Below are 57,671 nucleotides of genomic sequence, written 5' to 3' on the forward strand. Positions count from 1 at the left end.
CTTTCCTAAATGCTTTAATCGCATCAGAAAGCTCGGCTATAAATGGAATCATAAACGGGTGTATTGTGAATTAAAGCTTAATCTCAGGGTAAAGCGTAAAAAACGCATTCCTCCACGATGCCCGGAAAGGTTATTAGTACCCAATAAACAAGGTGAATGTTGGTCAATGGATTTTATGAGTGATAGTAGTGGTAATCAACGTCGCTTTAGGACATTCAATGTCATCGATGACTTTAATCGTGAGGCGCTAGGCATTGATATTGCGGTAAGCTTACCGGCAGGGAGAGTTACCCGTTACTTAGATAAACTGGCCGAATATCATGGGTATCCATTAAAAATACGAGTCGATAATGGGCCAGAATTTACAGGAAAAACCTTTATAAACTGGGCAAAGTTACATGGTATAAACATTGATTATATAGAGCCCGGTAGCCCATATCAAAACGGGTATATTGAACGATTTAATCGTACCTATCGTACTGAAGTACTCGATTTATATCTTTTTAACAACTTAGTGCAAGCAAGGAGAATAACCGAAGAATGGTTAACGATTTATAATACCGAAAGACCGCATGAAGCACTAAATAACATGACACCGATTGAGTATAAAACACTAAAATAAGCAGCATGATTTTCTACTTGAATCTTGTACTAAGTTTGGGGTATTTACAAAAATATACTCAAGTTAGCCTAAGAATTAATTGACTTTGATAAGGTATATGTATAAATATTCCCTATTCCTTTACTTCTATCATTTAATTTTACAGGGTAGTCATAAATTGCGCCTATTTTCTGATTTTTTGTATTTTTATCAATATTATTGATTAAAAAAATCACAGCTCCTATTGTTGCAGGCTTAGTTCCTAAAGAGGCAATTACAAGATTTTTTTCACGATCTCTATTACATTTCCTATAAGAATTATACACTCTACCTAATTCTTTAATTATTTGGTAAGGATTGTTGCTAGGATAAATTCTCAGCTTTGTTTCGATTTGTTCAAAATAGTCTAGATGTTTATGAAGTGATATATTTTCCCAACCAACTTGATAGGCAGGAACCGCAACATATGCTAAAAGTTGACCATAAATACTACCATCATCTAATTCCAATATTTGTCCTAGACGAGAATTTTCAAATCCAAGAAAAGTTAATAAAACTGTTTTACTCTTATTATTAGTGGCACTATTAATTGAAAATAAAGGGAGAGCATAGAAGTTGCTTTTATCTTCACTAAAAGAAAACTCTTCATCTATAGCTAATTTTTCTCCTTTCTTATTCCTATAAAATTTTGGTTCTATATACAATACTGTGATATTAAAATCATCTAAATTCTGTTTAACAGAATACAATAAATATAAAAGCTCGGGAAATTCTAAAGATGTTGAATCAATTAATATTTTTTTATAATCACAGAAAAATTTTGATTTACTAAGATCTCGCAATGAAATAGTATTATTATTTATGCACAAGTTATAACCTTCTTTATCGAATTTGACTTTATACTTATTTTGTACTCTTATATTTTCTAATACATGATTTGTTCTTTCATCAATAACGTTACCATAATAAAAAACATCAAATTCTAAGTGTGAAAGAAAATTTAAATCATTATATTTTTTAATTTTTTGTATTTCTATCATAAAAGACCTAACTGCTGTATTTGAGGATTGTTATCTGAAGTGCTTTGATCTATATCACCTTCCCATTTCGCAGTTAAAGCATTAAGAAATCTAGAATAAGATTTATCATCTCCTTCAAAGATAATTTTTAACTCATTTAATGTTAATTTAATTTTCCTTTTTTTACGATAACTAATACCAAAATATGGAGATAAAACAGGATGTAGTATATAGTCTTTTGGCTCAATTGATGAGTTTGATTTGATTTTAGTACTTTTCTCTTCAAATAAAACAGACCACACCAATGCTTCTTGTAATAACTTTTGAGTATTGCTTGATAATTGGCTTTTATCTGATAGTTCAAAGGTAAAATGATTAACTTCAGGCTCACTTTGGGATTTTCGTTTTTGTATAAATTGAAATAATGTACCTAGCCTATTAGCAATTTTTTTTAAATGATAGCCATTTGGCCCTAAATCTGAAATCTTTTCTAATTCTAAACTACTTGTTTTATAAGTTGACAGGGCTTGGATTTCAATTGGGATTTGCTCTAAATTATAATCTTTACTGGAAAGACATTTTTGCTCAGCTCTTTTTATTGATTGGTAACATAATTCAATAAAATGTCTTAAATTTCCTTTAGCTATGAACTGAAATTGGTTAAATCCAGCATAGATAGGACAAACTCTAGTAGAAATTCTATTGTAAATATATAATATTGAACCGACTAAATTATTTGAAATCCATGCCTTATACGGACTATCTTCTTTCTTATTGTTTTTATATCCTAAAAATTCATTTAATAACTGTGTTGGATTTATTCTTTTTCTGTTTAGAAGGGCCCCATTTACAATTGATGCTTCAGGAAAATCAATATCTATAAAATCTATTGGTTTTATTTCATTTTTCTCATGAAGTTTTAAACCATCTTCAATCCAATTGGTTAGTTTCCTTTTTAAAACCTCATCAGATAAGATCTCATTAGAAATATCAGAATAAGACTTACCAGGTAAAAATGAATACGCTAATTCTTTAATTGACTTTTTATATTCATCTTTTCGTCGATCCTTTAAAGTTATTTCATCAGAATAACATTTTATAACACTATCTAATGTATCATTAGATCGATAATTTTCTAATCTTAAAGCCAAAATTTCTGCGGAAAATAGCTCAAAATCATCTATAAAATTTTCTTCTAAGTCAATTATTCGATAATCATTTCTTGGTACAATATTTTCGTCACTTAATGTTTTACAAGTTACACTTGCATTTTTTTTATAGGCAACGCTAAATAGTAACGGAGATATGCCATGCTTCATCAATGTATTAATAATTTCTTGTTGGCTGGTTGTAAGGTTTTCGAATTCGTCAATATATATATGATAAGAAGTTTTACATTGCTCATTTAAACTTGAATTTATGCAATTAATTATTACAAATAATGTTTGCTTTAAATCTAAAGTTATTGGAGAGGAATTTGTTCTAGGATTATTAACCCAGTTACATAGATAAAATAATGCATCATTAAAATACTCTTCAGAATCTTTTAAATAAATACAGGAATCTTCATTAAGTTTTAGGGATTTTTTTATAACTTGCGGCAAAGGTACTTTTTTTAACTTTTCTTTTAATTCACCATTTTCGATATTAGACTTAATAATATTATTAATTAGTCTAGAAAATTCAATTAAAATAGAAAGTGTCATAAATGTTAGAAAACTACTATTCCATTGTTTATTTAGCCAATCTTCATTTAAATGTTGAGTAAAAGAAGTATCTGGGCGCCAATATATTCCTATATTTTGCAACGATAATTCATCTAATTTTTTTCTTGAAGGACTAAATATTGTAGGATGACAGTGATATTTTAAAAACATTGTTTTCCCCGAACCTCGCCCTCCCACAATAACAGAAGCCTTTGACCATTGCCTCAAATCAATATCTTTATATCCAAATGGCAATACATATCTCCCCCAAACATCATCGGGCATCTCTTCTGCTCTATTTTTAGCAAAAAATTCAGAAAGAATTTTATTTTTTTCCATGTGATTACCTTTTTAGTAAACCAGGCCATGACTGATCTTTATAACTCAGTAAGATTAAATTATTGTTTGGCGTCGAATCAGAAAAACAATATGTTAACCCCATATCTCCATGTCCAAGTTTATCTTTTGATTTTATACCTTTCTTTTTACAGAAACTAAGATAAAATTCTAAAAATATTTCTTTTGTTAACGCCTTTTCATGATTTAAGAAATTATTATGTTCATTAAAAAATTCACATGAGGCATTAATCTCTTCAACAGGATGAATAATGACATTATGATACTCCAAATTCAATTTTTGGATGCTTTTTTTATGAGCGGCAAGAGGAATATATATAATTTTTTTGTTTAATTTATCTAAATGGTATTTATTATAAAATGTTTTAAATTGCTCTCCAGTTCCGACAATATCATCAAATAAAATTATAGCTTTAATTTCTTCGGGTAGATTTTTTATTTTTCCACAATTTATTCCTAAAGTTTTATCAAAATAAGTTTGATGTAATTTTCTATAAATTATAGATCCACTTTTAGCTGGATAACCATCAATATTTTCAATGGTTGAAAACCTAAAAGGGAAAAGATGTTTATTGTTGGGCGATGAAAGCATTTTCTCCCATTCGCGAATCGATTCTATTTCGTAAATAGAATTATCTGAAAGTAATTGGGGTAAAATAATATGAAAAATGTTAGCTCCAAAAGATTCTATACATTTTTGATTTCTAAATATCAAGGTATTTAAAATCGAAATAGCTAAATAACGCTCTTCTTCTGATTCAAAGTTACTCAACCAGAATGTTAAAGTTTCTTCCTCTATTGTTTCCCAATAATGTAACTTAATTAATTTGTAAAATTTATCAATACTTTTTCTATATAAGTCTTCGAAATGTAATGGTATTTTTATCATCATCCATTCTCCCCAAAAATTGGAAACTGCTTGATATCATCAATTGTTAAATGTTTTGCTGCTACTCCTCTTGCAATTGATTTCAACCAACTTTGCCCATCCTCAGATAACAAGCTATTTATTACTTTTCCCCGCAACTTTCTATTATTGCATCGAATAATAATTAAACAATCCGAAATATAAAAGTAACCTGAAATAATGAAGCCAACTTTGCCAATACATCTCGAACCAACTCTTGGAATAATAATATCACCTTGTTTTGCTATTCTGACATCATCAGTGCTTATTCTTATTGAATTGCTAAACTCATTATATAAGTTCGAAAAATCTGTTGTATGAAGAAATTTATTTTTTTCTCTTATTTTATTCTTATCATTAAAAATACTTCCTCGAATAACTTGAATAGCTAATTGTTCTATAACTTTGTGTGATAAAATTTTGGGCTTATGATAAAAATCATAATCCCCTCTATGTATAAAATCTTGTCTACTTATATGAATGACTTTGGACTCACTATCCATATGTGTCAATTTTATAGTATTAGATATTGGTGGCGTATTTCTAATTATAATAATATGCGTTTTTGCATCTGTACCTAAAAAATGCCCCCTAGAAACATCCATTATTTCAATAATACTATATGCATTTGAAATAAATTTTCTTAGCGGAGAAGCACTATTATTTGTAAAAAAACCATTAGGTAAAATGTAGGCAAGTGTTCCATTTTTTTTTAAAAGGCTGAGGCCATTTAATAAAAAAAGATTTTCAGTTTTAATTTTTTTATTTTTTGGGAAAAAATGGGGGAATGCACTCCATAAATGTTCGGGTGCTTCAATTAAATTAAATGGTGGATTCCCAACAACAAGGTCAAATTTATCTCTTACTTTTTTTAGTTTATCAAAAACAAACTTTGTTGTTGAATCACCCTGAAAAAAATAAGAATTATTAACATATTTTTTTTTAATTTTTTTTATATTTTCAATATCAATATCAATACCAAACACTTCGATATAAGGATTTCTTTTTATAACACTATCTATTAAGGCTCCTTCCCCAATACTTAAATCAACAACATCTGTAATTTTCTCTTTAAGAGAAATTAAGGATATCATTCTCACACCAAGATCATAACTAGTATAAAATTGAGAAAGACTCTTTTTATCATTTGTCTTAGCTGTGTTTGAAAGCATAATAAGCATCTATAAATATATAATCAGAAAGGTATGTTACATTGAAATTATATTATAGTAGTAGATTCTATCAAATCATTGAAAATGAATAAAGGTAAGAATAGGCAAATCAGCCTCAGCCCAATCAAGATCACTCAATTCATTACTCTCTAACCAACAAATTTCATTATGTTCTAAACATTGTGGTTGTTCATCTACAAGTTCACAAACAAAAACGTCAATCTTTACTGTGCCAAAATCATAGATATGATCAGTAGTTAATAAATGATTTTTAATTGATATTCTACAACCGAGTTCTTCTTTGATTTCACGCATTAGAGCATCTTCTAATTGTTCACCTGATTCCACTTTACCGCCAGGGAATTCCCATTTATAAGCAAGGTGTTTTGTATTACCACGTTGAGCGCAAAGAAATTTTCCATCCTTGATAATTACAGCAGCAACAACATGAATGAATTTATTCATTTTTTTGAGAAACCTCTTTTGCTCTTAAATTTGCAATTGTTTTTAATTTATCTATATCATTATCATCTTTTACTATATGCATTTTTCGATGGCAATTGGGGCATAATGCAACCGTATTTTCTATAGAATCTTCGCCTCCTTGAGACAGCCAAATGATATGGTGGCATTCTAAATAAGGAATTTTATCTTTTGTTGTGAAAGGTGCTGGATTTCCACAAAGATCACACTTTCCGTTAGCTCTACGTTTAATTAATTCTGCTAATTCAGGGCTTCTTATATATTGAAGCGTAACAACATCTCGTTTACCTGGTTTTGTATTTTGCTTTTTAATTTTATCTAATAGTTTATCAACTTTGTACTTATGTACTTGTTCTTCTCTAGCTTTTTTATAATCAGAAAAAACAGTAATAGGTAATTTATTTTCAATCAGTTTTAGCGGAAATACCCAAACCTTACGTAAGGTCTGATTAACATCAAGTTGGTTAGTTTGATAAGGATCACCTGCTCTAACTAGATGACCTGAATAGGTATATTCTTTATATTTAAATACTTCAAAATAATGTACTCTAATGTCATTAGACTCTATTTCATTTAGCGTTTTATTCTGCATAAAGTCTAGACTTTGATCTCCTTTTTGCCCCATTCCTGTGTAATGCAAGATATCATTGTCCCAAACGTCAGAGTAAACTGATTCAACATGGTTAGTAATAAGCACTAAAGTTTTTGTTGTATTAGATTTACGCATCCCACCTTGACGACTACATTTAAATATTTCACATAGTTGTTGATTGTTTAAGACAGTTCCTGGAATTAGCTGTTCAATTTGTTTGATATTTTTATTCATTATTCTTATTTCCTAAACACTTCCTTGAAATGCCATTCGATAAACTGATCATGTAAATAATCTTCTTTTGTTCTTGGTAAGAGAATTTTTTTACCATCAAAATCCCAAAATAGCTTTTCTACCATTTGATTACCATTAGCACCGTTGGATATTTTGATTTTTAGGTCACTATTTAGACCTATTACGCCCATATCAAAAGCGGAGTGATGTAATGAACAAAGAGCTAAACCATTATTTACAATACAAGGCCCTCCATGTTGTTTCCATTTAACATGGGCAGCTTCAAGACCAATTGAAACTGAGTCATGCCTTAAATCGTAACCACAGATAGCACATTGATAGTTGTAAGCCCGTAACACCAACTGTCTAAACTTTGGATCTCGTTGACGGTAAAAATCAGTAAAATCAAATTCAAGTTGATTGATTAAATTTTCCTGAACACTTTCGGGAAAGTGCTGATTTAAAATCTTTTTAGCCAATTGATTAATAACAAGAGGATGTTTTGTTAGATATTGGTAGGTTGGTTCATCAAATCCACCATAAACTTGGCATGATGTAAGTTGCTTGCTGGTTGGCTCTTTACTCGGTTTATTGTTATTAATGCAATTTTCAATATTAGTCAATTGCCAAAAGCCATCTCTTTGTAAACGCCAAAAAGGCATATTTGGATAATGATGATTTCCCTGTGGCCCAAAGCGATTTAATAAATCAAAAAGCGGGGTTTCAATTTCCGTCCCATAATTAAATAAACGCTTGTGACCTTGTCTATATTGTGATAGTACATATAGAAGCAATAATGGTTTATGGGGTGCTCGTTGATCCCCTTTTTTCCAAATGGTGATATCGGTGATTTTTTGTATTAACTCTTGAATATTCACACTATCTGAATGTAATAAATAAATTTATATTGCAAATATTACATTATTTTTGTGAAATAGTTCACAAAATTTATGCATTAAGGTAAAACAATGGAAAACTAAAAAAGTAATTGTTATAAGATTTAAGTAAGCCTTATAGTAGTATTATCATCTAAATCATATTTGTAGCTGATATTACGTAAGTATTGAAAGCAAAGTTAATTAAATCTGCTACAGATTGAATATATTCATTAAGAGCAATAGTTTCCTATAATTACTTTTATAAACAATCTTTAAAGCCATTTTATGGATACACGCCATTATCGAACCAAATGTATCCGATTTTTCACTTGATTTGGGGTAATTTCAGTTGAATTTGGTTGAGTGGTGAAACAAGGTGAAAGGCTTATTTTAAAAGGCTTTAGGTATAAAAAACCTGCTAGAAGCAGGTCTTAGAATTTGGTGATTGGTGCCCGGACGCGGAATCGAACCACGGACACGGGGATTTTCAATCCCCTGCTCTACCGACTGAGCTATCCGGGCAACAATGGATGCACATTAAACACGATTCGTGATTATCAGTCAATCCCTTTTGTAAGATATTTTGAAAAAAATATATCGTTTGGTTGAAAAATAGCTAATCATCTTCATATTAATAGCTAGTTTCTAATAATATGTCTCTATGCTTATAGGAATTGTTATATGCGATTTATTGGTTTTATTATTTTTTTTATTTATGTTTATTTTGAGGTTAGCTTTTTCATAACAGTTGCAAATACAATGGGGGTTTTCCTTGCTTTAATTTGTATTATTGCAACGTCTATTCTTGGTTTTTCATTAGTTAAATCTCAAGGCTTAAAGAATCTTAGTATTATGCAACAAAAGATAGCAAATAACCAAAGTCCTAAAAATGAAATCATTAAAAGTGTAGCCTTGCTTTTTGCTGGTTTTTTATTGCTTATCCCGGGTTTTTTGACGGATATCTTAGGTGCAATTTTATTAATACCCAATGTTCAAGAACATATTGTTAAATTTATTGTTAAAAAAATGCCGATTAAATCAACATTTGCATCATCACAAACACGTTACCAAAATGAGGATATTATTGAGGGAGAGTTTAAACGTAAGGATGATGAATAAATAATCAACTGGAATTTTTTTTAATTTTTTCCTCTTGAAGATTTTAAAATAGTCCCCATGTAAAGTGAACTATATTATAAAATCGTAATTTTATGATTTATTTTTAATAATTGTCTATTTAAAAATTAGTGCTAGGAGATAACTAATGAAAATTCGTCCATTGCATGATCGTGTGATCATTAAACGCAAAGAAGTAGAATCTAAATCAGCTGGTGGTATTGTTTTAACTGGTTCAGCAGCTGGTAAATCAACACGTGGTGAAGTTTTAGCTGTTGGTAATGGTCGCATTTTAGAAAATGGCCAAGTTCAGCCGTTAGATGTTAAAGTTGGTGATATCGTAATTTTTAATGAAGGATATGGCGTTAAAACAGAAAAAATCGATAATGAAGAAGTGCTTATCTTATCAGAAAGCGATATTCTAGCTATTGTTCAAGCATAACCAGCAAATAATTAAACTTATAGACAGAATTTAGGAGAAATACGAAGATGGCAGCTAAAGATGTAAAATTTGGTAATGATGCTCGCATCAAAATGCTTCAAGGCGTTAATGTATTAGCTGATGCAGTTAAAGTGACTTTAGGCCCAAAAGGACGTAATGTAGTATTAGATAAATCATTTGGTGCACCAACAATTACTAAAGACGGTGTTTCTGTTGCTCGCGAAATCGAATTAGAAGATAAATTCGAAAACATGGGCGCACAAATGGTGAAAGAAGTCGCTTCTAAAGCGAATGATGCAGCGGGTGATGGTACAACTACTGCAACCGTGCTTGCTCAAGCAATTGTTAATGAAGGTTTAAAAGCTGTTGCTGCGGGTATGAATCCAATGGATTTAAAACGTGGTATTGATAAAGCGGTTGTTGCTGCGGTTGAAGAACTTAAAAAATTATCTGCGCCATGTGCCGATTCTAGAGCTATTGCACAAGTTGGTACAATTTCTGCAAACTCGGATGAAACTGTTGGTACTTTAATTGCGCAAGCAATGGAAAAAGTAGGTAAAGAAGGTGTCATCACCGTTGAAGATGGTACAGGCTTACAAGATGAGCTTGATGTTGTTGAAGGTATGCAATTTGATCGTGGTTATTTATCTCCATACTTTATCAACAAACCAGAAACGGCAACTGTTGAATTAGAAAGCCCTTATATCTTATTAGTAGACAAAAAAATCTCTAACATTCGTGAATTATTACCTGTTTTAGAGGCTGTAGCTAAAGCAGGTAAATCTTTATTAATTATCGCAGAGGATGTTGAAGGTGAAGCATTAGCAACATTAGTTGTTAATACTATGCGTGGTATTGTTAAAGTTGCTGCGGTAAAAGCACCTGGTTTTGGTGATCGTCGTAAAGCAATGTTACAAGATATTGCTATCTTAACTGCTGGTACTGTTATTTCAGAAGAAATCGGTTTAGAACTTGAAAAAGCAACACTTGAAGATTTAGGTCAAGCCAAACGTGTTGTTATCAATAAAGACAATACTACAATTATTGATGGCGTTGGTGAAGAGTCTTTAATCTCTGCTCGTGTTGAGCAAATCCGTAAACAAATCGAAGAATCAACTTCTGATTATGATAAAGAAAAACTTCAAGAACGCGTTGCCAAACTTGCTGGTGGTGTTGCTGTCATTAAAGTGGGTGCTGCAACTGAAGTTGAAATGAAAGAGAAGAAAGCTCGCGTAGAAGATGCTTTACATGCAACTCGTGCAGCTGTTGAAGAAGGTGTTGTTGCTGGTGGTGGTGTTGCTCTTGTTCGTGCTGCGTCGGCAATTGTAGAACTTAAAGGTGCGAATGAAGATCAAAACGTCGGTATCAAAGTTGCACTTCGTGCAATGGAAGCACCATTACGCCAAATCGTGACTAACTGTGGTGAAGAAGCATCTGTTGTTATCAATGCAGTTAAAGGTGGTCAAGGTAACTACGGTTATAATGCTGCGACTGAAGAATATGGTGACATGATTGCAATGGGTATTTTAGATCCAACTAAAGTAACTCGTAGTGCATTACAATATGCTGCATCTGTTGCTGGTCTTATGATTACTACTGAATGTATGGTGACAGATTTACCTAAAGATGATAAAGCTGATTTAGGTGCTGCTGGTGGTATGGGCGGCATGGGTGGTATGGGCGGAATGATGTAATTTTCGGCGATAATCCAACCGATACAAATCAACTTAAGCCATCCGCTGATGCAGATGGCTTTTTCATAATTTCCCCCTTCCGAGAACTATTAGTTAAAGCTAAATAAAAATATAAAATTTAATTGATAGATATAAAATATAAATTGATATAGAAATTCTACAAAATAAAAAAATGGTCATGTTAGCCAGTAAAGATTTGCAACTTAATCGTTAACAAATGATTACTCAATTTATAAAACCATCATGATAAAGGCACATTCAAAGCAGTTTATAATCAAGATACACATAGTTTTGATATGACATTTTGTAAAATTTAAAAAGGACAAATAGAAGTGCTTTTCATAAACTGTTACCTTTAGGTGGTAACGGTTTATGGAAAATTACCAAAATTGGTTCCAATGTTACCCGTTGCGTATCTCAATGTTAGAGTATATTGTTATGATAATTCCCCCTTTAAAAAATCAAGGGGTATTATGCTAGATGAAAGTCAGAAAAGGTTAATTGGATAGGTGTTGATAAAGTGTAATTATACCAATCAGAATAAGTACCAAGCCACCTAAAAATTCTGCTCGCTTTCCAATTAAACATCCTAATTTATTGCCTACCAATAGCCCAATGGTAACCATTAAACAGGTTGCTATCCCAATCATTGTTGCAGCAAAAAAGATATTGACGCTTGCTAATGCCAGTCCAATCCCAACAGCAAATGCATCAATACTGGTTGATATTGCTGTAAAAATTAATATTAAAGAAGATTTTTTTGATGAGTCTCCATTATCATCTTGGCAATCTTCATCAGAATTTTTAAAACTACTGTAAATCATGTTAATACCCAAAAATAACATGACAGCAAAAACAACCCAATGGTCCCATTGTTCGATATATTGCAGTGCAATATAACCAATTAACCAACCCAGTAATGGCGTAATAGCTTCGACAAAACCAAATAAAATACCGACTTTGAGTGCCCCTAAAAATCGGGTTGATTTAAGCGTAACTCCACGACATACAGCGACAGCAAAGGCATCGGTTGACATAGCCAGTGCTAACAACAAAATAGCCCAAAAACTCATGACATATACTCTTGCTTTACATTATATTAATTTAATTATTATTAAATAATAATTTGTTATGATTTATTTTTTTGTTACTGAAAATAAATAATTTGCGACTTTAATATCGCCTTTACTTTGATATAGTTCAGCTGTTTGTTTGACGCTATCTCGACGGTTTGCATCATATTGAAAAAGTAGGTTAAACATTAAGTCAGCTGTTTTTTTATCTTTATTTTGGATAGCGCAATAGCCATATTGCTCATAAGCATCGGCTTTCCAACGGTGGCGATCTAAATCAAGGCTTTGCTGAAATTGCTGCTGTGCTTCTTGATAACGATCCCGACCACATAAAAAAGAACCATAATGCACATGATATAATCCATTACCTGGTTGCATTTGCGTAATACGTTTGTAAATTATTTCGGCTTCTTTGTATTCACCCACATGCTGATCAAACATTGCCATAGCTAACATAACTTTAGGATTATTTGGGGAATATTGTGCCGCTAATTTTAGATTATAATGTGCTGCTTTGATATTTTCTGCTGATTCATTTGCTTTAGCAAGATAACCTAATCCAAGTCGCATTCTAGCTAAAGCCGCCTTTTCTGGATCAAACTCATTGCTGTTTTTCATTTGACAGCCTGATAGTATCACCATCAAAAAACAGCTAGATATAATTAACGATTTTTGCATCTATTCTTCCTTTATAAAGAGTTATCTTTATATTGTTTGCTGAACTAGATTTTGTTTTTTATAAAGTGTCCTTTTGGTACGGTCAACAACCTCGCCAGCCAATTGTCCACATGCTGCATCAATATCATCACCACGTGTCTTACGAACAATTACTGTAAAACCGTATGCCATCAGTGTTTTCATAAAACGGTCAATGCGTGTATTAGAGCAGCGAGCATACGGTGCTCCAGGGAATGGATTCCAAGGAATTAAATTAATTTTACTAGGTACATCTTTAAGAAATTTTGCCAGCTCGTGCGCATGCTCAACGCCATCGTTAATTTGATTAAGTAATACATATTCAATTGTTACTTTACCATGATTGGCATTTGAAGTAGAAAGATAGCGTAAAATAGAATCTCGTAGCATTGCCATGTTATACTTTTCATTTATTGGCATAATTTCACTGCGAATAGTATCATTTGGCGCATGGAGTGAGATTGCTAATGCTACATCAATCATACCAGCTAGTTTATCTAAAGCGGGAACAACTCCTGACGTTGATAGTGTGACACGTCTTTTTGATAAACCATAACCAAAATCATCTAACATGATTTCCATAGCTGGTGCCACATTAGATAAATTAAGTAGTGGCTCTCCCATCCCCATCATAACGACATTGGTGATAGGTCTATCAGCCAGTTTACCGGTTACACCAATAGCATTTGATGCCCGCCATACTTGACCAATAATTTCAGAAACGGTTAAATTTCGATTAAATCCTTGTTGTGCTGTGGAACAAAATTTACACGCTAATGCACAGCCAACTTGTGATGAAACACATAATGTTGCACGATCACGCTCAGGAATATAAACAGACTCAATCATTTGATTGTTTCCAACATCAAGCGCCCATTTAATTGTGCCGTCTGATGAGCGTTGCTCCATTGCAATCATCGGTGCTTTAATTTCAGCTAAAGTTTTTAGTTGCTCACGTAACTTTTTATTGATATCGGTCATTTTATCGAAATCATCTATCCCAAAATGATAGATCCATTTCATCACTTGATCGGCTCGAAATGGCTTTTCGCCAAGTGATATAAAAAACTCTCTTAATTGTTGGCGTGTAAAATTGAGTAAATTTATTTTTTCGTTTGTGTGATTAGTTGTATTAAGATTCATTGTATTTGTAACGCCTGAACAATTAATAGACGTGTTGGATGTAGATGGTGTTAACATAAGGCCTCGTTTTTACACATTATGGCTATTTCAATTTTTAGGAAAAAGATTATACTGTTTTTAACTTAATCTGGCTAATAGAATATTGGTAATGCTAAAAGATGATAAAATCCATAATATTTAAAAAAACTGGTAGGTTGGCTTTAAACTTAGCGTTACTTCTATTTTCTACTTTTACTATGGCAAAACAAATCCCATTAAATAAACTGATTGGACAGTTTGATGAAAAAAAAGACGATAACTTTATCGCCTTGGACTCAACCATACTGCCTGTTAATAAAAAAGGAATGTACCTGCAGAAAGAGCCAACTAGACAACTTATAAAGGCTTATAATGACTTTAAAAAAGTTCACCCAGATATTCCTTTTGTTGTAGTAAGTGCAACGCGAAATTACACTTACCAAAATGGAATTTGGCAACGGAAATGGGATGCATTGTTTGCTAAGCTCAATGATCCGCAAAAAATTGCGAAACAGATTTTAAAATACTCATCCATGCCAGGTACTTCTCGCCATCATTGGGGTACTGATATCGATATTACGAGTGTTTCTTCTGAATATTTTAGAAATGATAAAAAAGGCGTAATTCTTTATAAGTGGCTTCAAGAAAATCTTCCCAAATATGGATTTTGCCAAGCATTTAATGATGGAAGAAAAAGAGGATATCAACCTGAAGAATGGCATTGGTCATACAAACCAATCGCTAGCCAATATATCGCACAATATAAAGCTATATTAGAAAGCGATCCAAATGCTATCATGAAAGCCTTAACTTTTACAGGTCACGATAAAATCAAGTTAGAAAACCTAGTTAAAGAGTATGTGTTAACTGTTAATACTGATTGTTATTAACATGTTTTTATTATTGAAGTTTTCTCCAATATGGCAAACTTATTGTTACAATAAGACCACCACCATCGCGATTAGTTGCTTGGATAGTACCGTTATGCATAATGACAGTCTTTCTGGCTATTGCTAACCCTAACCCATAACCTTTGCCTAATTGCGGAGACTGAATACGAACAAACGGTTCAAAAATACTGGATAGTTTATTAGCTTCAACACCAGGTCCACGATCTTTTACTTCAATTTGCAAATACTTGCCTGTTTCTTTTAATGAAACTTCTACTGCTTGTCCTGCCTGTGAAAAGCGAATAGCATTACGGATAATATTTTCAATAGCACGGCGTATTTGTTCTGAATTGCCTTTAACAATTGAATGAGTAATTGGTGATGAAATAAAATGTACATCAATTAACTGGTGATTCGCCTCATAGTTAGCATCATTGATAACTACACTTATTAAATCTTTTAAGTCAAAATATTCATCGGTGCGGTTATTCATTTCGGCTCGAGAATAATTTAGAATCTCACCAATTAGCTGATCTAATCGTTGTGATTCTAACTCTATCCTAGCCAAAGCTGTATCAATGTTTTGTTTATTTTGTTGAGCAAGCCCAATTGCTAGCTGTAAACGAGCAAGTGGCGTTCTGAGCTCATGTGAGACGTCATGAAGGAGAGATTGACGATCAGATATCAATATATTAAGTTGTTCAACCATCATATCAAAATCTTTACCGAGTTCACTCAACTCATCGCGGCGAGGTTTTAATTTATTGAATAATCGGACAGAAAGATCGCCTTGAGAGACCCTGAAAAAACCTTGTCTTAATAGTCTCATCGGCCTAGTTAAATTCCATGCTAAAAAAAGACTAAAGACAAGTCCAACGCATATTCCCATTAACACTATTGGCATTGGCATATTGAACAATGTTTTTTTAGTATGATCGTCCTTATCTTCTTTAAATGAAACAGAATAAAGCGTTCCGTCAGGCGCTGCTGCCATACGTTGATAAACATATGTTGGTGTTTCTAATTCATCGGTCAGTATATTGACTTGTTCATTTATTGGAGAAACTAATTTTATTGATAGTAAAGCCCTTTCTTGTTCAGGCAAATGTGCTATAAAATTAAGTGTTTCATCTTCACCTGCCACATGTAATAACTGAGCAATCATATCGACTTTTGTCGGCATATGATTGAGGAATCTTTGATTTTTATTTTCTACATAAATCGAAAATGCAATCCAAGTTAATTGGAAGGTGAGATAAAAAATAACCCAAAATATAATGAGTATTTTCCAAAATAATCGACGATTCATACTAAAAGCCTATTGGTCGTTAACGGATACGGTAACCAACCGCTCTAATTGTTTCAATCGTTACATCATTTTGTGCTATTTGATGTAATTTTTGACGAATATTACTAATATGAACATCGACACTGCGGTCGTAAAGTTCTCGTGCTCGACCAAGTCCGATTTCCGATAACTCTTCTTTAGTGACCACTCGTTCACTATGTTTTACCAATAAGACTAATAAATTAAACTCGGTTGATGTCAAATCAATGATTTGTCCATTCCAAGTACATAATCGTTGTGGTAGATCTAAAGTTAAACCATTAAAATGATATTTTTTATCATCAACCATTTCAACTGAACGTTCATCAAAACGACGTAAAACAGCACGTAATCTGGCTAATAATTCTCGAGGATAACATGGTTTAGGGATATAATCATCCGCCCCCAATTCTAACCCCAATACACGATCAATATTGTCGCCTTTGGCTGTTAACATAATAACTGGCATATTACATTGTTGTCGTATGCTTTTAAGAACATCAATGCCATTAATATCGGGTAACATGACATCTAAAATTGCGGCACGATATTTTCCTGATAATGCTTCATCAATACCATCTTTACCTAAATAAACACTTTTGATATTAAAACCTTCATTAGTCAAATATTCGCTAAGCATTTGTGATAGTTCAATATCATCATCAATTAATAAAATATTTATCATAATCGCAATCGCCATTGTTATTTAATTTAGATTTTTACATTATTGCAATAATAAAAAAAAAGTCAGGTTCTTTTACTAAAATATTACATATTTTGAACGATCCCTGATGTTTTAATTTACTGTTATTAATAATGTAAAAAAGTTTTAGGTTAGCTATATGTTGTAGCATATGTTCTAACCCAAGAATATAAGTAGAATTGATTGTTTATTCTGCAATTACATCATTCAATTCTCTGCTAAGGTATAATAAAGTAATATGTTAATGTTTTATCATCAAATATCTACTTTATGGATAGAATATGGAGATAAAAAATAAAACCACAAGTAATTAGGAAAGAATAAATTTGCTGAAGTTTGACGTCTTACAGGCTTTAGGATTGACAAAACCAATATTGTTGTCTTTTCTGCTTCTGTTACTGCCAAATAGCTAAAACTGACCATTAAAAAATGCTTATGTTTTCCTAATTTAATAAAAAAGCATGCCCATTATCTTTAGAATCTAAGGTATATGTGAACAGCCATAGCTTACAGGCGTAGTTACTGATGTGCTAATGTTGAACTTAAAGTACCAAAACATTATGCTAAAAAGGGATTGCTAGCAACTCATTGATTTGGGCGTGTTAAAATTGCTAACAATAATCGATCCAACAAAGAAATCAGTATTTCAGCCAAAAGTGCCTTTACTAAAGAGTGAATTGAAAGTTGTCAAATTTTATACTTTTAGCGCTTCTTATATAATCAATCAGTGAGTTTTTTTAAAATTCTGCTGGACAATGTTATTTTTTATGCGTAATATTTCGTCCTGCTTCTATGGTGGCTATAGCTCAGTTGGTAGAGCCCTGGATTGTGATTCCAGTTGTCGTGGGTTCGAATCCCATTAGCCACCCCATTTATAGAACGCAAAGAGCATCTAACGGCGAGTAGCGCAGCTTGGTAGCGCAACTGGTTTGGGACCAGTGGGTCGGAGGTTCGAATCCTCTCTCGCCGACCAAATTTCAATAAAAAAGTCTACTTATCCAAGTGGGCTTTTTTATTATCTTCTATCAAAAATTCAGATAGCCTCCTCTTTTCATCATTGGTGTTGCTTATTATTCATTTCCCTGACTGTTTCGGTTATCAGCTAGTTGCAATTCGCTTTGCCTTAGTTTTTTATGCTAACGTATGTTTTGTTCTCGACACGCATTTTTGACCGTTTTGCTTTTATTTTAGTCTTCTGCTTGTAAAAATTATTCTGGATTCTATACCGTTTCATCTTATTGGAATCAGATGGCAACTTATTTCTCCTTGCCAAAAAGAGGAGAAAGATGATCGCTATAGTATAAATAAAAATCATAGCAGCACATATTGTTGTCAAAAAATTTAGTTGTGACTTTAAACAACAATTGGGGAATTATGCCTTAACCAATGCCATCTCTATTGGCTCATAAAAGTACGTTTAGGAGTCCCAAGTTTAGACCATGATATTCTTGATGAGGAATATGTTGTTTTAGAAAGAATAGTAAGTCGGTTGTTGAAGCACTAGCATTACGCAGTCAAGCTGCGCGTAAATTTAAATACAAAACACAGATCTCATCCTATATTTGGTGTATTTGCTAATTTAAAGATGATAGTTAATTCTGTCACCAAATTTTATAATAAATGGTTCTATAAATAATTTAATCAGCAATAATGCTTATATCTTCATGTGTAGGAATTACCTAACCAAGAAATACGTTAGGTACATATAAGTTGTTACAAATAAATCAACTAGTAACCAAATCATTTCAATAAATATAAAATGAATCAAGTTGTTAAAGTAGTGAATGTATTATCTAGAAGCGGTATTTGGTTGCAGATGATGATTCATTTTTTCTGTTAGTTATTGTAATTGTTTTCTCTTTCAATATATAACACCATGTTATTATATCCCTGCCTACAAAAATAATTCTTATCTGACTTGTTTTATGGTGATATTTTGTTTTAATAGATAAAAATATCTCTTTATATAACCTCTAGGTATTGGGAATAAATTATGAAAAATGTTGGTTTTGTCGGTTGGCGTGGAATGGTGGGGTCTGTTCTTATGCAACGTATGGTTGAAGAACATGATTTTGATTATATCAATCCTGTTTTCTTTTCTACCTCTCAAGCAGGTCAAGCAGCTCCTACTTTTGGCAGTAAAACAGGCACATTGCAAAGTGCAGATAATATTGATGCATTAAAAGCGTTAGATATTATTGTTACTTGCCAAGGTGGCGATTACACCTCCGAAATTTATTCAAAATTACGTGCAACGGGTTGGCAAGGTTATTGGATTGATGCGGCATCAACATTACGTATGGAAGATGATGCAATCATTGTGCTCGATCCTGTGAACAAAGCTAACATTCATGCTGCTTTAGATAAAGGTATTAAAACTTTTGTTGGTGGTAACTGTACTGTGAGCTTAATGTTAATGTCTCTTGGTGGTTTATTTGCTGAAAACCTTATTGATTGGGTTTCGGTTTCAACTTATCAAGCAGCTTCAGGTGGTGGTGCGCGCCATATGCGTGAACTGCTTACTCAAATGGGGATGCTAAATGCTGAGGTTGCCAAAGAGTTACAAAATCCGCATTCTTCTATTTTAGATATTGAGAGAAAAGTGACCCAAAAAATGCGTGATGGTAGCTTACCAATCGATAATTTTGGTGTACCGTTAGCAGGAAGTTTAATTCCTTGGATCGATAAGGCGCTTGATAATGGTCAAAGTAAAGAAGAATGGAAAGGACAAGCTGAGACCAACAAAATCTTAGGAACGAGTCAGATTATTCCTGTTGATGGACTTTGTGTTCGTATTGGCGCACTACGTTGTCATAGCCAAGCTTTTACTATTAAGTTGAAAAAAGATATCAGTGTGTCTGAAATTGAAAAACTGCTTGCTGCTCATAATGATTGGGTAAAAGTCGTGCCGAATGATCGTGATATTTCCATGCGAGAGCTGACACCAGCCGCAGTAACAGGTACCTTAACCACACCAGTTGGCCGATTACGTAAACTTAATATGGGTAAAGATTATTTATCTGCCTTTACTGTTGGTGACCAATTATTATGGGGCGCGGCTGAACCATTACGAAGAATGTTACGCATTTTAGCCTAAATTAAACATAAAATGGCAAAGCCCGATTGGTCGGGCTTTATTATTTATTATGATCGATTACTGTTCTTTATCGTCCAACAATGTCATTAATAATGAGCCATTAAATAAAGCTTGCTGTACTAATGCAAATGCGCCAATCGCTGATCTATCGTTAAGTGATGAGCAAGTAATAGTCAGATTTTTTCGTAAACCTTCTAAGCTTTGAGCATTTAATGCGCTATTGACTGCATTTAATAGTATTTCTGGTGACCTGGTGAGTTCACCGGCTAATACGATTCGTTGTGGATTGAAGATGTTAACCATAATTGCAACTGCCCTGCCAAGGTTTTCACCCGCATCTTTGACTAGTTTTATCGCTAGCTCATCTCCTTGATTAGCATATTGACAGATATGGTTAATATCACAGTGATCTATTGTTAATCTTGATCTATAGCCTTGCTCAATCATCTGTTTCGCTCGGTTTTCAATAGCTTTATTGACTACACGGTTTTCTAAACAACCAAAGTTACCACAATGGCATCGTTCGCCTAACGCATCAACTTGAATGTGACCAACTTCGCAAGCGCTTTGATTGTGATTTGTCAGCAATTGTTGATTAACAATAACGCCAGAGCCTACACCACGGTGTACACGGATTAAAATGGAGTCATCAACATGCTGTGTTGTTCCAAAATAACTTTCAGCTAATGCTAAGCTTTGAATATCATTCCCAACAAAAATAGATACATTGAATTGTTTTTGTAGTACTTCAGCTAGAGCCCACTCTTTCACTTGAATATGCGGTGTATAGCGGACAATGCCATTGACCGAATCAATTAAGCCCGGAAGTACAATGGATATTGCAATTAACTGCTTTATTTTTTTTCTATTTTTCTCAATGAATTCTTCAATTAATGTGATTAAATATGCTTGTACTTGCTGTTCGGTAAAATGAGTCAAAGGATATCTTTTGGAGATTAGGCATTTAGATCCTAAGTCAAAAAGTTCAATAGTGACATGAAAGCGGCTTAATTGCACCGCAATGGCTTGGTAATGTCCAAATTTAGCTTCAATGGAAACCGCAGGTCGACCACCTGTTGATTGCTGGGCATCAATTTCTTTAATTAGCTTATTTTTTAATAATTGCCGAGTAATTTTTGTGATACTGGCTGGTGCTAATTGACTAATTTCAGCCAGTTGTATACGAGAAATAGGAGCTTGCTGAACAATTAAACGGTAGATCATTGCATAGTTAAGTTGTTTAATTAGTTCAGCATTCCCAACTAAATTCAGATAATTAAATAACATATTATATCTCAATATTTTTATTAACTATCTGCATTCTAATGATGTATTTCTCCATTTACAATGGTTTTAGTGACCGTAAAATCACGATTAAAAATAACTAAGTTGGCAATTTTACCTTCAGTAATACTGCCAAGATCTTTATCTACACCGATTGCTTTGGCGGGATAAAGTGTTGCCATTCTTAATGCTTCATCTAAAGCAATACCTACATATTCGACGGCATTTTTTACCGCGTCGATCATGGTTAAGGACGAACCACCTAATGTGCCGTTTTCATCAACACATCGTCCATCTTTGTAATAAATGGTTTTACCCGCAAATACAGCTGATGATAAATTAGAGCCAGCAAGTAACATTGCATCGGTAACTAAAATTAAGTGATCTTGTTTGATTTTATGGCTGTTGCGGATATTTGCCCAGCTCACATGTTGACCATCGGCAATAATACCAACATAAACTTCTGGCTCATCATAAATTGCACCAACTACACCCGGTTCGCGTCCAGAAATATAAGGCATGGCATTAAATAGGTGTGTTCCTAAACGAATACCATCGTTAAATCCACGGCGACAATCATCATAATGACCATTGGAATGCCCAACAGAAACATGAATACCTGCGTTAACCAGTTGCTTGATAAAATGACTTTCAACTTTTTCTGGTGCTAAGGTAATAATTTTAATGACATCAGCATTTTCACATAGAAAATCAATCATTTCTTGCGAAGGCTGACGAATAATATTTTCATCATGGATCCCTTTCTTTTCTAGACTAATATAGGGACCTTCAAGGTGTAAACCAAGTGCTTGATTGGCATGCGTAGCTAAATATTCACGCATCACTTTAACCGCCTTTATCATAAATTCATCAGTTGATGTAATTAAAGTCGGTAAATAACTCGTACATCCATAAGTTAGATTTGTTGCTTGCATTGCTTCTAATGTTTCAATACTTAGGGCATCAAGCGTTTCATTAAATTGCACCCCACCACAGCCATTGACTTGGATATCAATAAATCCAGGTGCAACTATTGCACCTTGTAAATTTTCAATTTTGATATCTGGGGTTAGTTCGTCTTGTTTACAGATTTTAGCGATTTTGCCGCCGTTGATAATAACGGCGTGATTTTCAAGAATTTCATAACCTGTATAAATACGACAATTTGTTAATGCGTACATTGATTTATCCTTTATAAAACGGTCACTTTAAGATTATCAGCTTCCATTTGTTTAAAATATTTTAATGTTTTCACTTTAAGATCATCAGTACTTGGTTCATCACAAACAATGATTGAAGCTCGATGCATTTGTAGTGCAGTCACTGTCCAAAGATGATTAACACTACCTTCAACACCAGCTTGTAACGCTAAACTTTTGTTATGACCACAAACTAATAAAATCACTTCCTGAGCATCCATTAAAGTGGCAACACCGATAGTTAGCGCATGTTTTGGTACTTGATTAACATCATTATCAAAAAAGCGAGAATTAGCAATGCGTGTATCTTCAGTTAATGTTTTGATGCGAGTGCGAGAGCAAAGCGAAGATCCTGGTTCATTAAATGCGATATGTCCATCTTGACCAACACCACCTACAAAAATATTGATTTTGCCATAAGCTTTGATCTTCGCTTCATATTGACGACATTCTTCATCAATATCTGGCGCATTACCATTTAATATATGGATGTTGTTTTTATCAATATCAATATGATTAAAGAAATTTTCGTACATAAATGTGTGATAACTTTGCGGATGATCTTCTGGCAAACCAACATATTCATCCATATTAAACGTTACTACATGTTTAAAGCTAACATGACCGGCTTTATAATGTTTGATTAATTGTTGATACATGACTAATGGCGAGCTGCCGGTTGGTAGACCTAGTAAAAATGGTCGATCTGCTGTCGGTTTAAATTGGTTAATTTTATTCACAATACGCTGTGCAACCCAAGCACCGACTTCTTGTGCATTGTCTAAAGGAATAAGTCTCATGAGATATCACCTCTTTTGATATAATTAAATAAATTCTTTTTTTTAAAAGTAAAATATGTTGGATTAATTGTACTATATTAAGACAATTAATCAAAAAATATAGTGATTTTTGTCACAAAAAAGTAATAATTAATTTGCGAAGTAAAATAATATAGAGTGAAATAAAGAAGTCTTACTTATCATCGTTTAAAAATGTAAAATTTTATGACATTTTTTATATGCCCTTAAAAATATATGAGGTTAACTTATGGGAATTTTAGCTTATATGCAACGTATCGGGCGCTCACTGATGGTGCCTGTCGCAGTACTACCCGCAGCCGCAATACTACTCGGAATAGGGTATTGGATCGACCCTAATGGTTGGGGACAAAATAATATTATTGCTGCGTTTTTAATTAAATCGGGTGGCGCAATTATTGATAATATGCCTATACTTTTTGCTATTGGTGTGGCTTACGGTATGTCTAAAGATAAAGATGGTGCAGCCGCACTTGCTGGTTTAGTCGGTTTTTTAGTGGTTACAACTTTACTTTCTCCTAGCTCGATTGCACTATTTAATGGTATTGATACAAAAGCAGATGACTGGCTAGGCCAAGTCCCTGCTGCATACAAAAAAATAAATAACCAATTTATCGGTATTCTTGTTGGTATTATTGCCGCCGAACTTTATAATCGTTTTAGTCAGGTTGAATTACATAAAGCGCTATCATTTTTCAGTGGAAAAAGACTGGTTCCTATTATTGTCTCAATAGTTATGTTGTTAGTATCCGCTGTTTTATATTTTATCTGGCCAACTATCTATGATGCACTTGTTGCGTTCGGTAAATATATTAAAGAATTAGGCTCTGTTGGTGCAGGTATTTATGGCTTTTTCAATCGTTTACTTATTCCTGTCGGTTTACACCATGCTTTAAACTCAGTATTTTGGTTTGATGTTGCGGGTATCAATGATATTCCTAACTTCTTAGGTGGGCAAAAATCAATTGAAGATGGATTAGCAACAGTGGGTATTACTGGTCGTTACCAAGCTGGATTTTTCCCTGTTATGATGTTTGGTCTACCTGGCGCGGCATTAGCGATGTACCATACCGCGAAAAAAGGTAATAAAGATAAAACGGCCTCAATCATGCTAGCCGCTTCATTTGCTGCATTTTTTACCGGTGTTACTGAACCGTTAGAATTTGCGTTTATGTTTGTAGCACCAGTACTTTATGTTTTACATGCTGTTTTAGCTGGTATCTCACTTTATATTGCAGCTGCAATGCAATGGATTGCAGGGTTTGGCTTTAGTGCTGGCTTAGTTGATATGTTACTTTCCAGCCGTAATCCACTTGCTGTACATTGGTATATGCTTATACTTCAAGGTTTAGTGTTCTTTATTGTTTACTATGTTGCATTCCGTTTTGTGATTGTTAAATTTAACCTTAAAACGCCAGGTCGTGAAGATGAAGATACCACAGTTTCATCAACCGAAAACACTCAGCAAAAACAAGCAATTGGTGATACAGCAAAACTTGCAGAGCAGTATTTAGTTGCTGTTGGTGGTAAAGAAAATCTAACCAATATTGATTCTTGTATTACACGTTTACGTTTAGGGGTGAATGATTCAGATCTTATTGATGAGCAAGCGGCCAAAGCGCTTGGTGCAATGGCAGTGATTAAGTTAGGTAAAACTGGCGCACAAATTATTGTTGGAACTCAAGCTGAAAAAATTGCTGATCAAATGAAGAAATTAGTTTAGTTATATAAAAGCTAAATCTAATGAAATTATAGCCCACTCTATTTAAGCATAGCAAAAAATGGAGTGGGTTATTTATTTGATTTAAACTTAACAAAACTTCATGAGTCTATCTATCAATGCTAGAATGCATCTTTTATGAAAATCGATTATTTTTTAAAAAACAACAAAATAAAAAGTTAAATAAAATTAATATTTATTTGAATGATTTTAGTTTAGAGATCAATCTTGTTGTTGTGGTGTGAGATTGTGTATTTCAATATAAAATTAGAAGCGCAATATTACATCTTGAGTGGTTAATAATTGCATTAATGACTCATTATTAATGATTTTACTTGGGATATTACGAGGTATCTGTATTAGATTTCTTGATTTAAGTGAAGATTCGCATACATACACATCATCAACATCATAAAGTTCAAGCATATTAAAAGTCGCAATATAATCACGCATTAAAATTTGATCTGGTTGCTGATTAGGTAACAAATGAAATACACCATCATCGACAAAAAAAACAGAAATATGATTAATAGCTGAGGTCGCCAATGCGATATCAAGTGCTTCTCGACCTTTGGCATTTCCATGCGGGGGCGTACTAATAATAATTGCCACTTTTTTCATTTGAATCCTTAACCTTAAAACTGAATAGTACGGTCTGTCATTGCAATTGACTCACTTAATTCACCAAGGCCAGTTAATTGAAAATGATCAGCTAGGTTATTTTCGATAATGCCACGACGTTGTGCTGCTGCTACACAAACCGTCAAAGTGAAAGCGTGTTTTTGAGATAATTCTTGCCATGCAGAAATTAAATCAAATTCATCGCTGGCTGGATCGGTATAGCGGTTGCCATTATAAACACCATCGGCATAAAAAAAGATGTTTTTAATCGTATGTGGCGTATTAGACAGTAAAACTTGTGCAAATTGATATGCGCAGTAAGCAGATTGGGTCCCATAAGCAGGACCCATAACAACAAGAGTATAACTTAATGAATCAAGCAAATTATTCAGCTGCGTGTTCTTGATTTTGAGCTGGTGTTGATTCTTGAGTATTGTCATTTTTATCACCATCAATGCCAAGCAACTCAACTTCAAATACTAATGTTGATGCTGGTTGGATGCCTGCTTTATCTTGTTGTCCTGGAAGACTTTGATCACCATAAGCTAACTCTGGTGGCACAACCAGTTTGATCTTACCGCCAACGCCGATCAATTGAATTCCTTCAGTCCAACCTTTGATAACCGCATTAAGTGGAAAGGTTGCTGGCTCACCACGGTCATAAGAACTATCAAATTTACGTCCATCCGTCAATGTGCCTGAATAATGAACAATAACAGTATCTTGCTCAGTTGGATGACGGTCTGAACTTTCTTTAATGATTTGATAAAGTAATCCTGACTTGGTTTTTTGTACGCCATCTTGTTTAGCAAATTCTGTGCGGAATTTATCACCTGCTGCTGTATTTTCAGTTTTTTCCTTTTCAAAACGCGCTTTGCTTTCTTCTTGAATTCGTTTTCCAAATGCATCTAAGATGTTTTTAACATCATCTTTTGAAAGTTGCGATGCATCACGGAAAGTCTCATTAAAACCACTAATCAAATACTCTTGGTCTGGTTTGATTTCATTTTGTTCTAAGTTTGACTTCATGTACGTTGCAAATGATGAACCTAACGCATATGCTTCTTTTTGTGCATCAGTTGAAATTGTAACTTTATTTGCTACTGTTGTGGAACTATTAGTGTCAGCTGATTTTTTATCATCACACCCAGTTAATGCTAATACAATGGCACTGCTGACTAATGTCATTTTAATCAATGATTTCATTCTACTTCTCCAAGTTATAAACTTTTTAACTAATTATTTTCATTATTATATATGATTTGGTATGGGATAATATAGTATTTACAAATCATTTATTTAATTAAGTTATATTAACATAGCATCAATATAATGGAATAAATAAAACGCGCTATTTAAATCATCCTTGAGTGAAACAGGCTTCCTCAGTTATAATGTATAAAATTTATAGCAAATAATGTATAAGGATAGCTATTTTGACTACCGAACTTAATGCCCTTGATATTGAAGAAATCATCAGTTTATTGCCCCATCGTTATCCATTTTTAATGGTTGATCGCGTACTTAGTTACGAAAAAGGTAAAACATTAAAAGCGATCAAAAATGTTACTGTGAATGAACCATTCTTCCAAGGTCACTTTCCTAATAAACCGATTTTTCCTGGCGTATTAATTTTAGAAGCTATGGCACAAGCTACAGGAATTTTGGCATTTAAAAGCATTGAAGAATTGTCGCCAGGACAACTTTATTACTTCGCTTCAATTGACAAGGCACGTTTCAAGCGTCCTGTTGTGCCAGGTGATCAAATTGTATTAGACGTTGAGTATATTAAAGAACGTCGTGGCATTGCGCTATTCCACGGTGTTGCAACTGTTGATGGTAAGTTAGTTTGCGAAGCCGAAATGATGTGTGCTCGTAAATAACATTTGGTATTTTTCATATTCCAAATTGTTTTAAGGAAATACTATGGCAACAGAAATACACCCAAGTTCAGTCATTGAAAAAGGTGCTAAAATTGGCGATAACGTCAAAATTGGTCCTTTTTGTTTTATTGGTGAAAATGTTGAAATTGGTGACGGAACATTTTTAAAATCGCACGTTGTCATCAATGGGCACACCAAAATTGGTAAAGATAACCAAATTTATCAATTTGTCTCAATTGGTGAAGTAAACCAAGATTTAAAATATCGTGGAGAGCCAACGCGTACCGAAATTGGCGATCGCAATATGATTCGCGAAAGTGTCACTATTCACCGTGGTACGGTTCAAGGTGGCGAGTTAACTCGTGTTGGTAGTGATAATTTATTGATGATTAATGCTCACGTTGCGCACGATTGTTATATTGGTAATCACTGTATTTTAGCAAATAACGCCACCTTAGGCGGACATGTTCAATTAGACGATTATGTCATTGTTGGTGGCATGACAGCTGTTCATCAATTTTGTGTGATTGGATCGCATGTTATGGTTGGTGGTTGTTCTGGCGTTGCGCAAGACGTTCCTCCTTATGTTATTGCCCAAGGCAATCATGCAACTCCTCATGGTGTAAATTATGAAGGCTTAAAGCGCAGAGGCTTTAGCAAAGATGCCTTACAGGCGATTCGCAATAGCTACAAAGTCCTTTATCGAAATGGCTTAACGTTGGACGAAGCTAAAGCTGAAATTGCAACCATTGCCGAACAATATCCTGAGGCCCAACTCTTTGTTGACTTTTTTTCACGTTCAACGCGTGGCATTATCCGTTAATGACCAATAAACCATTAACCATTGCCTTAGTCGCTGGAGAAACTTCTGGCGATATTCTTGGCTCGGGATTGATTCGTGCGCTAAAAAATCATCATCCCAACATTGAATTTGTTGGTATAGCAGGTCCTAAAATGCAAGCTGAAGGTTGTAGGGCTTGGTATGAAATGGATGAATTGTCGGTTATGGGCATTGTTGAAGTATTGGGGCGATTACGTCGTATTTTATCTATTCGCCGAGATATCAGTAAACGTCTTATTGAACTTAACCCCGATATATTTATTGGTATTGACGCACCTGATTTCAATCTTTCCCTAGAAGGTAAATTAAAACAAGCCGGTATTAAAACGATTCATTACGTTAGCCCCTCCGTTTGGGCTTGGAAGCAAAAACGAGTTTTCAAAATTAAACGTAATACCAATCTTATTTTAGCTTTTTTACCGTTTGAGAAAACCTTTTATGATAAATTTGATGTGCCTTGCCGCTTTATTGGTCATAAGATGGCTGATGATATTCCACTTAATCCAGATCAAATGGCTATTCGTCAACAATTAGATATGCCACTAAATTGCCGTTGTTTAGCTTTATTACCCGGTAGTCGCCATGCAGAAGTAACATTATTATCGACTCCTTTTTTAGAAGCTGCGCAATTATTACGTCAACGTTATCCTGACTTACATATTGTTGTACCATTAGTGAATGAAAAAAGACGAAAAGAGTTTGAACAGATTAAAGCCGAAGTTGCACCAAAACTAGACATACAATTATTAGATGGTCATGCCCGTGAAGCAATGATTGCTAGCGATGCGGCAATTTTAGCCTCTGGTACTGTGGCATTAGAATGTATGTTAGCCAAATGTCCTATGGTTGTAGGCTATAAAATGAAACCTTTCACATTTTGGCTTGCTAAAAAATTAATTAAAACTCCTTATGTCTCTTTACCTAACATTTTAGCTGGTAAAGCCCTAGTTCCAGAGTTATTACAGCAAGATTGCACACCTGAAAATATCGCGAATCACATTATTCCCTTGTTAGAGGGTGATAATACTGAGCTAAAACAGACATTTTTATCTTTGCATAAACAAATCCGTTGTAATGCCGATGAGCAAGCGGCTAAAGCAGTGCTTGATGTATTAGAGGATGCGCATTGTTGTTAGAATTTACCTATCCTGATGCCACATTAATTGCTGGTGTCGATGAAGTCGGACGCGGTCCACTTTGTGGCGATGTTGTTACTGCTGCTGTTATTTTAGATCCAAACAAGCCAATTAAAGGCTTAACTGACTCTAAAAAATTGACTGAAAAAAAGCGCGAACAACTGTTTGACATAATCAAACAAGATGCTTTAGCGTGGAATATTGCCCGCGCTTCAGTTGATGAAATCGATAAATTAAATATATTACATGCCACTATGCTAGCAATGCAACGTGCTGTATCTGGATTAACTATTAAACCCAATTTTGTATTAGTTGATGGTAATCGTTGTCCTGATTTTGGTATTCAAAGCCAAGCGGTCATTAAGGGCGATTTATTGGTAGCAGAGATTAGTGCTGCTTCAATTTTGGCTAAAGTTACACGTGATCGTGAGATGGTTGAGCTTGATAAATTGTATCCACAATATGGCCTTGCTAAGCATAAAGGTTATCCAACTAAAGCGCATTTAGCGGCAATAAAAGAACATGGTATTAATCATTTATATCGTAAAAGTTTTGCACCAGTTAAGAGTTTAGCATTATTTTAATTCACCATTGTTTGTCAACCGTTGTCAGAAATGATCAATTGAAAATAGAAACTGGTGAAATGATTGTTTCTTGATAAGGAATTTTGTTTCCATAACGTTTTTTTAATTTTTGCTTCACGGCAGGCGATGAAAGATTAAAATCTTTGATAGTTTGTAATTGACCAATTTTCAATTTAAGTGCTTTATCATAAATTTTCCAGATTAACTCAGAACAATAGATATAATTATTATCCCAACCAAACCAGATATCATAAGGTTTGCCTTTAAAACTACTTGCGACTTGCTTTAATTTAGCAATTTCGTTATTGGATAAATTGTGATTTTTTAAACGTTTTATGATGTAATTTTTATTTTTACCACGCGCAATCCAACTATTGAGTGGTGTATAAACTACTTTATTAGCAGCTTCAAAAACATATGGCTTGCCATTTTTAATAAAAATAATTCCCATATGGCTGTATGGCGAGTTTGTTGCTTGTTCAATAGCTAGACTTTGTCTTGATTGTTAGGATTGAAAAATAATATCACTATCTTGAGGTTTATAACTAGCAATACTAATAAAGCTAACTAAAGACAGCATTAACAATATAATAAAACGCATTAAATTTCCATTTAACTATAAATAATGCTATAAATTATAAAATAACCACTTATAAAATAGCGTTTTATAAGTGGTTATCCAAATGGGAAACTAGTCTTGATGAGTAAAGATAGACGTAAATTTATTTTTATACATCTCTTTACTAGCTTTAACAAATCGAATTGTTTTGAAAATACCCAACAAGCTTGCTTGATGCATACGATAGAGCAGGCGATGAATAGTTAAAGCAAAAAATCCTTTAACATTCATTTCTCGTTTGCCAGCAATTTTAACCACACCTTGTGCGGTATCATGCAGAGAAATAATCGTTCCATTATCGGTATAATTAAACGATTTCATTGGTTTATTATTTAACATGTTAACAATATTTTCATAACAGATTTTTGCCATCTGATGTGCGGCTTGTGCTGTAGCGGGAGCAGCTCTTCCGCTGTCTTGCATTGCGTAAGCACAATCACCAATAACAAAAATATTATCATCGCGTGTTGTTTGTAATGTTGGTTTAACCACAAGTTGATTAGAACGGCTTGATTCTAACCCAGCAATATCTTTTAGATAGTCAGGCGCTTTTACACCCGCAGTCCAGATCATAATATCAGCGTTAATGGTGTCTCCATCTTTAGGATAAAAGCCATCACTTTCCGCTTTAGTTATCATGGTCTTGGTTAACACATGAATGCCACGTTTTTGTAATGTTTCGGTAATACCTAATGCTGTTTTTTCAGGTAACGCAGGTAAAATACGATCAGTTGCTTCAATAACCGATACATCCAGCAAATCTGAACACATTTTATTTTGGCCACAAGCACCAAATGTTTCAACCATATGAGGTAATTCGGAAGCTAATTCAACACCAGTTGCACCACCACCAACAATAGCGATACGAATTTTATCTTCAGTTGTTGCTTCATGTTTATCAATAATTGAACAAAAACTAGCAAATTTTGCAATAAGTGTTTCACGTAAACGAATTGCAGCGTTTTGGTCGTCTAAAAAGATACAATGCTCTTTAACACCTGGCGTACCAAAATCATTTGAAGTACTACCTATTGCTACAACTAAAATATCATATGGAATAGAAATAGATTCGTTATTTAAATTCTCAACAATAACTTGTTTTTCTTCACGGTTAAGATTAGTGAACGTACCTTGAGTAAATTGGAAGTTGTGTTGTTGCCCTTGCAAAGCATAGTCAATTCTATCAGCTTGCTCATTCAAAACGCCAGTAGCAACTTCATGTAATAAAGGTTTCCATAGGTGATAACTATTTTTATCAATCAGTGTAATGTCAGCTTGGTTGTCTTTTCCTAGTTTATCGCCAAGGTCTGTAGCTAGTTCCAAACCGCCGGCTCCACCACCAATAATTATTATTTTTTTCATAAATTTCAAACCTTATCGTAATTAATTATAAATATCATACTAAATAAGTAGGTTTTTATCTATTTCTTTTAACGAATATCATTTATAAATAAAACCTATTAAAGTGATGTTTTACAATTATTAAAATTTATTTAAAACTCAAATGGAGTATAGTCGTATTTGTTATTGATCGTGTTGATATATTCTTTTTTTTAAACTAAAAATTTCTCTTTATTCATTAAAATAAAGCACTTTTCGTATAATTTATAATGCAGTAATCGTTACAATTTATGTTTGAGAGATCTATAATGCATATCATCATCCTATACTATTTAGACCTTATCTAATCATTTCACGCTATATAAAATTTATGAATAAAAAAATTTTTATTATTATTGTGTTAATTGTTATTTTAATTTCAATGACAATTCTAATTCGATCACATAATAGCCAGCTTATATTACAAGGCGAGGTTGATGCACCTAATGTTAGTATTTCGTCAAAAGCGAAAGGGCGCGTGCAGGCGATACATGTCAATCGCGGTGATGATGTAAAGCCAAGCGATATATTAATAACGCTTGATAGTCCAGAGCTATTAGCACAAGTCAAAGCAGCGCAAGCGGCTTGCGATCAAGCACGAGCTCAAGTTGCGCTTTCTGAACATGGAACACGTGAAGAAAGCATTCGCTACTATGAAGCGTTACTGCAACAAGCTAAAGTTGCTTATGATAATGCATCCAAAGAATATGATCGTAATAAAGCGATTTCGGCCAAAGGTTATGTTTCTCAATCGATCTTAGATAATGCATTAAAAACGCGTGATGCAGCCTTTCAACAAGTTCAGTCAGCACAAGCTAATTTAGATCAAGCCAAAAATGGTGATCGTATTGAACAACGTGAAATTTATGATGCTAAATTAAAAGAAGCAGAAGAGCAGCTTAAACAATTACAAATTCAATACGATGATTTACAAGTAAAAGCCCCTGTCGAAGGTGAGGTTGGTTCAATACCAGCCGAAGTTGGCGAGTTATTTAATGCTAATAGTCCATTATTGACCGTAATTCAGCTACCAAAAGCGTACTTTATATTTAATCTTCGTGAAAACATTATGCCCAATATTCATAAAGGCGATCATGTTAAGCTTGAAGTGCCTGCTCTTGGTAATAAAGAAGTTGAGGCTGAAGTTCGTTATATCGCACCCATGGGTGATTATGCAACAAAACGTGCAACACGAGCTACCGGTGATTTTGATTTAAAAACCTTTGAAGTTAGACTTTATCCAACAACGCCTATTGCAGGTTTACGTGCAGGTATGAGCACACTATGGAAATTAGACAACTAATTTGGGATTTTTGGTACCGCTTCAAAGAAGCGTTTAATGCTGAAATACCTGTGATATTTAAGCGGTTTACTTTCCATTGGTTAATGTGGATTTTACCGCTAATTATTTTTATATTAATTAGCAGTATTTTTTATCGTGGTGTACTTTTTGATCTACCGGTTGGCTATATTGATAATGATAAAAGTGTTTTATCGCGTGAAATCGTGCGTGATCTTAATGCTGGAGCACATGCCAATCTGGTCAATTATGATAGCCAGCTTGCTGATGCTGAACGTGATTTGCAAAAAGCAAAAATTTATGCCATTTTTTATATTCCACCGAATTTTGAAGCAGATGTATTAGCTGGTCGGCAGCCAACACCAATGCTTTATTATAATGCGTTATATTATAGTGCTGGATTATATTCTATTATGGATTATTCAGGCCTAATTGCGGCATTAAATACCCAATACCGTAGCACAATGGCAACTAGTATTGGGATACCGGTACCTAAGCTTGCAAAAGTAAACTTCAATTATGATGGATTGTTTAATGCCAGTGGTAACTCAATGTACTTTCAGCAATTTTCGGCTGTGGTGCATTTACTACAACTGTTTGTTGTCACAACAACGATTCATCTATTAGCACAATTACCAAAGCGAACGCGCCCTAATTATCCTTTTGTTTTAGGGAAATTAGCACCTTATACCATTTGGTTTACCATGCTGCTTATTTTCGAAATTGCGATGCTTGTTCTGTTTTCTCATGCTCGTGTATCAGGTTCGCCTTTTGCCATGGTGACGGTGGTATTTTTCTATGTGATTGCTGCACAAAGTATTGGTATTTTGCTATATACTTTTACTAAAACCCCTATTGATGCTTATACTTATATCGGTATTTTAGTTGGACTTGCGTTAACTTATTCTGGTGTTGTTGTGCCTGAACTATCTATGCCTTGGATTGCAAGGTTTATTTCATCATTAGAACCATTAACTTATGCTCTTAATAAGCTGTTCGATCTGTTTTTACGTCACTCTAGTTATCTTTCAGTATTAAAAACCTGTGTTATTTTAATGGTCTACCCAATAATTATTACCGTGTTAGTGAGAAAACGTCTAGTAAGACGACTACATTCACAGTAAGAGGAAACACCAAGATGCTTAAAATATTTTGGTCTTCATTTATAAAAATATTTTTACTTTTATTAGTTAGACCAATGTGGTTGTTGCTATTATTGTCTGTCTCATTGATGAGTTTAGTTTACAGTAATGGCACTATTACCAGCTTGCCGGTTGCGATAATCGATCAAGATCATACGCCAACTAGCCGAAGTTTAATTCGTTCTTTAAATACCAGTTCAAAAATAGAGACCATTATATATGAGAGCTCTCTGCAAGCTTATGATGATATTAATAATCATCGACTTTTTGCGGTATTTACGATTCCAAGAGATTTTGAAAAGCGGTTATTAAATGGTGAAGAAGTGACCATACCTGCATATGGCGATGCTTCAAGTCGTTTAGCCAATGGTTTAATACAAGTCGATATAAAAGGGATCTATCAACAAATATTAACTCAATATAATACTCGGATAATGCGGAATAGTGGGTTTTCAGATAAACAGATCAATATTATTTTATCGCCAATAAATGGTCAAACTGAACCACTTTATAATCCTGGCGTCAGTTTTGCCGCTATTACCTTTCCGGGTTTATTAGTAATGTTATTGCAACACTCTTTTTTAATTGCTTCAACACGCACTAATATTACATTAAACTCGTTACCGCAAGGTAAACCACCTAAAATTGTCATATTGGGTAGCTTGTGTGGTCTTATACCGATCTGGTTATTTTTATCCATTGTACTATTTGGTTTATGGCCTTGGGTTCTTGGTTATCGACAGCTTGCAAATATACCTGAAATTCTAATTATGACATTTCCATTGTTACTTGGTGTGTTAGGCTTAAGTAAATTACTGACAGAGTGTTTACGTAAAACTGAAATGATTTATCTTACACTTGCATTTTTGACAACACCAGTGTTTTATCTATCAGGCACCATTTGGCCACTTGATGCCATGCCATTTGGGGTACAAATTGTTTCCAAAATGTTGCCATCAACTTGGGCAACTAATATGATTGCTGGTGTAAACCAAATGGGATTAGGCTTACTAGATAATTTATTTAATGTTTTTATGATTTTATTACTGGGGATCATATATGGTTCACTTGGCTTTTTTATTGCAGCATTACGGGACGGTCGAGTAAGACGATTCTTAAAAAGGTATCGAGCGTAAAACCAGAAAAGTAACATAATAAGTAAAACATAAAATGCAAAGATAATATAATGCTTTATATGTAAATACTTAATTTTGCCAATAAACCGTATGGCTATATTTGGAACGTGACCGATTTATACTAATGTTACTGCTATTTATTAAACATATTGATGCGGTTTTACAATTTAATAAATACAAAGACCGGATGCCTTTATTATTACAGATAGTCAAACTTGCTTTATTGACTAATTTACTTTATTGTTTGGGGATTATTTTGAGTTAGTTCACGTTTATTTAATTTTAATATCATTTTACTTAGTATTAGCGTTATACTAAACAAACTTACACACCTCACAGCAAAAGGAGACTTGATGATGGAGTTTGATACTTCAATTCTTTGCGATTATTACCCAGAAGATGTTAACGTAGTTGAACCGATATTTAGTAATTTTGGTGGCGTGACATCATTTTCAGGTCAAGCTGTAACAGTTAAATGTTTTGAAGATAACGGGTTACTATACGAAATTTTACAATCGGAAGGCTCAGGTAAAATTCTTGTCATTGATGGTGGTGGTTCTGTGCGTCGAGCATTAATTGACGCAGAGCTGATAGATATTGCCGTTCAAAATCAATGGGAAGGGATTATTGTCTATGGCGCCGTTCGCCAAGTTGATTATCTGGCCGAAGCCGATATTGGTATTCAAGCATTAGCCGCTATTCCAGTTGGCGCGGATGATCAGGGCGTTGGCGAAGTTGATATTCGTGTTAATTTTGGTGGCGTGACATTCTTTTCAGGTGATTTTGTCTATGCTGACAATACCGGTATTATCTTATCTGAAATTGCCCTCGAAATTGAAGATAAATAAACAAAGGTCTATACCGCCGGCGAGTATCGGCGGATTTTATACTTAAATGTCTACTTTCCTGAAACTATTTGACAAAAAGACACTCTGTTTTTAAACCACTCGATGACGAATATAACCACCGGTTACCGTTTTAATTAATCCCTCTAGTTCCATATCTAATAATTTGCTTGTCACTTCCGAAATTGACATATTCACTTGCTGAGCAATAATATCAATTGGAATAGGTTGGTGATGAATCACAGCAAAAATATCAGGGTATAAAATAGAATGACTTTGTTTTTCTTTCTGCTGATTATGCGAGCTATTTATTACTGATAAATAATTACAATAATGCTCTAAAATATCAGCCGGTTTAGAAACTAAGTAAGCCCCTTGTCTAATTAAATAGTGCGTTCCGCTACAGTTTTCATTATTAATATCACCTGGCAAAGCAAATACATCGCGATTTTGTTCAAGAGCATAGCGCGCTGTAATTAAAGAGCCACTTTTTTCTGATGCTTCAACCACAAAGGTGCCCAAACTTAACCCGCTAATAATTCGGTTTCGACGAGGAAAGTAAGCCGATCTAGCTTTTTCAAATGGCAAAAATTCGGACACAATTGCACCATTTTTTGCCAAAATATCATTTGCTAAGTTTAAATTTGATCTTGGTGCAATCTTTGCTAAACCACTACCTAACACTGCAATTGTACGACCCGATGCCTCAAGTGCACCACGATGACAAATTGCATCTAATCCCAGTGCCAAACCACTAGTTATGGTTAAACCATTAATTGCTAATTCGCTTGCAAAATATCGCCCCCATTGAGCTCCATATTCACTAAATTCACGGCTTCCAACCATAGCCAGTTGAGGAGAATGTAATAACTGTCGATTACCTAAAACAAACAGTAACAAAGGCGGAGAGCAGATTTGTTTGAGCAACAACGGATAATCACTATCACAATAGGCAATAAGATGTTTTTGTGAGCTGGGAGAATCTAACCATTCAAGTATTGGTTCAAAATGAAGATATGAAGTTTCATAAAAACGCGCTAATTGAACATCTAATAAGCCCAGCTTATCTAACAAAAAAGTCACATTTTGTATTTTATCAGGTAAATCATTTGCAAAAAGTTGTCCAATTTTTTTAAAAATAGCTTGTTTGCCATGTCCAAGCATTGAAATTCGCAATAAGAACTCATATTTACTCATCATAACCTTTTGCACTCATTTTAAATAATTTAACTATCTTGAATTGATAAGATAAATACTAGCAATAGCCAACAAGGACTATTCATCAGTATGATAAATGTTTACAATGAGCAATTGATTGAATAAACCCGAAATTTGAGGAGTAGATCGAATAATTTATGGCTATTTTACCGGTATTACGTTTTCCTGATGAGCGGCTTCGCAAAGTTGCTAAACCTGTTACCCAGTTCACACCAGAGTTACAAACGATCATTGATAATATGATCGAAACCATGTACGACGAAAACGGTATTGGGCTTGCTGCAACCCAAGTGGATGTACATGAACAAATTATTGTTATTGATGTATCAGAAGATAAAAGCCAAGTTTATGTGATCATCAATCCTGAAGTCATTAGTCAAGAAGGTGAGACCGGTATAGAAGAAGGCTGCCTATCAGTGCCTGATTGTCGAGGTTTTGTACCAAGGGCTGAAAAAATCAAAATCAAAGCGCTTGATCGTCATGGTAATCCTTATGAAATTGATGCCGACGAGCTATTAGCTATCTGTATTCAGCACGAAATGGATCACTTAAAAGGTAAACTCTTTGTTGATTATCTTTCACCATTAAAACGTCAACGAATCGAGCAAAAAATGAAAAAGCTTACCCGCGAAGAGCAACGGAATAAATAAACTTAACCGCCAAAGTGGTTGGCGGTTAACTGATTTAAACTAAATTATTTAGCAACAATGACCATCGCAGGACGAATTAAACGACCATTTAAGGTATAACCTTTTTGAATCGTATTAACGATTTGGCCTGATTGATGTTCTGGTGATTCAACCATGCTTATCGCTTGATGTACATCAGGATTTAATTGTGAATCTTCGGTATTAATCACTTCAATACCAAATTTTTTGACCGTATCTAAGAATGATTTTAATGTCAATTCTAACCCTTCAACAGTGGCTTTATGTTCAGGATTAGCTTTGTCTGTTGATTCTAAAGCGCGTTCTAGATTATCGATAACCGGTAATAATTCATTAGAGAATTTTTCTAGTGCAAATTTACGTGCTTTATCAACATCTTGCTCAACACGTTTACGAACATTATCAATTTCAGCCCGTGCACGAATCATAGCTTCGCTTTCATTTTTTTTCGCCAATTGTAAGGCTTGCTCAAGCTCTGCAATGCGTGCATCTTTTGCGCTTAATTGTTCTTCAAGATTTGGCTGTGACGCTACTTCTTGTTCGATAGTATCTTCTGCTGGTGTGTCAATGCTAGTTTCATTTTCTGACGTATTTTTATCTTGTTCTGTCATAAGGTACTCCAAATAATGTAGTCGAAAACTTAGTGAATAACGGTTATTATGGGGACAATTTTTATGATTACAAGCTTATCAGTACATTGATATGTAATTTTTTGACCTGTCACGAAAAAATACATAGTGTTTATGTAACAAATTACAAGGATATTTTATGCAAACACCATTTAAATGCATTGGTCTAATTGGACTTCCGCGTAAGTTAGAAGCAATTGAAACCCATCAAGTGCTTTATGATTGGCTTGTTAAACTTGGTATTCGTGTGTTAGTGGAAGATCGCTTGGCGGAGCACATCCAATTCCCCGTTAGCCATTACGCCTCGTTAGAAACAATTGGCCAGCAAGCTGACCTAGCCATTGTTGTAGGGGGGGATGGCAATATGTTACGTTCCGCGCGTTATTTATCACCATATAAAATCAAAGTGATCGGTGTTAATCGTGGTAATTTAGGTTTTTTAACCGACATATCCCACGAACAAGTGATTGAGCAATTAAGCCCAGTGATTGCCGGCAAATATGACGATGACCCTCGTTTTTTACTTGAAGTTTCTATTTATGATAACGGCAATTTAATTAATTCAAGTTTTGCCGTGAACGAAATTGTTGTGACCCCCAATACGGTTGCCCACATGATTGACTATGATGTGTACATTAATGAACGCAATGCGTTTTCACAGCGAGCTGATGGGCTGATTATTGCAACACCGACAGGCTCTACCGCTTATTCACTATCGGCGGGTGGGCCAATTTTAGCACCTCATTTAGACGCATTAATTATTACACCAATGTTTCCGCATTCATTAGCTGTCAGACCATTGGTCATCAAGGGCGATGTGCCTATTCATCTTAAATTTCCAACGACAGCACTTGATTTAAATATCGCTTGTGATAGCCAAATTATTTTACCAGTCAAACCAACACAAGATGTGATTATTCGCCGATCTTCGTATGAATTTAATTTGATTCATACCAAAGATTATGATTACTTTAATAATCTTTCAACCAAATTAGGTTGGTCACAAAAGATGTTTTAATCTTTTTTTGTCAAAAACTTTCAGGAAAGTATGCGTTTTAGTATAAAATTTCATTTTAAATAATCAATGTTATGGCATAAACGGTGAATGATGAAAAGATAGCTGCAATCACATCATCTACCATAATGCCAAATCCACCGGGTACACGTTTATCAAACCAGCGAATTGGCCAAGGTTTTGCCATGTCAAACACTCTAAATGCGATAAAGGCTATAGTTATCCACATAACAGAAAGTTGTGGAATAAAAAATAAGGTTATCCACATGCCGACAAATTCATCCCAAACGATATGCCCTGAATCGTGAGTATGTGTATCATCCGAGGTTTTTTGACAAATAAAACAACCAAAAATAAAAGTCACTAAAATAAATATCCAGTATAAAGCTGGCTGTAAACCATAAAACAAAAGCCATAACGGGATAGCCATTAATGAACCCATGGTTCCCGGCATAATCGGTGACATGCCGCTACCCAATCCTACCGCTAAGAAATGAATGGGATTGGTCAGTTTTAGGTATTTTTTAAAATCTTTATTTCGCTCTTGTTTGGTCATGATTCAATATTCTTTTAGATAAAATTATGCCGACATTAAGTCGGCAAAAAGAAAGGCGCTTATTTTAGCAAAACACCTTTGTATTGATTGTGACAATATTATTCGTCTTTGGTTAATGTTGCAACCATTACCGCTTTAATGGTATGTAACCTGTTTTCGGCTTCGTCAAATACAATACTATGCTCAGACTCAAATACGCTATCTGTTACCTCAAGCCCATTGGTTAAGCCATATTGTGCTGCCATTTGTTTACCCACTGTCGTATTCATATCATGAAAAGCTGGCAAGCAATGCATAAATTTGACATTTGGATTATTGGTAAGTTTGATTACATTGTCATTCACTTGATAAGGCGTTAACAATTTAACTCGCTCATCCCAAACTTCCTTAGGCTCACCCATTGATACCCATACATCAGTATATAAAAAGTCGACGTCTTTAACGCCCAAAGTCACATCTTCAGTTAAGATAATTTTGGCACCTATCATTTTGGCAATATCTTGGCACTTTTGCACAAGTTCGGCTTCCGGCTGACAAGCTTTTGGTGCAACTAATCGAATTTCCATCCCCATTAACGCTGCACCTTCCATTAATGAATTTCCCATATTATTCCGAGCATCGCCTAAATAGGCAAATTTAATACTACTTAATGGGCGATGTCCTATATGCTCTTTCATTGTCATAAAATCGGCTAATATTTGGGTTGGATGTGCTTCGGTCGTTAAGCCATTCCAGACTGGCACACCTGCATATTTTGCTAACGTTTCAACAATTTCTTGACCATAACCACGATATTCAATTCCATCATACATTCGACCTAGCACGCGCGCGGTATCTGCAATTGACTCTTTATGCCCAATTTGGCTACCACTAGGTCCTAAATAGGTGACATTCGCACCTTGATCAAATGCACCAACCTCAAAAGCACAACGAGTACGGGTGGAGTCTTTCTCAAAAATTAACGCGATATTTTTACCAATTAAATGTTGTTGTTCTTGCCCTTGTTGTTTGGCTTGTTTTAATTCAATGGCAAGATTAATTAATTGATTGATTTCGGTAGGGGTAAAGTCGAGTAATCGTAAAAAATGACGCTGATAAAAACCGTGCATGATATTGCTCCTAATAACCGTAATTATTCAAAAGATTCTATTTGAATAATTATGCAAATTCAAGTTAAACATAATAATCATCCCAATTTTTTGTTTTTACGTTGAGAATGTCTCAAAAATTAGACATGATTATTAAAGTAATTTTTATGATATTGCTTTTTTTGTACAAAAAATTGTAATAAAATGACCAATTATTGTATCTTTATAGATAAGTAAATTTGAATTTATATTCAAAAATAACGATAATTTATTCAAAAGGTCTTTTTTATCATGCAAACTTATGCCCTCCTTATGTTACAAGATGGTTCACAATTTATCGGAAAGTCAGTTGGTGCTGAGGGGCACACTGTTGGTGAAGTAGTATTTAACACCTCCATGACCGGCTATCAAGAAATCCTTACCGATCCCTCTTACTGCGAACAATTGGTTACACTGACCTATCCTCATATTGGTAATGTCGGAACAAATGATGATGATGCCGAATCCAGCCAAGTTTATGCAAAAGGGTTGATTATTCGTGATTTGCCATTATTAGCCAGCAATTACCGAAGCGAACTCGATCTTTCCAGCTATTTAAAAAAGCATAATGTTATTGCCATTGCCGATATTGATACGCGGCGCTTAACGCGTATTTTGCGTGAAAAAGGAGCACAGCATGGTGTTATCATAACATCAACGGATAAAAAGACCTTACTTGAAAAAGCCGAAATAGCCAAACAACAGGCAATAAATTTTAAAGGATTAAGTGGGCTTGATTTAGCTAAAGAAGTGACGTGTTCAACAAGTTATATTTGGACTCAAGGCATATGGACAAGGCAACAACAGCCCAATCCAATACCAGAAAACCAATTACCATATCATGTTGTTGCTTATGATTTTGGCGTAAAACGCAATATCCTGCGCATGTTAGTTGAGCGTGGTTGTAAATTAACTGTCGTACCAGCCAAAACGACAGCAGAAGAAGTCCTTGCATTAAAGCCAGATGGCATATTTTTATCTAATGGCCCAGGTGATCCAGCCCCTTGCCGTTATGCAATTGAGGCTATTAAGCAGTTTTTAAATACTGACATTCCTATCTTTGGCATCTGCTTAGGTCATCAACTTTTAGCGCTGGCATGTGGTGCTAAAACGATTAAAATGAAGTTTGGTCACCATGGCGGAAATCACCCCGTTAAAGATCTTGAAAATAATCGGGTGATGATCACCGCCCAAAATCATGGTTTTGCGGTAGATGAAACAAGTTTACCTGCTCATCTAAGAGCCACTCATAAATCACTATTTGATGGTTCACTGCAAGGTATTCATCACAATTACAAACCAGCTTTTAGTTTTCAAGGTCACCCAGAAGCCAGTCCCGGGCCACATGATGCCGCACCTCTTTTTGATCACTTTATTGACTTAATTAAAATTTATAAGCAGGAGCAATAATTATGGCTAAGCGAACAGATATCAACAGTATATTAATTATTGGCGCAGGCCCAATTGTTATTGGTCAAGCATGTGAATTTGATTATTCGGGTGCACAGGCCTGTAAGGCGCTACGTGAAGAAGGCTATCGCGTTATTTTAGTTAACTCCAATCCTGCCACTATCATGACGGATCCTGAAATGGCTGATGCCACTTATATCGAGCCAATTCATTGGACATGTGTTCGCAAGATTATTGAACAAGAAAGACCCGATGCTATTTTACCGACTATGGGCGGGCAAACAGCGCTAAATTGTGCATTAGAGCTCGAAAAGCAAGGCGTATTAAAAGAGTTTAATGTCGAAATGATTGGCGCAACAGCCGATGCTATAGATAAAGCCGAAGATCGCAAACGGTTTGATGAGGCTATGAAAAAAATAGGTCTTGATACTGCACGATCGGGTATTGCTCATTCACTTAAAGAAGCTTATGCCGTTCTTGAGCAGGTTGGTTTTCCCTGTATTATTCGCCCGTCTTTTACCATGGGAGGAACGGGGGGCGGAATTGCGTATAACACAGAAGAATTTGAAGAAATCTGTACCCGTGGGCTCGATCTTTCACCGACTAATGAACTGCTCATCGATGAATCATTGATAGGCTGGAAAGAGTACGAAATGGAAGTGGTGCGAGACAAAAATGACAATTGCATTATTGTTTGCTCAATTGAAAACTTCGATCCAATGGGTATTCACACCGGTGATTCAATTACCGTTGCGCCAGCACAAACATTGACGGATAAAGAGTATCAAATCATGCGTAATGCATCAATTGCCGTACTGCGTGAAATTGGCGTTGAAACTGGTGGCTCCAATGTACAATTCTCGGTTGATCCTAAAACCGGGCGATTAATTGTTATTGAGATGAATCCGCGAGTATCACGTTCATCAGCGTTAGCTTCTAAAGCTACTGGCTTTCCAATTGCTAAAATTGCTGCTAAGTTGGCAGTTGGTTATACACTCGATGAATTATCGAATGATATTACAGGTGGTAAAACACCTGCCTCATTTGAACCGTCGATTGATTATGTGGTCACTAAAATCCCACGCTTTAATTTTGAAAAGTTTGCTGGTTGTAACGATCGTTTAACCACGCAAATGAAATCGGTTGGTGAAGTCATGGCTATTGGGCGTACCTTTCAAGAATCATTACAAAAAGCATTGCGAGGGCTTGAGGTTGGCGCTTCAGGATTTGATCCTAAAATTGATGATTATACCGATGAAAAAAATATCACCAAAATTCGTTATGAACTCCAAGAAGCGGGCGCCGATCGTATTTGGTATATTGCCGATGCCTTTAGGGCTGGATTGAGTTTAGATGAGATTTTTACATTAACCAATATAGATCGTTGGTTTTTAATGCAAATTGAAGAGCTGGTTAATTTTGAAAACAAGCTAAAAGAGCAGTCACTTGCACAACTCGATCCAGAAACATTATGGCAATTAAAACGTAAAGGTTTTTCAGATTTACGCATTGCCAAACTACTTAATACCACCGAGCAATCGGTTCGCGATTTACGTTATCAATATCATATTCATCCCGTTTATAAACGGGTAGATACCTGTGCGGCTGAATTTGCAACGGATACTGCTTACCTTTATTCAACCTATGAGCAAGAGTGTGAAGCCAATCCTCAATTTAACCGTAAAAAAATTATGATCCTAGGTGGTGGTCCTAATCGAATTGGTCAAGGTATTGAGTTTGATTATTGCTGTGTGCATGCGGCATTAGCTCTGCGTGAGGATGGTTATGAAACCATTATGGTTAACTGTAACCCAGAAACTGTGTCAACCGATTATGATACTTCTGATCGCCTCTATTTTGAGCCAGTCACGCTTGAAGATGTGCTTGAGATTGCGCATGTTGAAAAGCCAAATGGTGTTATCGTGCAATATGGTGGACAAACACCACTAAAACTCGCCCGTGCACTTGAAGCAGCTGGGCTACCAATTATTGGTACCTCACCTGACGCTATCGATAAAGCCGAAGATCGCAAACGCTTTCAAGAAGTCGTCGATAAACTGAAATTAAAACAACCTGTCAACGCAACAGTGACTGATATTAATGAGGCAGTCATCAAAGCAGAAAAAATAGGTTATCCATTAGTGGTTAGACCTTCTTATGTATTAGGAGGTCGCGCAATGGAAATTGTTTATAATGAACAAGATTTACGCCGTTATTTTAAAACAGCCGTAAGTGAATCAAATAATGCGCCTGTTTTACTCGATCACTTTTTAGATGATGCCATTGAAGTTGATATTGATGTGATTGCTGATGGCGAACAAATTGTGATTGGTGGCATTATGGAACATATTGAACAAGCAGGCATTCACTCTGGTGATTCCGCTTGCTCACTGCCAACTCACACCTTAAGTGCAGAGATTTTAGACAAACTACGACAGCAGGCCAAACAATTGGCACTTGAACTTAATGTAAAAGGCTTAATGAATGGACAATTTGCCATCAAAGATAACCAAATTTATCTGATTGAAATTAATCCTCGTGCAGCACGTACCGTACCGTTTGTCTCAAAAGCAACAGGTTTACCACTGGCTAAAATTGCCGCTCGCGTGATGACAGGGCAATCGCTTGCTAAGCAAAATGTGACTAAAGAGGTGATTCCAGCTTATTATTCGGTAAAAGAAGTGGTATTGCCATTTAATAAATTCAGTGGTGTTGATCCAATCTTAGGTCCAGAAATGCGCTCAACGGGGGAAGTGATGGGAATCGGTAAAACCTTTGCTGAAGCCTTTGCTAAAGCGCAACTTGGTAGCCTATCGAATATGAAAAAATCAGGAAAAGCATTATTATCGGTTCGTGATCAGGATAAAACAAGGCTGTTAGAAGTTGCTAAACGATTAATTGCGTATGGATTTAGTATCGATGCAACTATCGGCACGGCAAAAGTGTTACAACAAGCAGATATACCATGCCAAATTGTAAAAAAAGAAAACGAAGGGCGACCAAATATCCATGACCATATAAAAAATGGCGAATATAGCTACATTCTTAATACCACTTCTGGACGAGCAGCCATTGAAGCGTCAAAAATATTGCGTCGAAGTGCCATTCAATATAAGGTACATTACGATACCACCATGAATGCTGCTTATGCTACAACTGCAGCGCTAGATTACGATCCAGCACAAACTGTAACGCCATTACAGCACCTTTATTGCTAATCACAAAGATAAAGACGAGCATCGCTCGTCTTTAAAAATCCCCGCCATAATCTAATAACTTTGCAATCACTCAATTGCTCGTAATAGACAATAAAATGCTCGTTTTTCATATAAAATAATGTTAATTTATTGGCTATATTTCAATTAATTTAATCAGTTATCATCATGGATATGATTCATTCTTCTGATCTAAAAACGATCATGCATTCCAAGCGAGCCAATATTTATTATTTAGAACATTGTCGTGTTTTGGTTAATGGTGGACGAGTTGAGTATGTGACTGAGCAAGGTCAGCAGTCGTTATATTGGAATATCCCAATAGCAAATACCACCTGTATTTTATTAGGTACGGGAACATCATTGACGCAAGCGGCAGTGCGAGAGCTTTCACGAGCAGGTGTTATGATTGGTTTTTGTGGTGGAGGTGGAACGCCTCTATTTTCATCAACCGAATCTGAATTTGCCTGTCAGTTTTTTTCACCACAAAGTGAATATCGTCCGACACAATACCTACAAAGTTGGTGTCAATTTTGGTTTGATGACAAACGTCGATTACAAGCAGCTAAATTATTACAACAAACACGGCTTAATATTATTAGTGAATGTTGGCCGCAATTTGATTGGGATGTTGATACAACGAAGTTAGCGCATATTCTTACTGATGCAACACAACAATTTACCGATGTTGATAATAGCCAAGCACTTTTAGCCGCAGAAGGGCGAATTAGCAAACGTCTTTATGGCATGGCAAATCAATTAACCTTACAAGATGACAAATTTAAACGAGAACAAGGCACACGAGGTAAAAGTCATGATCCCGCTAATCAATTTTTAGATCATGGTAACTATTTAGCCTATGGCCTTGGCGCAACGGCTTGTTGGGTATTAGGTTTACCACATGGGCTGGCTATTTTACACGGAAAAACTAGGCGTGGTGGCTTAGTTTTTGATGCGGCAGATATTATTAAAGATGGCATTGTATTACCTCAAGCTTTTTTATCAGCCAAACAAGGCGACAGTGAAAAAGAATTTCGTATGGCATGTATTGCGCAATTTGCCCAATTAGGTGCACTTGATAGGATTATTGATACTTTAAAACAGATAGCAGCTCAAATATGAATATTTTACTTGTTAGTCAATGCAAAAAGAACGCCTTAACCGAAACACGGCGGATTATCGATCAGTTTGCTGAGCGCTGCGGTGAACGGACATGGCAAAGCCCAATGACCGAAACTGGGTTACAAACGCTTTATAAATTATTACGCAAAACTGCACGAAAAAATACTGCTGTTGCATGTTATTGGACACATGGTAAAAATTTAACTGATCTTTTGTGGATTGTGGGCGATCGCAGTCAGTTTAATCAAGAGGGACGAGTCCCAACTAATCGTACTAAACGTAATATTTTACGCAGTGATAGCGAAAATTGTTGGCAATATGCAACCACCATTCAATTAATTACAACCATAGCGGCTCTACTTCATGATTTAGGTAAAGCAACGATTGGTTTTCAATCTAAATTACGAGCAGAAACGGTTGTGGCGGCTGATCCTTATCGACATGAATGGATTTCGTTGCAATTATTTTTATTAATGATTCAAGACTGCACCACCAACGAAGCCTTATTTAATCGATTAGCGCATTTTACTCAATATCAACAGCAACATCCTAATTGGTACAAGCAGCTTACCAAAGTTGAAAAAAATGATCTTACGCAGTTACCATTATTGGCACAATGGATTGCGTGGCTCATTGTGTCACATCATAGAATGCCGTTTTTACAAGATTCATTAACGGGGGATATTAAAAATTTACAGAAAATAGATTTTGATATATCTGGTTTAACTGTCCGAAGTTTTTATAAAACATTTAAGGCAATTGATAAATGGGTTAAAAATAGTCATAGTCAACACACTTCACCCAACGATTTTTGGCAGCTTAAAAGCGATATTACCTTAAGTCAGCCTTGGCTGAAAAAACTAAGCCGTTATGCAGCCAAAGCCTTAAATCATGTGCCTTTAATGCAATTGTCTAATATTGACGCGTTTTTATTGCATATTTCGCGTTTAAGCTTAATGTTGGCTGATCATAACTACTCAAGTTTATCTTTAGCAAATGAAGAAGCCGAAAAACATAAAGCAATCTTAATTGCCAATACCAATTACCTGAAAAAAGCGAAGCAACGTTTAGATGATCATTTAATTGGTGTTGCTAATTTTTCAGCCCGCTTTGCTCGTTTATTACCTAAAATAATCACAGAATTACCAGCAATTAATCAGCATAAACCCTTTACCAAACGGACAAGTGTAAAACGATTTCAATGGCAAAATCATGCTTTTGATTTAGCGAAAAGTTATCAACCAATATCTGATGAGTGTGGCTTTTTTGGCGTGAATATGGCATCGACTGGCTGCGGTAAAACCTTAGCCAATGGGCGAATAATGTATGCGCTTTCAAATCCTAAATGGGGCGTGCGTTTTACCATCGCGTTGGGATTACGTGTTTTAACGTTGCAAACAGGTAAAGCATTAAGAGAAAGATTACACTTAAGTGATGAACATCTGGCAATTTTAGTGGGTGGGCGAGCCACAAAAACCTTGTTTGAGCTAAGTAATGAAGAAATACAACAAAACGATTCTGCAAAAAGTTCAGAAAACCAAGGTAGTGAATCTATCGAATCGTTACTTGATGAATATATTGATGTAGCAGAAAGTGGTATTGCTGATTGTGAATTAGGTACCATTATCGAAAACAGCAAAGCAAGACAATTACTCTATGCGCCCATTGTGACATGCACTATTGACCATATTATCCAAGCGAGCGAATGTACGCGAGGCGGTAAATATATTGCACCCACACTAAGGTTGTTAACCTCAGACCTGATTTTAGATGAGCCGGATGATTTTGATCAACACGATTTGCCAGCGCTGGCGCGTTTAGTGCATTTAGCTGGATTGTTTGGGAGCAAAGTACTACTGTCATCGGCAACCTTAACACCAGATTTAATTGCCGGATTATTTGACGCTTACCAAGCCGGGCGAAAAATTTGGAATCAAAATAACCAATATGCCGATAATACCATTGTATGTGGCTGGTTTGATGAATATCAACAGTCGATATCACAAATTGCTGATACTAAAACGTTTAGCGAGCACCATCAACAATTTGTAGCAACACGCATTCATCAATTAGCACAAAGTGCAATCCGCCGTAAAGGGCATATTTTGGATCTACTAAATTACCAAGAAAATAAAACAGAAAACCAAAAACTCAATTATACTGTACTGGCTAAGCAACTATTAGATCAAGCTTATCAATTTCACCAAGATCATCATCAAATTGATAAAAAATCACAAAAAAAAGTAAGTATCGGTTTAATGCGTTTTGCCCATATAGAAGATGTTATTTCACTTACAGAACAAATTTATGCACAAACGAAGTTACCTAATGATACCGCTTTTCATATCGTGGTCTATCATGCTCGGCAACTGCTGTTATTACGTAGTCAATTAGAAGAAAAGCTCGATAGAATTTTAAATCGCAGTGATGAACAAGCACTATTTAGCCAACCCGAAATTTTCCAGGCTATAAAAAGTAGCAAGAAAGAAAACCATATCTTTATTGTGATAGGCACGCCAGTCACCGAAGTTGGGCGCGATCACGATTATGATTGGGCAATTGTAGAACCATCATCCATGCGATCTATTATTCAGTTAGTTGGACGGGTATGGCGTCACCGACCACAAAAAATTGCACAAAAGGCCAATGTGGCCATATTAGGATCGAATTTAAAAGCAATTGAATCTAAATATCGTACGGATCAAGCCTGTTTTACTAAACCAGGTTTTGAAGAAAAGCCATTATTCTTGCTGAAAACCCATAAAACAAATGAACTAATTCCTGGGCATCAGTTAGTAAATATTGATGCGGTTCCACGTATTCAGTCTTGCCCAGAAGATGGGCTGACTCTTGCCGAACTAGAACATAAGGTCATGGCAGATCTGTTTGCGATTAATGCCCGTAAAAGTAATTATGTGACCAGCTATTGGCAACAAGGCTTAGCCCATCACCATTGTGTGCATTTACAGGCGATTTCGCCATTTAGAGGGAATGATAAGACACAAGATGAATATATTTGCCAACTTGACGATGATGGAAATTACCAATTTAGCTATGCAGATATCGCATGGCAAACACCAGATGACTGCTGTAAAGATACCCAAAATAGTATAATTGAATATAAAAACTGGTCACTTGCTAATCCTAGCATCCAACCTTGGCTAATTAATAGTGTCGAGCAAGCCATAGCAAAAATAGCCGAATATTTCCCAAATAAAACGCCATATCGATTAGCGAATGAATTTTGTAGCGTAAGCTTATATCGTAATTGTAGTTGGTATTTTCATCCTTGCTTTGGATTTTATAAAAAGCAAGAATAAAAGAATCTTGTTTTTATACTGAAACACATAGTTACCTGAAACTTTTTGACAAAATATTGTCAGGTGAATAATGGTTGCTAGTAAAAGTGAGGTAATTCTTTTATACTTGGTGACGCTGCTGTATAAGCAGTTTAGAAATATTAAATTTTTTCAAATATTGATTATACATTCTACATTCACCGCCGAATAGGCGGTTTTCATTCTTAATCGTTAATTTATAGTGTTTTTTATTTTCCCTATTAAATTTTATATTTAATAAATATTTTGCTTTTTTATATAGATATATTACAAAAATGTAATTTAATTTACATGACGGCGTACAACAAAATTGTAACGTTAAATACGGGTAACCCCGTATGTGTCTGCATCTTGTGTTTAAAATTTTAACAATCATAAATAATAAAAAATTATATAATTATTAAAATTGTTTATATTGCTGTGTAAATGGTTTGGAAATATTAATTTTTTTTGAATGTCGATTTATATATTTACTGAATAATTTTTTTTATTATTAATCATATAATTATTATATTTGTGTGATTTTGTATTCCCTATTATATTTTTTTATTTTTTAAATTTCTTGACTTGATTTTTATACATAGTTATATTACGTAAATGTAATGTTAAGTTACATAACAACGTACTACAAAATTATAGTATTAAATACAAAAAAACCCCGGATGTTGCAGCATCTGAGGTTTAGAATTTTATCAACCGTGCATAATTAGGAGGACAAAATTATGCTTAAGAATAAAATGTTAAAAATTCAATGTCAAATTTCAATTGAAAATATTCAGTTATCTCACTTAAAAAAGTTAGATATTAATACTTCAGCAGCTAATGATGAAGTAAATATCGAATTCTCTCGTCAGTTTAAATATTATTCAATTCAAGATCTAATGAAAGTTCTGAATATTTCGACGACTAAAGAAGTTGAATACTTAATTAAGAAATTGGGACTTGAACAATCTCAGTATCGATATTTTAATTCTCATAACGAATGGATTTATAACCGTGATGCATTAAATATATTAAATTTATATCTAAAATATAAAGTAGCATAATATTAAATAAAAGGCTTATATCATTGTATATAAGCCTTTTTGGGCTTTTAAATTATGAGAAACATAAGGAGGAGGGGCAATGAATAATATTTCTTGGCAAGATATAAGAAAAGTAATTTTAGATTTTCTGCAACAGCGACTTGCCAATAATAGTAGCTATAAAAGTGAAACCGCTAAGCTAGAAAAAGCAAAAGAAGCAGGCGATCAGGTCGCAGTGAATGAAGCTCAGCAAAAGTTAGCTGAACTTGCTAAAAGGTTTGATTTTGAAACGTGGATGGAAGATGCGGCTATTCGTCGTATTTCATGGCTTCTTATCGCAACGCATCTCTCCAAGGGAATTCACCCTAGCTCTAAGGCTTGTAATGCTAATTATAATACTCAGGTAAAACCTAATACTTTAGGTAATTTTGTATCATCTTCTACAGTAAATGTCCTGCCTTTTGATGCAACAGGTAGCGCTGCATCCTTAGATATATTTGGATTACTAAATCAAACTGTTAAAAATGATATAACAATTTTACAGCTTATTATTAATAATCACCCTGCTGTTCAAGAAGCTTTATCTGATGATAAAAATAAATCTGCTCTTTATTTGGAAAATTTTCAGCAGTTACTTAGAGATAATTGGAGTGATGCGCAGGCTTCGGAACTTAATAAGCAATTTTTCTGGCCGAATAGTGAAGAAACTTATTTGTCACAGCATGAAAATAATTATCGCTTACTGATTCCACTGCATCCTAGTGCTTTGTGCCATTTAGTTTATAAAAAGGTACAAACACGATTTTCGGAAGAAAATAAAAATGCACGAGAACTGCGCCGAAAAAAGGATGTTGAGCATCAACCTTATTTTTCTTTTCACGAGCTGGCTGTTGTTAGGCTTGGTGGCAGTAATGCTCAAAATGCAAGCCAACTTATTGGTAGTCAAATGGGGCGTAATTTTTTATTGCCTTCCATACCTCCTAAATTCAAAAACTCGCCATTTCCAATGGTAGGCAAACAACAAGAAACTATTTTCAATCATACATTGCAATATTTCTGCCGATTTGGTTTTAAATTACTGTTTGATATGGTTGAAGCACCAAAAAATATTGTAGAAGAACGAGATGATCGTAAAGATGCGTTTGCGGTGATTTTATCATTACTACTTAAGTTTGCTCGCCATATTCAAACTACTCAACCAGCAGGTTGGAGTCGTGATTATTCACTTAATTTTAATGAAAAACTTTGGCTTGATCCACAGCGAGCCCAATTAGAGAATGAAGAGGATTTTAAAAACCAGTATGAACAAGGTGATTGGCAGCAAAGTTTAGAAAAAAGTTTTGCAAATTGGGTTCAAAATGCTTTAAAAGAAAAATTTAAAAATATTAAACAGCAATTTGCCGATCCTGAATTTAGTGAATGGCGCCGTGAATTTAGTGCAGCGGTAAAAGCAAGTCAACGTAAACGGGAGGGGATTTTCTAATGGCATCATTACGTTATTATTTATTATTTGATCATGTCAAAATCCATAATGCCAATGCAATTTCTAGCCCATTAACGTATGGATTCCCTGCTATTTCGGGGTTTTTGGGTGCTATTCATGCTTTAAGTCGTAAAATTGAATCAGAAAATCCTATTTACTTAGATGGCGTGTTAATTGCATGTCATGAATGTGATGTACAAGTTTATCGACCAAACAACTATGCGGATTATACTTTTCGATTAACACGCAATCCACTAGCTAAAAATGGTAGTACTCGTTCAATTATTGAAGAAGGGCGAGTTCATCTAGATGTTTCATTGCTTGTTGAGGTAAAAATTGAAGATCGTGAAACATTAGATGATGCAGATGAGCAGCAAGTATTCATCCAACAGATGAAACAAAAACTTTACCAGCAACGTGTTGCTGGTGGGCAGGTTGTCGATATTGAATCAGTCGCGCTATATTCTGCATCAGAATCAAATAAACACTTAATCAATGCACTATTACCCGCATTTGTTTTGGTTGAGGCACCACAAGATTTACAAGATATCACTGCGAAATTACAGCAACAAGATCCTAATGCTACAGCGCTTGATGCCTTGATTGAAACTGCAATGTTACATCATCATCCTCAAGAAAAAGATCATTGGCAAACTACATCAGTTAAACAAGGGCGCGGTTGGCTTGTGCCTTTACATTTGGGCTATCAAGCTATTTCGCCACTATTTTCAGCCGGTAAGGTTGAACATGCGCGCAGTAATGAGCATGCCACGCAATTTGTGGAGTGTATTTATGGGCTTGGTAAATGGGTCTTTCCTTTACGCTTGAAAGAGAATTTATCACAGGCTTTTTGGCGTTATAAATGCAGTGAGTTGCAATCTAATGATGCAGAAATTTATGTTATTAATCAAGAAACCAATTAAGTAAATTTAGAAAATTATAGAATAAGGAATACATTATGAGTAAAGATAAAATCACCACCGCCAGCGTACTTGCTTTTGAACGTAGTTTTGATATTTCTGATGCGATTTTTGCACAGCAAGATAATAGGGATTCCAATAAATTATCTCCTGTTACAGTCACTGAAAAATCAGTGCGAGGCACTATTTCAAATCGTCTTAAAAATGCAGTTGCAAACGATCCAACCAAATTAGATGCTGAAATACAAAAGCCAAATTTACAAACAGTTGATGTTGCTGCGTTAGATGCCGATAAAGATACTTTGGTCGTGACATGGAGCTGTAAAGTGTTGCCATTTTTAGGTAAACCTTCCGTGTGTAATGATATCGAATATCAAAAAGAACTAGAAAAAACAACGCAGGATTATATTCAAACGCAAGGAATGCTTAACTTGGCTAAGCGTTATGCCATTAATATCTTAAATGGTCGTTGGTTATGGCGTAATCGTATGACCGCGGAGCACATTAGCCTTTCAGTTACTCGAAAAAATGATAAAAAACCATTCATTGAAGTCAGCGATGTTAAACAATACCAGCTTAATGTATTTGATTATGATGATAAATCGGTAAATGATCTTGCTAAACTGATTGAAGCTGGATTATCCGGTAAAGAGTTTGTGATTTTTAACGTTGAAGCCAAACTGAAAATGGGCTTAGGTCAAGAAGTCTATCCATCACAAGAATTAATCCTAGATACTGGCAAAACTAAAAGTAAAGTATTGTATGAGAAGAACCAACAAGCCGCCATGCATTCACAAAAAGTCAGTAATGCTATCCGAACTATCGATACTTGGTATGAAGATAATGCACAATTTCCAATAGCGATAGAACCGTATGGCTCAGTCACTTCAATGGGGCATGCTTTCCGCCAACCAAAACAGAAATCAGACTTTTATACCCTATTTGATAATTGGGTTTTAAAAGGCGAAAAACCAGCGCTTGATCAGCAACATTATGTGATTGCGGTATTAATTCGTGGTGGTGTATTTGGGGCCAGCGGTAAGGAGTAAATAAGATGCACTCACACTATTTAGAGTTGCGAGCCATTTCGCAAATTGAGATAACCGAAGTGGATGTAATGAATCAAGTGATGCAATCATTACACCAAATTTTGGTCAATCACCAAGGCAATATCGCAATTAGCTTTCCTTGTTACAGAGTGCACCAAACATTAGGCGGAGTGATTCGCCTATTGGGCACCGAGCAGGAGTTGCAAAACCTTAAAGCAGATATACAGCAAAAATCATCAATTCGTGATTATGCCTTACCGATGCCTATCAAAACCGTACCGACGACGATAAAAGGCTATTTACGTTTTAGCCGTGTTAATCCGAAAGGTCAAAGTGCATTAAAGCGTGCCGAAAAACGATTAACAGCACAAGGAAAATGGACACCTGAAGTAAAAAATAAAATGATTGAAAAGTGGGGAAGCGTTCATTTGCAATATCCACACTTTCATTTGCATAGTAAAAGTACAGGGCAAAAATTTATTTTGTGGATAAAGCAAGAAAAATGCCTAGAGCCAGTACAAGGCAAATTTAATAGCTATGGACTAAGCCAAACCGCAACGGTTCCTGATTTTTAAATTTCTAACCCTTTTTTTGAGGATGATTTTAACATATTGATTATTATTGATATTAGAATAGAGACAAAAAAAGGGTAAAAATTGGGTAAAGTGCAATATGCTCTTTTGTAATAAGGAACTATTGAGATAAAATTCTACTTCAATGCCGTATAGGCAGTTTAGAAAAAGTATTTCAGCAAAAAAAACGTCTTCGTCAACTTCAATGCCGTATAGGCAGTTTAGAAATAAGTGCAATAAATATATAGATGCTGGTCAAGCTTCAATGCCGTATAGGCAGTTTAAAAAACGCTCATATTTAAATCGTGTCATTATTGTAACTTCAATATTTCAATTAAAGCGTGTATCTCTTTTTTCGGCTTTCTTAAGCTTGAAACGGTATAGAATCCTGAATATTTTTTACAAAAAATATCACCTAAAAAGTGAACCGTTCAACTTTAACCAAACGTTTAATTCCATAACCGATGGTTTTATCAGGTTCTCACGGGTTAAGGGGGATAGATAGCTTTCATTGAGTTTGCTTTAGCACGTTATAGATGGTCAAATGACTGACCATAAAACGTTTAGCTAAATCAGTGACGGTTAGTTTTCTTTATGATATCGCGCCATACCTCTTGTCTGTGATATGGCATTATTTTGGTTTTTTATCGATATTTATGACCGTATTTTTTCTAATTACTGTAAATAATGTGAGTAATTACTACACATTATTAGCATAACAGCATTACTATTCAGCCCCAACTTGCGAAGTCATTTTTATCTCTCGATTATCGGTAATTTCTAAATTCGATAGCACCACTAATTGAGGAAAGTTAGGTCTTAAAAATTGCGATAACATCGGTCTTAATGCATGATTAACTAATAATACCGGTGGAGCGCCGATGGCATCTTGTTGATTAATGGCTTGTCTGATTTGTTCAATAATGTGTTCGGCAAGTCCCGGTTCAAAATTGCTGGTATTTTGCAGCGCTTGTAATAACAAACGTTCTAAATTGATATTTAATCCTATGACATTAATTGGGTCAGAGCCTGGGAACCATTGTTGTGTAATAACTCTACCTAAAGCTATTCTTACCATACTAAGTAGCTGATAAGCATCATTTTGAGTTGGCGCATGTTCACAGATTGTTTCAATAATAGTTCGCATATCTCGAATTGACACTTTTTCGGCGATTAAATTTTGCAGTATTTTATGAAAGGTGGTTAATGTCACAACGCCTGGAATAAAGTCTTCTACTAATTTTGGAATATCCTGTTTTATTCTATCGAGTAGTTCTTGGGTTTCTAAGCGTCCTAATAAGTCACTAGCAAATTGTTGTAATAAATGGTTGAAGTGTGTTGCGATCATAGTACTGGTATCCACAACAGTATAACCTAATATTTGTGCATTTTCTTTATCACTTGCATCTATCCATACCGCTGGTAACCCAAAGGCGGGCTCAGTTGTTGGTGTGCCTTCAATCGTTTCGATGACATTGCCGGGATTAATGGCTAGCCATTTATTATTCACAATTTCACCTTTGCCAATTTCCCCGCCTTTGATAAATATTTTATATTGATAAGGTGCTAACGAAAGATTGTCTCTTATATGCACCTGTGGGGGTAAAAAACCCAGTGTTTGCGCAAATTTTTTGCGTAAACTACGAATTCGCCCTAACAACTCTCCAT

Annotated in this window: 50 protein-coding genes, 3 tRNA genes and 1 pseudogene (1 of these 54 running past the window's edge); 28 read left to right on the forward strand and 26 right to left on the reverse strand. The window is 34.9% G+C overall.

Going from position 1 to position 57,671, the window contains the following annotated elements:
- Window positions 1–622: IS3 family transposase (locus ACYIAL_RS08800; RefSeq protein ID WP_483751456.1), on the forward strand; the 622-nt coding region annotated here is incomplete at its 5' end.
- A gap of 68 nt (window positions 623–690) precedes the next feature.
- Here the strand turns inward: ACYIAL_RS08800 and ACYIAL_RS08805 are convergent.
- The 8 genes from ACYIAL_RS08805 to ACYIAL_RS08840 form a co-directional block, all read right to left on the reverse strand.
- Window positions 691–1,641 (reverse strand): hypothetical protein, encoded by a 951-nt coding sequence (locus tag ACYIAL_RS08805; protein ID WP_483751457.1) that lies wholly within the window; start codon window positions 1,639–1,641, stop codon window positions 691–693.
- Complete coding sequence (locus tag ACYIAL_RS08810; RefSeq protein WP_483751458.1) at window positions 1,638–3,665, reverse strand: ORC-CDC6 family AAA ATPase; 2,028 nt, start codon at window positions 3,663–3,665, stop codon at window positions 1,638–1,640. Before ACYIAL_RS08810 ends, ACYIAL_RS08805 begins: the two co-directional genes overlap by 4 nt.
- 4 nt (window positions 3,666–3,669) lie before the next feature.
- Window positions 3,670–4,575, reverse strand: coding sequence for a phosphoribosyltransferase-like protein (locus ACYIAL_RS08815; RefSeq protein WP_483751459.1), 906 nt, complete (start codon window positions 4,573–4,575; stop codon window positions 3,670–3,672).
- The gene (locus tag ACYIAL_RS08820) at window positions 4,572–5,762 is read right to left on the reverse strand and encodes an Eco57I restriction-modification methylase domain-containing protein (RefSeq protein WP_483751460.1); all 1,191 of its coding nucleotides are present in this window, start codon (window positions 5,760–5,762) and stop codon (window positions 4,572–4,574) included. Before ACYIAL_RS08820 ends, ACYIAL_RS08815 begins: the two co-directional genes overlap by 4 nt.
- A 75-nt stretch (window positions 5,763–5,837) precedes the next feature.
- Window positions 5,838–6,227 (reverse strand): (deoxy)nucleoside triphosphate pyrophosphohydrolase, encoded by a 390-nt coding sequence (locus ACYIAL_RS08825; protein ID WP_483751461.1) that lies wholly within the window; start codon window positions 6,225–6,227, stop codon window positions 5,838–5,840.
- The gene (locus ACYIAL_RS08830; RefSeq protein ID WP_483751462.1) at window positions 6,220–7,071 is read right to left on the reverse strand and encodes an HNH endonuclease; all 852 of its coding nucleotides are present in this window, start codon (window positions 7,069–7,071) and stop codon (window positions 6,220–6,222) included. The genes ACYIAL_RS08825 and ACYIAL_RS08830 overlap by 8 nt, the downstream gene beginning before the upstream one ends.
- 5 nt (window positions 7,072–7,076) lie before the next feature.
- The gene (locus ACYIAL_RS08835; RefSeq protein ID WP_483748004.1) at window positions 7,077–7,949 is read right to left on the reverse strand and encodes a phosphorothioated DNA-binding restriction endonuclease; all 873 of its coding nucleotides are present in this window, start codon (window positions 7,947–7,949) and stop codon (window positions 7,077–7,079) included.
- A 446-nt stretch (window positions 7,950–8,395) separates the two neighbouring features.
- A tRNA-Phe gene (locus ACYIAL_RS08840) sits at window positions 8,396–8,471 on the reverse strand.
- Between the two features lie 159 nt (window positions 8,472–8,630).
- Here ACYIAL_RS08840 and ACYIAL_RS08845 point away from each other — a divergent pair.
- From ACYIAL_RS08845 to groL, 3 genes are all read left to right on the forward strand, one after another.
- Window positions 8,631–9,068, forward strand: a complete 438-nt coding sequence (locus ACYIAL_RS08845; RefSeq protein WP_174796467.1) for an FxsA family protein — start codon at window positions 8,631–8,633, stop codon at window positions 9,066–9,068.
- Between the two features lie 145 nt (window positions 9,069–9,213).
- Complete coding sequence (locus ACYIAL_RS08850) at window positions 9,214–9,507, forward strand: co-chaperone GroES (RefSeq protein WP_034915350.1); 294 nt, start codon at window positions 9,214–9,216, stop codon at window positions 9,505–9,507.
- A gap of 47 nt (window positions 9,508–9,554) precedes the next feature.
- The gene (gene groL / locus ACYIAL_RS08855) at window positions 9,555–11,201 is read left to right on the forward strand and encodes a chaperonin GroEL (RefSeq protein WP_174796468.1); all 1,647 of its coding nucleotides are present in this window, start codon (window positions 9,555–9,557) and stop codon (window positions 11,199–11,201) included.
- A 497-nt stretch (window positions 11,202–11,698) separates the two neighbouring features.
- Here groL and ACYIAL_RS08860 read toward each other — a convergent pair whose 3' ends face one another.
- From ACYIAL_RS08860 to rlmN, 3 genes are all read right to left on the reverse strand, one after another.
- Window positions 11,699–12,274 (reverse strand): manganese efflux pump MntP, encoded by a 576-nt coding sequence (locus tag ACYIAL_RS08860; RefSeq protein ID WP_174796469.1) that lies wholly within the window; start codon window positions 12,272–12,274, stop codon window positions 11,699–11,701.
- A gap of 63 nt (window positions 12,275–12,337) precedes the next feature.
- Window positions 12,338–12,952 carry a tetratricopeptide repeat protein gene (locus tag ACYIAL_RS08865; RefSeq protein ID WP_174796470.1) on the reverse strand — a complete coding sequence of 205 codons (615 nt, stop codon included), beginning with the start codon at window positions 12,950–12,952 and terminating at the stop codon, window positions 12,338–12,340.
- A 27-nt stretch (window positions 12,953–12,979) separates the two neighbouring features.
- Entirely contained in the window at window positions 12,980–14,113 is a 1,134-nt protein-coding gene (gene rlmN / locus ACYIAL_RS08870; protein WP_342354061.1) for a dual-specificity RNA methyltransferase RlmN, read from the reverse strand.
- A gap of 158 nt (window positions 14,114–14,271) precedes the next feature.
- Between rlmN and ACYIAL_RS08875 the strand changes: the two genes are divergently transcribed.
- Window positions 14,272–15,021, forward strand: a complete 750-nt coding sequence (locus ACYIAL_RS08875; RefSeq protein WP_483751463.1) for a M15 family metallopeptidase — start codon at window positions 14,272–14,274, stop codon at window positions 15,019–15,021.
- Between the two features lie 10 nt (window positions 15,022–15,031).
- Here ACYIAL_RS08875 and ACYIAL_RS08880 read toward each other — a convergent pair whose 3' ends face one another.
- Together ACYIAL_RS08880 and ACYIAL_RS08885 are read right to left on the reverse strand one after the other, a co-directional pair.
- Window positions 15,032–16,330 carry an ATP-binding protein gene (locus ACYIAL_RS08880; RefSeq protein ID WP_174796473.1) on the reverse strand — a complete coding sequence of 433 codons (1,299 nt, stop codon included), beginning with the start codon at window positions 16,328–16,330 and terminating at the stop codon, window positions 15,032–15,034.
- A 19-nt stretch (window positions 16,331–16,349) separates the two neighbouring features.
- Window positions 16,350–17,030 (reverse strand): response regulator transcription factor, encoded by a 681-nt coding sequence (locus ACYIAL_RS08885; protein ID WP_483751484.1) that lies wholly within the window; start codon window positions 17,028–17,030, stop codon window positions 16,350–16,352.
- Between the two features lie 816 nt (window positions 17,031–17,846).
- On the opposite strand from ACYIAL_RS08885, the gene ACYIAL_RS08890 reads away from it, so the two are divergent.
- The 3 genes from ACYIAL_RS08890 to asd all read left to right on the forward strand — a co-directional run bounded on the left by ACYIAL_RS08890 (window position 17,847) and on the right by asd (window position 20,148).
- Window positions 17,847–17,922 (forward strand) — tRNA-His (locus ACYIAL_RS08890).
- Between the two features lie 25 nt (window positions 17,923–17,947).
- Window positions 17,948–18,024 (forward strand) — tRNA-Pro (locus tag ACYIAL_RS08895).
- Window positions 18,025–19,044: 1,020 nt separating this feature from the next.
- Complete coding sequence (asd, locus tag ACYIAL_RS08900; protein ID WP_174796474.1) at window positions 19,045–20,148, forward strand: aspartate-semialdehyde dehydrogenase; 1,104 nt, start codon at window positions 19,045–19,047, stop codon at window positions 20,146–20,148.
- Between the two features lie 57 nt (window positions 20,149–20,205).
- On the opposite strand, the gene ACYIAL_RS08905 is transcribed toward asd, so the two are convergent.
- Genes ACYIAL_RS08905 through nagB form a run of 3 tightly spaced genes read right to left on the reverse strand, consistent with a single transcriptional unit; the run spans window position 20,206 to window position 23,431 of the window.
- A complete protein-coding gene (locus tag ACYIAL_RS08905; RefSeq protein ID WP_174796475.1) occupies window positions 20,206–21,435 on the reverse strand; it encodes an ROK family protein in 1,230 nt (409 codons plus the stop codon).
- Between the two features lie 35 nt (window positions 21,436–21,470).
- Window positions 21,471–22,613: an N-acetylglucosamine-6-phosphate deacetylase gene (gene nagA, locus ACYIAL_RS08910; protein WP_483751464.1), complete on the reverse strand. Its 1,143-nt coding sequence runs from the start codon at window positions 22,611–22,613 to the stop codon at window positions 21,471–21,473.
- Window positions 22,614–22,624: 11 nt separating this feature from the next.
- Window positions 22,625–23,431 (reverse strand): glucosamine-6-phosphate deaminase, encoded by an 807-nt coding sequence (gene nagB / locus ACYIAL_RS08915; RefSeq protein WP_065637948.1) that lies wholly within the window; start codon window positions 23,429–23,431, stop codon window positions 22,625–22,627.
- A gap of 247 nt (window positions 23,432–23,678) precedes the next feature.
- Here nagB and nagE point away from each other — a divergent pair, with 247 nt between their 5' ends.
- Window positions 23,679–25,172, forward strand: a complete 1,494-nt coding sequence (gene nagE, locus ACYIAL_RS08920; RefSeq protein WP_174796477.1) for an N-acetylglucosamine-specific PTS transporter subunit IIBC — start codon at window positions 23,679–23,681, stop codon at window positions 25,170–25,172.
- Window positions 25,173–25,436: 264 nt separating this feature from the next.
- Here the strand turns inward: nagE and tusC are convergent, their stop codons facing one another.
- From tusC to fkpA, 3 genes are read right to left on the reverse strand one after another with little or no spacing between them, the layout of a single operon-like run.
- Window positions 25,437–25,790, reverse strand: coding sequence for a sulfurtransferase complex subunit TusC (tusC, locus tag ACYIAL_RS08925; protein ID WP_174796478.1), 354 nt, complete (start codon window positions 25,788–25,790; stop codon window positions 25,437–25,439).
- Between the two features lie 14 nt (window positions 25,791–25,804).
- Entirely contained in the window at window positions 25,805–26,230 is a 426-nt protein-coding gene (tusD, locus tag ACYIAL_RS08930; protein ID WP_174796479.1) for a sulfurtransferase complex subunit TusD, read from the reverse strand.
- Window positions 26,175–26,996: an FKBP-type peptidyl-prolyl cis-trans isomerase gene (fkpA, locus tag ACYIAL_RS08935; protein WP_483751465.1), complete on the reverse strand. Its 822-nt coding sequence runs from the start codon at window positions 26,994–26,996 to the stop codon at window positions 26,175–26,177. Before fkpA ends, tusD begins: the two co-directional genes overlap by 56 nt.
- A 230-nt stretch (window positions 26,997–27,226) precedes the next feature.
- Between fkpA and fabZ the strand changes: the two genes are divergently transcribed.
- From fabZ to rnhB, 4 genes are read left to right on the forward strand one after another with little or no spacing between them, the layout of a single operon-like run.
- Window positions 27,227–27,673 (forward strand): 3-hydroxyacyl-ACP dehydratase FabZ, encoded by a 447-nt coding sequence (gene fabZ, locus ACYIAL_RS08940; RefSeq protein WP_065637944.1) that lies wholly within the window; start codon window positions 27,227–27,229, stop codon window positions 27,671–27,673.
- Window positions 27,674–27,716: 43 nt separating this feature from the next.
- Window positions 27,717–28,496 carry an acyl-ACP--UDP-N-acetylglucosamine O-acyltransferase gene (lpxA, locus tag ACYIAL_RS08945; RefSeq protein ID WP_483751466.1) on the forward strand — a complete coding sequence of 260 codons (780 nt, stop codon included), beginning with the start codon at window positions 27,717–27,719 and terminating at the stop codon, window positions 28,494–28,496.
- Window positions 28,496–29,650 (forward strand): lipid-A-disaccharide synthase, encoded by a 1,155-nt coding sequence (gene lpxB / locus ACYIAL_RS08950; RefSeq protein WP_483751467.1) that lies wholly within the window; start codon window positions 28,496–28,498, stop codon window positions 29,648–29,650. Before lpxA ends, lpxB begins: the two co-directional genes overlap by 1 nt.
- On the forward strand, window positions 29,644–30,234 hold the full coding sequence (gene rnhB, locus ACYIAL_RS08955; RefSeq protein WP_174796589.1) for a ribonuclease HII: 591 nt from the start codon (window positions 29,644–29,646) through the stop codon (window positions 30,232–30,234). Before lpxB ends, rnhB begins: the two co-directional genes overlap by 7 nt.
- A 34-nt stretch (window positions 30,235–30,268) precedes the next feature.
- On the opposite strand, the pseudogene ACYIAL_RS08960 reads toward rnhB, so the two are convergent.
- Together ACYIAL_RS08960 and ACYIAL_RS08965 are read right to left on the reverse strand one after the other, a co-directional pair.
- A pseudogene (locus ACYIAL_RS08960) lies at window positions 30,269–30,727 on the reverse strand (YiiX family permuted papain-like enzyme); the annotation flags it as partial.
- Between the two features lie 198 nt (window positions 30,728–30,925).
- Entirely contained in the window at window positions 30,926–32,215 is a 1,290-nt protein-coding gene (locus tag ACYIAL_RS08965; RefSeq protein ID WP_483751468.1) for an NAD(P)/FAD-dependent oxidoreductase, read from the reverse strand.
- 349 nt (window positions 32,216–32,564) lie between these two features.
- Here ACYIAL_RS08965 and ACYIAL_RS08970 point away from each other — a divergent pair, with 349 nt between their 5' ends.
- The 4 genes from ACYIAL_RS08970 to rraA all read left to right on the forward strand — a co-directional run bounded on the left by ACYIAL_RS08970 (window position 32,565) and on the right by rraA (window position 36,659).
- The gene (locus ACYIAL_RS08970) at window positions 32,565–33,536 is read left to right on the forward strand and encodes an HlyD family secretion protein (protein WP_174796484.1); all 972 of its coding nucleotides are present in this window, start codon (window positions 32,565–32,567) and stop codon (window positions 33,534–33,536) included.
- Complete coding sequence (locus tag ACYIAL_RS08975) at window positions 33,518–34,657, forward strand: ABC transporter permease (RefSeq protein ID WP_483747991.1); 1,140 nt, start codon at window positions 33,518–33,520, stop codon at window positions 34,655–34,657. Before ACYIAL_RS08970 ends, ACYIAL_RS08975 begins: the two co-directional genes overlap by 19 nt.
- 14 nt (window positions 34,658–34,671) lie before the next feature.
- Entirely contained in the window at window positions 34,672–35,811 is a 1,140-nt protein-coding gene (locus ACYIAL_RS08980) for an ABC transporter permease (RefSeq protein ID WP_174796486.1), read from the forward strand.
- A 356-nt stretch (window positions 35,812–36,167) separates the two neighbouring features.
- The gene (rraA, locus tag ACYIAL_RS08985; protein WP_174796591.1) at window positions 36,168–36,659 is read left to right on the forward strand and encodes a ribonuclease E activity regulator RraA; all 492 of its coding nucleotides are present in this window, start codon (window positions 36,168–36,170) and stop codon (window positions 36,657–36,659) included.
- A 90-nt stretch (window positions 36,660–36,749) separates the two neighbouring features.
- On the opposite strand, the gene dprA is transcribed toward rraA, so the two are convergent.
- A complete protein-coding gene (dprA, locus tag ACYIAL_RS08990) occupies window positions 36,750–37,853 on the reverse strand; it encodes a DNA-processing protein DprA (protein WP_483751469.1) in 1,104 nt (367 codons plus the stop codon).
- A gap of 158 nt (window positions 37,854–38,011) precedes the next feature.
- Here dprA and def point away from each other — a divergent pair, with 158 nt between their 5' ends.
- On the forward strand, window positions 38,012–38,524 hold the full coding sequence (gene def, locus ACYIAL_RS08995) for a peptide deformylase (protein WP_174796488.1): 513 nt from the start codon (window positions 38,012–38,014) through the stop codon (window positions 38,522–38,524).
- A 44-nt stretch (window positions 38,525–38,568) separates the two neighbouring features.
- On the opposite strand, the gene grpE is transcribed toward def, so the two are convergent.
- Window positions 38,569–39,153: a nucleotide exchange factor GrpE gene (gene grpE / locus ACYIAL_RS09000; RefSeq protein WP_483560375.1), complete on the reverse strand. Its 585-nt coding sequence runs from the start codon at window positions 39,151–39,153 to the stop codon at window positions 38,569–38,571.
- Between the two features lie 157 nt (window positions 39,154–39,310).
- Here grpE and nadK point away from each other — a divergent pair, with 157 nt between their 5' ends.
- Window positions 39,311–40,189: an NAD(+) kinase gene (nadK, locus tag ACYIAL_RS09005; RefSeq protein WP_174796490.1), complete on the forward strand. Its 879-nt coding sequence runs from the start codon at window positions 39,311–39,313 to the stop codon at window positions 40,187–40,189.
- A 55-nt stretch (window positions 40,190–40,244) separates the two neighbouring features.
- Here the strand turns inward: nadK and ACYIAL_RS09010 are convergent, their stop codons facing one another.
- Entirely contained in the window at window positions 40,245–40,742 is a 498-nt protein-coding gene (locus ACYIAL_RS09010) for a phosphatidylglycerophosphatase A family protein (RefSeq protein WP_483751470.1), read from the reverse strand.
- Window positions 40,743–40,840: 98 nt separating this feature from the next.
- On the reverse strand, window positions 40,841–41,851 hold the full coding sequence (argF, locus tag ACYIAL_RS09015) for an ornithine carbamoyltransferase (RefSeq protein WP_483751471.1): 1,011 nt from the start codon (window positions 41,849–41,851) through the stop codon (window positions 40,841–40,843).
- A gap of 270 nt (window positions 41,852–42,121) precedes the next feature.
- Here argF and carA point away from each other — a divergent pair, with 270 nt between their 5' ends.
- The 9 genes from carA (at window position 42,122) to cas6f (ending at window position 56,006) form a co-directional block, all read left to right on the forward strand.
- Window positions 42,122–43,279, forward strand: a complete 1,158-nt coding sequence (carA, locus tag ACYIAL_RS09020; protein ID WP_483751472.1) for a glutamine-hydrolyzing carbamoyl-phosphate synthase small subunit — start codon at window positions 42,122–42,124, stop codon at window positions 43,277–43,279.
- 2 nt (window positions 43,280–43,281) lie between these two features.
- Entirely contained in the window at window positions 43,282–46,497 is a 3,216-nt protein-coding gene (carB, locus tag ACYIAL_RS09025; RefSeq protein ID WP_483751473.1) for a carbamoyl-phosphate synthase large subunit, read from the forward strand.
- Window positions 46,498–46,662: 165 nt separating this feature from the next.
- Complete coding sequence (gene cas1f / locus ACYIAL_RS09030; RefSeq protein ID WP_483751474.1) at window positions 46,663–47,616, forward strand: type I-F CRISPR-associated endonuclease Cas1f; 954 nt, start codon at window positions 46,663–46,665, stop codon at window positions 47,614–47,616.
- Window positions 47,613–50,936, forward strand: a complete 3,324-nt coding sequence (gene cas3f / locus ACYIAL_RS09035) for a type I-F CRISPR-associated helicase Cas3f (protein WP_483751475.1) — start codon at window positions 47,613–47,615, stop codon at window positions 50,934–50,936. The genes cas1f and cas3f overlap by 4 nt, the downstream gene beginning before the upstream one ends.
- A gap of 740 nt (window positions 50,937–51,676) precedes the next feature.
- Entirely contained in the window at window positions 51,677–52,000 is a 324-nt protein-coding gene (locus ACYIAL_RS09040) for a hypothetical protein (protein WP_483751476.1), read from the forward strand.
- A 79-nt stretch (window positions 52,001–52,079) separates the two neighbouring features.
- Window positions 52,080–53,462 carry a type I-F CRISPR-associated protein Csy1 gene (gene csy1, locus ACYIAL_RS09045; RefSeq protein ID WP_483751477.1) on the forward strand — a complete coding sequence of 461 codons (1,383 nt, stop codon included), beginning with the start codon at window positions 52,080–52,082 and terminating at the stop codon, window positions 53,460–53,462.
- The gene (csy2, locus tag ACYIAL_RS09050) at window positions 53,462–54,385 is read left to right on the forward strand and encodes a type I-F CRISPR-associated protein Csy2 (protein ID WP_483751478.1); all 924 of its coding nucleotides are present in this window, start codon (window positions 53,462–53,464) and stop codon (window positions 54,383–54,385) included. The genes csy1 and csy2 overlap by 1 nt, the downstream gene beginning before the upstream one ends.
- A 35-nt stretch (window positions 54,386–54,420) precedes the next feature.
- Window positions 54,421–55,431 (forward strand): type I-F CRISPR-associated protein Csy3, encoded by a 1,011-nt coding sequence (gene csy3 / locus ACYIAL_RS09055; protein WP_483751479.1) that lies wholly within the window; start codon window positions 54,421–54,423, stop codon window positions 55,429–55,431.
- Window positions 55,432–55,436: 5 nt separating this feature from the next.
- Window positions 55,437–56,006, forward strand: a complete 570-nt coding sequence (gene cas6f, locus ACYIAL_RS09060) for a type I-F CRISPR-associated endoribonuclease Cas6/Csy4 (RefSeq protein WP_483751480.1) — start codon at window positions 55,437–55,439, stop codon at window positions 56,004–56,006.
- Between the two features lie 724 nt (window positions 56,007–56,730).
- On the opposite strand, the gene flhA is transcribed toward cas6f, so the two are convergent.
- Window positions 56,731–57,671 carry the 3' end of a flagellar biosynthesis protein FlhA gene (gene flhA, locus ACYIAL_RS09065; protein ID WP_085247574.1) on the reverse strand. Its footprint extends 1,147 nt past the window's final position, so only the last 941 of its 2,088 coding nucleotides appear in the window; the start codon falls outside the window, past its right edge; the stop codon is at window positions 56,731–56,733.

The organism is Gilliamella sp. X-57, from assembly GCF_057063565.1.

What these genes read in the sequence shown, in the direction of transcription:
- ACYIAL_RS08975 (WP_483747991.1), top strand. Translation starts at nt 33,518, where the DNA reads ATGGAAATTAGACAACTAATTTGGGATTTTTGGTACCGCTTCAAAGAA.
- ACYIAL_RS08875 (WP_483751463.1), top strand. Translation starts at nt 14,272, where the DNA reads ATGATAAAATCCATAATATTTAAAAAAACTGGTAGGTTGGCTTTAAAC.
- nagB (WP_065637948.1), bottom strand. Translation starts at nt 23,431, where the DNA reads ATGAGACTTATTCCTTTAGACAATGCACAAGAAGTCGGTGCTTGGGTT.
- dprA (WP_483751469.1), bottom strand. Translation starts at nt 37,853, where the DNA reads ATGAGTAAATATGAGTTCTTATTGCGAATTTCAATGCTTGGACATGGC.
- nadK (WP_174796490.1), top strand. Translation starts at nt 39,311, where the DNA reads ATGCAAACACCATTTAAATGCATTGGTCTAATTGGACTTCCGCGTAAG.
- lpxA (WP_483751466.1), top strand. Translation starts at nt 27,717, where the DNA reads ATGGCAACAGAAATACACCCAAGTTCAGTCATTGAAAAAGGTGCTAAA.
- argF (WP_483751471.1), bottom strand. Translation starts at nt 41,851, where the DNA reads ATGCACGGTTTTTATCAGCGTCATTTTTTACGATTACTCGACTTTACC.
- ACYIAL_RS08805 (WP_483751457.1), bottom strand. Translation starts at nt 1,641, where the DNA reads ATGATAGAAATACAAAAAATTAAAAAATATAATGATTTAAATTTTCTT.
- ACYIAL_RS08845 (WP_174796467.1), top strand. Translation starts at nt 8,631, where the DNA reads ATGCGATTTATTGGTTTTATTATTTTTTTTATTTATGTTTATTTTGAG.
- ACYIAL_RS08825 (WP_483751461.1), bottom strand. Translation starts at nt 6,227, where the DNA reads ATGAATAAATTCATTCATGTTGTTGCTGCTGTAATTATCAAGGATGGA.
- ACYIAL_RS08880 (WP_174796473.1), bottom strand. Translation starts at nt 16,330, where the DNA reads ATGAATCGTCGATTATTTTGGAAAATACTCATTATATTTTGGGTTATT.
- grpE (WP_483560375.1), bottom strand. Translation starts at nt 39,153, where the DNA reads ATGACAGAACAAGATAAAAATACGTCAGAAAATGAAACTAGCATTGAC.
- carA (WP_483751472.1), top strand. Translation starts at nt 42,122, where the DNA reads ATGCAAACTTATGCCCTCCTTATGTTACAAGATGGTTCACAATTTATC.
- cas1f (WP_483751474.1), top strand. Translation starts at nt 46,663, where the DNA reads ATGGATATGATTCATTCTTCTGATCTAAAAACGATCATGCATTCCAAG.
- ACYIAL_RS08830 (WP_483751462.1), bottom strand. Translation starts at nt 7,071, where the DNA reads ATGAATAAAAATATCAAACAAATTGAACAGCTAATTCCAGGAACTGTC.
- def (WP_174796488.1), top strand. Translation starts at nt 38,012, where the DNA reads ATGGCTATTTTACCGGTATTACGTTTTCCTGATGAGCGGCTTCGCAAA.
- cas3f (WP_483751475.1), top strand. Translation starts at nt 47,613, where the DNA reads ATGAATATTTTACTTGTTAGTCAATGCAAAAAGAACGCCTTAACCGAA.
- asd (WP_174796474.1), top strand. Translation starts at nt 19,045, where the DNA reads ATGAAAAATGTTGGTTTTGTCGGTTGGCGTGGAATGGTGGGGTCTGTT.
- rlmN (WP_342354061.1), bottom strand. Translation starts at nt 14,113, where the DNA reads ATGAATCTTAATACAACTAATCACACAAACGAAAAAATAAATTTACTC.
- csy2 (WP_483751478.1), top strand. Translation starts at nt 53,462, where the DNA reads ATGGCATCATTACGTTATTATTTATTATTTGATCATGTCAAAATCCAT.
- lpxB (WP_483751467.1), top strand. Translation starts at nt 28,496, where the DNA reads ATGACCAATAAACCATTAACCATTGCCTTAGTCGCTGGAGAAACTTCT.
- ACYIAL_RS08850 (WP_034915350.1), top strand. Translation starts at nt 9,214, where the DNA reads ATGAAAATTCGTCCATTGCATGATCGTGTGATCATTAAACGCAAAGAA.
- tusC (WP_174796478.1), bottom strand. Translation starts at nt 25,790, where the DNA reads ATGAAAAAAGTGGCAATTATTATTAGTACGCCCCCGCATGGAAATGCC.
- ACYIAL_RS08980 (WP_174796486.1), top strand. Translation starts at nt 34,672, where the DNA reads ATGCTTAAAATATTTTGGTCTTCATTTATAAAAATATTTTTACTTTTA.
- ACYIAL_RS08815 (WP_483751459.1), bottom strand. Translation starts at nt 4,575, where the DNA reads ATGATGATAAAAATACCATTACATTTCGAAGACTTATATAGAAAAAGT.
- csy1 (WP_483751477.1), top strand. Translation starts at nt 52,080, where the DNA reads ATGAATAATATTTCTTGGCAAGATATAAGAAAAGTAATTTTAGATTTT.
- fkpA (WP_483751465.1), bottom strand. Translation starts at nt 26,996, where the DNA reads ATGAAATCATTGATTAAAATGACATTAGTCAGCAGTGCCATTGTATTA.
- nagE (WP_174796477.1), top strand. Translation starts at nt 23,679, where the DNA reads ATGGGAATTTTAGCTTATATGCAACGTATCGGGCGCTCACTGATGGTG.
- nagA (WP_483751464.1), bottom strand. Translation starts at nt 22,613, where the DNA reads ATGTACGCATTAACAAATTGTCGTATTTATACAGGTTATGAAATTCTT.
- ACYIAL_RS09040 (WP_483751476.1), top strand. Translation starts at nt 51,677, where the DNA reads ATGCTTAAGAATAAAATGTTAAAAATTCAATGTCAAATTTCAATTGAA.
- carB (WP_483751473.1), top strand. Translation starts at nt 43,282, where the DNA reads ATGGCTAAGCGAACAGATATCAACAGTATATTAATTATTGGCGCAGGC.
- ACYIAL_RS08970 (WP_174796484.1), top strand. Translation starts at nt 32,565, where the DNA reads ATGAATAAAAAAATTTTTATTATTATTGTGTTAATTGTTATTTTAATT.
- ACYIAL_RS09010 (WP_483751470.1), bottom strand. Translation starts at nt 40,742, where the DNA reads ATGACCAAACAAGAGCGAAATAAAGATTTTAAAAAATACCTAAAACTG.
- ACYIAL_RS08905 (WP_174796475.1), bottom strand. Translation starts at nt 21,435, where the DNA reads ATGTTATTTAATTATCTGAATTTAGTTGGGAATGCTGAACTAATTAAA.
- csy3 (WP_483751479.1), top strand. Translation starts at nt 54,421, where the DNA reads ATGAGTAAAGATAAAATCACCACCGCCAGCGTACTTGCTTTTGAACGT.
- cas6f (WP_483751480.1), top strand. Translation starts at nt 55,437, where the DNA reads ATGCACTCACACTATTTAGAGTTGCGAGCCATTTCGCAAATTGAGATA.
- groL (WP_174796468.1), top strand. Translation starts at nt 9,555, where the DNA reads ATGGCAGCTAAAGATGTAAAATTTGGTAATGATGCTCGCATCAAAATG.
- ACYIAL_RS08860 (WP_174796469.1), bottom strand. Translation starts at nt 12,274, where the DNA reads ATGAGTTTTTGGGCTATTTTGTTGTTAGCACTGGCTATGTCAACCGAT.
- ACYIAL_RS08820 (WP_483751460.1), bottom strand. Translation starts at nt 5,762, where the DNA reads ATGCTTTCAAACACAGCTAAGACAAATGATAAAAAGAGTCTTTCTCAA.
- ACYIAL_RS08865 (WP_174796470.1), bottom strand. Translation starts at nt 12,952, where the DNA reads ATGCAAAAATCGTTAATTATATCTAGCTGTTTTTTGATGGTGATACTA.
- rraA (WP_174796591.1), top strand. Translation starts at nt 36,168, where the DNA reads ATGGAGTTTGATACTTCAATTCTTTGCGATTATTACCCAGAAGATGTT.
- ACYIAL_RS08810 (WP_483751458.1), bottom strand. Translation starts at nt 3,665, where the DNA reads ATGGAAAAAAATAAAATTCTTTCTGAATTTTTTGCTAAAAATAGAGCA.
- ACYIAL_RS08965 (WP_483751468.1), bottom strand. Translation starts at nt 32,215, where the DNA reads ATGAAAAAAATAATAATTATTGGTGGTGGAGCCGGCGGTTTGGAACTA.
- tusD (WP_174796479.1), bottom strand. Translation starts at nt 26,230, where the DNA reads ATGACAATACTCAAGAATCAACACCAGCTCAAAATCAAGAACACGCAG.